Raw genomic sequence first — 54927 nt, 5'->3', positions numbered from 1 at the left:
ATGCGAACGCCGTCCTCCGCCCCTTGGGTCATCGTGTTATTCCGTGTGCCAGGCGTCGTCGGCGGGGATCAGGCCGACAGCGCCAGCCAGGACCCGGTAGCGTTCCAGATAGCGGGCCTGGGCGACCGGGGCGGGTTGGGGTTCGATCGTCAGGCTGTAACCCTCGGGCGGGCTGCCGAAGAAGCCCAGCGATTCCTTTTCGGTGAAACCCGCCAACTGCGTCGCCTCAAAGAAGGCGCAGGCCTTGTCGGCCTTCTTGATCAGGGTCTTGATCGTTTGCGGCGTCTTGGGCGGCAGGCCGTAGCGCAGGTGGATCGCGGCTTCCAGCTTGGCCTCGAAGTCCTTGTAACCGGCTCCGAGCGCCGCCTTGAACGGCGAGATCATGTCGCCGATGACGTATTCCGAGGCGTCGTGCAACAGAGCGGCCAGACGCCATTTCGGATCCAGGCCGGGCTTGATGTGGGCGGCGATCTCTTCAACCACGCACGAGTGCTGGGCGACCGAGAAGGCGTGCTCGCCGATGGTCTGACCGTTCCAACGGGCGACGCGCGCCAGGCCGTGGGCGATGTCCTCGATCTCGATGTCGAACGGCGACGGGTCCAGCAGGTCCAGGCGACGACCGGACAGCATGCGCTGCCAAGCGCGGAGGGCGTTCTTCTTGGTGGGGCGCTCGGCCAAATCGCGTGTCCTGATCGCTTGTCGGCTGGTCAGGTGACGCAAAGATACGTCGGGATCAAGCGGGAGGGGCGAGACGGCGCAGGAAATCGCCGCGTCAGCGTCCGACGTTCAGTGTGACCAGTTCCTTGGCGTCGTCGAAAATGCCGTCGTTTCGGCGATCCTTGGACCTCACCACGGCGATGACGATCGGGCCGCCGCTGGGGCCGCGCGCCTCGAATCCTACTTGGCGCCAGCCCGCATCGCCGGGCTGATCGTCAGCCAGGATATAGGTCATGCGCGTCGCTGCGCCCGGCGCACGGGTGCGCACGCGCGTGGAGTTGTCGTTGGCGTCCACGCTGACCGTCGAGGTTTCGGTGCGGACGTTTTGTCCGTCCTTGGACTGGATGTTGATGCCGCCGATGCGGACGCTGGCGTTATCGCCCTGGGTCTCGATCTTCAGGCCGGGCAGGCGGACCGAGGCGTCCTCGCCGCGCGTCTTGATGTCGACCCCAGGCGCTTGGACGGAAGTCGTATGGCCTGCCTCGATTGATGGAGGCGGTGGCGGCGCATCGCCTGCGCCCGGGGCCAGCCGCGCGACTGTATGAGGCAGATCGGCGCTGGCGCGCGCCTCGAAGTCCCGCAACACATCATCGACTGAGCGCCCGTCCAGCTTGACAAGATGTAGGACGACGTCGGCGCCCTTGGGGCCGCCATAGACGCAGTTCGCGCCGCCTGCCGCCGCTAGGCCCTTTCGCGTCAGGACGCCAAGATTGTCGGGGCATTGCAGGGCGTCGATCACCTTTAATACGCCTGCGCCCTGATCGTCGCTGGAGGAGGTGGTGGTGATGCGGACCGAGTTGTCGCCATCGCAGGCGGCCAGGCTGGCGCTGAGGACTAGATAAAGCAGGACATGACGCATGGTCGAACCTCTCTTGGCCCCCATTCTGCGCGCTGCGGCCGCGTGATCCAGTGAAATCGCGGTAATCACCGCGTCAGCCGCCGGGGCGCGAGCCTTCGCGGCGGTTCAGAAACGCCAGACGTTCGAACAGATGCACGTCCTGCTCGTTCTTCAGCAGCGCGCCGTGCAGCGGCGGGATCAGCTTGTTCGGCGTCTTCTCACGCAGGGTCTCGGCGTCGATATCCTCGACCAGCAACAGCTTCAGCCAATCCAGAAGCTCCGAGGTTGACGGCTTCTTCTTCAGGCCCGGCGTGTCGCGGATTTCGTAGAAAGTCTTCAAGGCCTCGGACACCAGGCGCGGTTTGATGCCGGGGAAGTGGACATCGACGATAGCCGAAAGGGTCTCGGCGTCGGGGAAGCGAATGAAGTGGAAGAAGCAGCGGCGCAGAAAGGCGTCAGGCAGTTCTTTTTCATTGTTGGAGGTGATGATCACGATGGGACGAACTTCGGCGCGGATCGTCTCGTCCGTTTCCTGAACGTAGAACTCCATCCGATCCAGTTCCTGCAGCAGGTCGTTGGGAAACTCGATGTCGGCCTTGTCGATTTCGTCGATCAGCAGGACGGGGCGGGCGGGGGCGGTGAAGGCTTCCCACAGCTTGCCTTTTTTCAGATAGTTACGAACGTCATGGACGCGTTCCTCGCCCAACTGGCTGTCGCGCAGCCGGCTTACCGCGTCATACTCATACAGGCCGTTGTGGGCCTTGGTCGTGGATTTGACGTGCCAGGTGATCAGCGGCGCGTCGAAGGCTTTGGCGATCTCATAGGCCAGCACCGTCTTGCCTGTGCCGGGCTCTCCCTTGATCAGCAGGGGACGCTCAAGTGCGACCGCGGCGTTTACCGCGATCTTGAGGTCGCTCGTGGCGATATAGCGGTCCGTGCCTTCGAAACGGCTCATAGAAAAACCCACTCCGTGTTTCCACGGAGTGGGTTAGCGGATCGCCTGCGTCGTGAACAGCGATCAGGTGATGCGCTTGGCAGAGACCGGATCGCTGGCGGGGAAGGTCTCTTCCAGGCCTTCATCAACCAGCGCCTCCTGGCGGCTGTCCGACTTGTCGATCTTGTCCAGCTGGTCCGGTACGCCATCCTGCGAGGTCGTGCGCTTGGCGTGCGGGACGTCGGTCGAGGCGTCGTGACGGGCTTTGTCGTCGGTCATGTCATTCTCTCCTTATCGCGCCGGAGCGTCTTGATCGCCGTCCGGGCCGTATCCCAGGTCCGTGATGTCGTCATCCGAGAGACGTTTGGCCTCCCAGTGGGCGGCGCTGGCCTGTGCGCCGCGTTCGTTTTCCATCAGGCCGGAATAGACGAGCTCGATTTCATCCGGCGCTGACGCCGGCCCGCCTTCGGCGTCGATCTGATCGCGGTTTTCGCCATCGACGCCCAACAGGGCGTCGGCTTCGCGTTCGATGCCGTCGAGAGCTAGTTGGTCGTCGAGATCGACCTCGGCGTCCTCGTCGAACTCCTCTTCGTCGGCGTCGCCGTCAGCCTGGGTCACGTCCAGCACCTGATCGGCCTCATCCAGCAGGAATTCGCCGTCGCCCTCGTCGTCCAGATGGGTTTCGTCGAACGTCTCAGACTGTTCCTGATCGTCCTGATAGTCGTTGTCCGGCATCGTCGTCTCCTCTTCGACAAGCCAACGCAACGGCGACGATACGCGTTCCAGCGGATCGATCTCACAAGGGATGGTTAACTGATGCCGGAGTAGGGTCTGATTCACTCGGAGCTGTCGTGCGCGACTGGCTCGATCACGACTGGAGTACGGTCCTCAATGGCCTTGAAGCTGTCGCTGAAACCCGGCGAGAAGTTCGTTCTGAATGGCGCCGTGGTCCAGAACGGCGATCGTCGCGGCGTGCTGATCCTCCAAAACCGCGCCAGCGTCCTGCGCGAGAAGGACATCATGCAGGCCGAGGACGTCACCACGCCTGCACGCCGCATCTATTTCCCGATCATGATGATGTATCTGGACGAGAGTTCGGCGTCGAAGTTCTTCGACGAACTCGCTCTGCGGATCACCGAATTCATGGGCGCGACGCAGAACCCGGACATCCTGGCCGAATGCGTCTCGGCCTCGCGTCATGTGCTGGCGCGCGAATACTATAAGGCCCTGATGTCGGCGCGTAAGATTGTCGAGTATGAAGAGAGAGTGCTGAATGTCGCTTCAGGCCTACACAGCGGCGACAGCGAGGGCTGAGAGCCCGCGCGACCTGGAGTACCGTCTGTTCGGTCAGGTCACGCGCGCTCTGGTTCACGCCTCGACCGTCGACGAATCCGACATCGCCACCCGTATCGACGCGCTGGACTGGAACCGGCGTCTGTGGTCGACGCTGGCCGGCGAGTGCAGTGATCCGGGCAACGCCCTGGGCGCTCCGATGCGGGCGCAGATCATCTCGCTGAGCCTGTTCGTCAATCGCCATTCCTCGGCGATCATGCGGGGCGAGGAAAGCTTCCAGGACCTGATCGACATCAACCGCATGATCATGCAGGGCCTGTCCGGCGGGGCGTCGCCGACGCAGTAGATCGGCACGCGTTCACGAAAGCGCGAAGCCCATTGGCGCAAGGCGTTGAGCCGTCTTATGTTTCATCTCCCTGTTCAACAGTCGAAAGGAGGTGATCCAGTGTCTCATTGTCATCAATCGCGAGCGGCGACCGCGACCCTGGCCCTCGGAGAGGGTCTGGTCTGAGCCTTTCAGACTGAGTTGCGGCCGGACCGTTCGCGGTCAGGCAATGAAGGGTCGTCGGGGAAACTCGGCGGCCCTTTTTGTCGCCGTCAGTGCAGCAGTTTGGCGAACCAGCCGGTCACGTGCTGGGCCACCTCGACCACCGTCGCCCAGATCAGGAACAGATAGAGAGCGCTGGCTGCGGTGGCCACGACGCCGAGCAGGATGGCGACCCCGTCGCGCTGCATCATGCCCAGGGCGAACAGAACCAGGGCGATGCCGGGCAGGGCGTCTCCAAACGGGATGGGCAAGGCCATGATCAGGGCCAACACGACGCAGACCAGGCCTGTGAAGGTGTCGGCGACATCGCCGGTCAGCAGCGGCAGGCGAGGGCGGGTCAAGCGTTCGATGGCGCGGACCATCTTCAGGACGCTCAGGCCATTCGGGCGTCTGCGAACGGCGCGCCTCACGCCGTCGGAAAAGATGTAGCGGCGCCCGGCGATCCGCACCTTTGCCGACAGGACCCAGCGGCGTAGCCAGGCCGGGGCTGCGAACGGCGTGGCGATCAAGGACGTGTAGGCGGCGCGGGACACCGAGGCCTTCAGCATCCAGCGCGGCAGCCACACGCTCTGCCTCTGGAAAGCCAGTTCCAGAGACATCAGGATGATCGGCACGGCGAAGACTGCCTTGCCGCCGGGCGGCCAGGGCAGGAGCGCCAGCAGCGACAGGATCAGGATCATGGCCCCGAAGCCGCGCTCGCCGAACGACGCGACTAATTCGGCCATGGTCAGCTTGGGTTCTGGGGCGTGGCCGAGGTCTTCAAGAACGTCGGAGAACCGCCGCAGGTCGTCGTTCGGAGGCGGTTGGGCGGGCATCAGGCGGGGCGCTCGGCTGGAGATTGCGCCCATCTAGGCGGTCGGCGCGCGGATCGCCACTTACAGAACGGACAGGCGATCAGATAAATCGACTGTGTCTCAGTCCTGCACGTGCTCGGGTTTGCCCTTGCGCTTGGTTTCGGCAAGGTCTTCCAGCTGCTTTTCCGTCATGGACTCGACCATGGACTTGGACGCGCCCTTCAGCTTTGACTTCGGCGTGTCCCCGCGCTTGGCCGACAGGGCGGCGCCGGCGGCCTTTTGCTGAGCGGCGGATTTGGCGGGCATGGTCTGTCTCCCTTGTGCGGAGACAAGCCGTCAGCCGCCCAGCAGTTCCCGTCCGATCAGGAAGCGGCGGATCTCGTTGGTGCCGGCGCCGATGTCATAGAGTTTGGCGTCGCGGACCAGTCGTTCGACCGGCCATTCCTTGGTGTAGCCGGCGCCGCCCAAGGCCTGAACGGCCTCCATCGTCACCTTTACCGCATTTTCGGACGCCAGCAGGATCGCGCCCGCCGCGTCGTAGCGCGTTGTCAGGCCGGCGTCGCAGGCTTTGGCGACCGAATAGACATAGGCGCGGGCGCTGTTCAGGGCGACGTACATGTCGGCGATCTTGCCCTGCATCAGCTGGAACGAGCCGATCGGCTTGCCGAACTGCTTGCGGTCGCGGACGTAGGGCAGAACGACATCCAGCGCGGCCTGCATGATGCCGAGCGGACCGGCAGCCAGAACGGCGCGCTCATAGTCCAGGCCGCTCATCAGCACGCCGGCGCCGCCGCCCAGCGGACCCATGATGTTGTCTTCCGGCACTTCGCAATCTTCGAAAACCAGTTCGGCGGTGTCCGAGCCGCGCATGCCCATCTTGTCCAGCTTTTTGCTGACGCTGAAACCCTTCATGCCCTTTTCGATCAGGAAGGCAGTGCAACCCTTTGATCCTGCGCCCGGATCGGTCTTGGCGTAGACGACGAGGGTGTCGGCATGGGGCGCGTTGGTGATCCAGAACTTGGTGCCGTTCAGGACGTAGCGATCGCCCTTCTTTTCAGCGCGGGTGCGCATCGACATGACGTCCGAGCCTGATCCGGCCTCGGACATGGCCAGCGAGCCGACATGTTCGCCGCTGATCAGCTTGGGCAGATATTTCTGCTTCTGCTCGGGCGTGCCCCAGCGCCGAATCTGATTGACGCAAAGGTTGGAGTGGGCGCCGTAGCTCAGGCCGATCGAGGCCGAGGCGCGCGACACTTCCTCCATCGCCACGACATGTTCGAGATAGCCCAGGCCAAGGCCGCCGAACTCTTCTTCGACGGTGATGCCATGCAGGCCCAGTTCGCCCATTTCGGGCCAGAGTTCGCGTTTGAACTCGTTCTTTTCGTCGATCTCGGCGGCCAGCGGGGCCAGGCGATCGGCGGCCCAGCGGGCGGTGGTGTCGCGGATGGCGTCGGCGTTATCGCCAAGGCCGAATTCCATGGACTGGGGCGCGAAGGGAATGCTCATGCGCTAGGGCGTAGCATCGCGCACGGCCTTTCGCCAAGCGCTGTCAGATGCGGTGAGCCCGTCCCCAGCGCCGATAGCAGTTGTAGCCCGACACACCCAGGCAGGCGGCGGCGACCAGGATCAAGACCCAGGCGACCGTAGCGGTGTCGCTGCTGTTCGATATCGACGCGCGGCGAAAGGCGGCCATGGCGACGCCAAGGCACAGGGCGCCTAGGCCGCCCATGATGACGAAGGTCAAGGTTTCCCCCAGGCCCGAGCGCCGCTTGGCGCGAGCGCGGGCCACGACCTCACGCGTGCTCAGCACGTCTTCGCTGGCTGCCGCATCACCCTCGATGGCCGGTGTGGCGGCGCTGTCGCCGGACGCGGCTTCGGCCAGTCCCGGCGCGGTCAGCACCACGCTGGTTTTCTGCGCACCCGCGAAGCCCGACGGCGTCTCCGGCTGTTGGGTCTCGACCGGGGCGTGGATGTCGTTGGCGGCGATGATCGGCGCAGCGACGGAGACGGTCTCCGATTGTCCACTCAGCGCCACGTCGTCCTGGGCCGGGAATGGGGCGACGGCTTCATCCAGGGCGCCGTCGACGGCGGGCAGGGTCGGCTCATCCGTCTCGAAAGGAGACGGCAGAGGCGCGGCCAAAAGATCCGCCAGGGTGACCGGCGCGCCGGGCGCGGCGTTGAACAGCGCGTGTTCAGCCGAGCGACGGCGGGTCGGGGTCTCGGCTGCGGCTTCATCGGCCCAGGCGCTCAAAGACGCGGACGCCTGCCGGGCAGACCCCGCATTCAACTGTTCGACCACGTCGGAGGCGGCGAACCTGTCCGCGCCGATGGAAAAGGCGAAACTGGCCAGGGCGTCGAACTGATGCTGGTTGAGGGGAACGCGGACATGATCGGTCACGGCCTGCACGACCGGGATCAGGTCGTATTGCATAAGCAGTTCGGCCTCGGCCTCGGACACCCTCGCGCCTTCGCGGGCCGACCGGGTGTGGCCATAGCCGATGACCCAGCGACCGTCGCTGCGCTGCATGGCCCGAGGCCGGAAGCCTTCGAAACTCTTGATCAGCATGACGCCCTCGCGGGACACCTTGCTGGGTTTGGGGAGGACGTCAGACACAGTTGACCCAATTGGAAACAGGCGCGCGGCGCTCGCACCGCTCCCAGCAAGGGCCGCGCCGGATCGTCCGCGTCGTGTCTAGAGCAGCACCAGTGTGGCCAGACCAAGGAAGATCAAGAAGCCGAAGAAGTCGGTGGTTGCCGTAACGAACACGGCCGACGACACGGCTGGGTCGAACTTCAGCTTGGACAGGGTCAAGGGCGTCAGGACCCCGATCGAAGCGGCGACCAGCAGGTTCAGGATCATGGCCGCGCCTATCACCAGGCCGATCTTCCAGTCTTCGTCCCGGAACCAGAAGCCGGCCGCGATGCCGATCAGGGGGGCCAGGATCAGGCCGTTGGCCAGGCCGACCATCATTTCCCGCCAGAAGGTGCGCGGGGCGTTCGAACTGTTCAGCTCGCGTGTCGCCAGGGCGCGCACGGTCACGGTCAGGGCCTGGGTGCCCGCGTTGCCGCCGATGGCCGAGACGATCGGCATCAGGACGGCGAGGGCGACGATCTGCTGGATGGTGGCCTCGAACAGGCCGATGACACTGGCGCCCAGCGCCGCCGTCGCCAGATTTATCGCCAGCCAGGGCACGCGACCGCGCACGATCTCGGGCACGGACGAACCGCGGTCCTCATCGGCGACACCGGCCAGACGCAGAATGTCCTCGCGGTTTTCTTCCTGAATGATGTTGACGATGTCATCGACGGTGATCTGACCGACCAGCCGCCCGGCCGCGTCCACGACGGGCGCCGAGATCAGGTGGTATTTCTCGAAGATGTAGGCGACTTCTTCCTGATCCTGATCGACGGCGATCTCGTTGATCGGCTCCATCAGATCGGTCAGGGCGACGGTTCGGGCGGCGCGTAGAAGACCGCTGATCGGCACGCCGCCGACCGGACGGTTCAGCGGATCGACGACATAGATGTCGAAGAAAAGCTCGGGCAGGTCGTCGCCCTGTTTGCGGATGTGGTCGATGGTGTCGCCCACGCTCCAGAACTGGGGCGCGGCCATCACCTCGCGCTGCATCAGGCGGCCGGCGGACTCTTCCGCATAGCCCAGGCTGCTTTCGATGGCGGCGCGATCGACTTCGGGCATGGCGGCCAGAACGCGTTCGCGCTGGTCGTCTTCCAGGTCTTCGACGACGGCGGCGGCGTCGTCGGAATCCAGTTCCTGCAGCGCCTCGGCCAGGGTGCCGTGCGGGACCCGCTCCAGCACCTCTTCGCGGATATTGTCGTCGAGCTCGGGCAGGGTCTCGGCCAGAAGCTCGGGCGGCAACCACAGCACGACGACGGCGCGGTGTTCCGCCGTCAGAAAGCCCATCAGGTCAGCGACGTCGGCCGGGTGCAGGTCTTCCAGCAGCGAGCGCAGCCGCATCCCGTCGCCGTCGTCGGCGGCGTCCACGACTTTCTCGACGAATTGAGGGGTGAGGACATAGTCCTCGTCCAGGGCGGCGTGGTCTTCGTTATCGAGCGTCTCGTCTGGAGCAAAGGCGGTGTCCGTGGTGCTCACGTGGTCGCCTCCCTTGGTAGAATGTCCAGCCGTACTTAGCCGATGAATCGCCCTGTTTAGCCAGATGGTGCGGTCGAGAAGACTCGAACTTCCACGGGTTGCCCCACAGCGACCTCAACGCTGCGCGTCTACCAATTCCGCCACGACCGCTCGCATCGGAGCGGCGGCGAATAGACGAAGCCGTTGGAAAAGGAAAGGGCGAAATGAACGACGCAAAGACGTCGCGGATCAAAGCCTCAGGCCGACCCGGCCATGAAGTCGTACACGTCCGCCTGGCGGGTGACGGTGATGGCGATACGGTCGTCTCGGATCTCGATTTCGCCGCGCGCGACCGGATAGTTGTTGGCTAGGATCCAGACCTCGTCGCCCTCTGCGGCGTCCAGGGGAATCACCGCGCCGCGACCCATGCGCAGCAGTTGCGACATCGGCAGCACCGAGCGACCCAGCACCACTGAGATTTCGACATCGACGGCGTTGATCTGGGTCACGTAAAGCTCTCTTCACTGGAGGGCCGTCTCTTGCAGAAACGCCCTGGCGACCACATTGAAGCGTCATGCTTGCTGAGCCGTTAAGCCCGTCCCTTCAGAAACTGCGTCTCGACGATGGCCGACCGGTCGAATGGGCCGTGTCGAAAGGCTACGTCGACTATACGGCCGCGGAGGCTTTCATGGAGGCGCGCGTCGCCGCCATTGCGGCCGGCAAAGCGCATGAGATGGTCTGGTTGCTGGAACATCCGCCGCTCTACACCGCCGGCGTCTCGGCCAAGGACGACGACCTTCTGGATGCCGGCCGGTTTCCGGTGCATCGCACAGGGCGGGGCGGGCAGTTCACCTATCACGGGCCGGGACAGCGCGTCGCCTATGTGATGTTGGACCTGAACCGACGCGGCAAGGACGTGCGGTGTTTCGTGCGCGGGCTTGAGCTGTGGCTGATCGGCGCCCTGGATACGTTCGGCGTAAAGGCCGACATCCGGCCGGGTCGCGTGGGCGTGTGGGTCGAGCGCAAGGGGGCGGGCTGGTCGCGCGAGGACAAGATCGCCGCCATCGGCGTCAAGGTGCGCAAATGGGTCAGCTTCCACGGCATCAGCCTGAACGTGGAGCCGGATCTGGATCATTTCGGCGGCATCGTCCCCTGCGGCATTCAGGAACACGGCGTCACCAGCCTGGTCGATCTCGGCGTTCTGGCGACGATGGACGAGGCCGACGAGGCCTTGAGGCGCAGCTTCGATCGAATATTCGGCGCAGCGGTCGAAGCGCCGGCGCCGCTTTGATGCGCGCCGCATCGCCGCAGCCCATGTGACAATCGGGCGAAATCCCGCGCGGCGGGGTTGGCAAGCGCCGGACGCATGGGGTTTAACCTTTCCCACGAGCTTGAAATCAAAGGCCGCAGGAAACCCCATGAACCGAATGATCGCCGCCGCATCGGCCGCTGTTCTGTCGCTGACCGCCGCCGCCGGCGCCGCTGTCGCACAGGATTTTCGCGCTCTGGCGCAGCAAGACCTCCAGGCCGCGCATGACGCCCTGGCCGCCAACCACCCCGCCGCCGTGATTCCCGGCGCGCCCAGCGAAGCGTTTCGCAGCTGGATCGATGCTGGCCTGACCGATGCGCAAGGCAAGGTGGGACGCGTGAACAGCGGCGACAGCCACGCCTATCTGATGCGCTACTACGCCAACGGCTTCCGCGATTCGAACATCGCGATTCGCCCGACCTATGAAGGCCTTGGCCCCTTCTTCGCGACCAGCTGGCCGGGCGTGACCACGGCGTGGCGCAACGGCGAATATGTCGTCTCCTATGTGAAGCCCGGCGTTCGCAACGTGCCGCCGCTCGGCGCGACACTAGTCAAATGCGGCGACAAGACCGCCGCTCAGTTGGCCGAAGAGCGGCTGGACCGCTGGGAAGGCGACCTGACGACGGAAGCCGGACGTGTCCGCACCGCCCCCTATCTGCTGTGGAACCGCAATAACCCGTTCACAGGCGGCGTTCCGTCGCTGTGCACCTTTAAGGTCGGGCGTCGCGATCGTGACTTCCAGATGCAGCCCCAGCCGGCCGACGCCGCCAGCCTGGAAGCCGCCTATCGCGCCACCGTCTATACGCCGGGCGCCAATCCGTTGTCGGTCGAGACGGTCGACGGCCGTCCGTGGATCAACGTTCACACCCTGGCTGACGACGCCGGATGGGACGCCTTCTACGCCGCCGTCGAAGCCCAACTGCCCGCCATTCGCGGCGCGCAGGGGCTGGTCATCGATCTGCGCGGGGCAAACGGCGGTTCGCTGAATGCGACAGGCAAGGGCTATGGCCTGGCCAACCGCATCTGGACGCCGGAGTTCACCGTCAGCCGTCAGCCTGAAGCCGGCTCGATCACCTATCGCGCCACGCCCGCCAACCGTCAGTGGTTCGCCGACACCCTGGCGCGCATGCAGGCCGATCCGCGCTTCGTCGCCGAGTCCGGTCCGGTGATCGAACAGACCCAAGCCATCGTCGCCGCCTTCGATTCGGCCCTGGCCGCCAATCAGCCGACCTTCACCATGCCGGGCCGTCCCTCGGTGGCGGACACGGGCGCAGCAAACCCGGTGGCGGGTCCGGTCGTGGTCCTGGTCGACAGCGGCTGCACCAGCGGGTGCCTAGATACGCTGGACCTGCTGACACGCCTGCCGAACGTGCGCCTGGCCGGATCGGTCACCGCTGAGGACTCGATCTTTATCGAGCCGACCGTTCTGCGCCTGCCGTCGAACTATGCCGAGCTGACCTATGGTCATAAGGCCTGGACCACGCGCCAACGAGGCAACGATGCGCCCTTCACCCCGGCACAGGGCCTTGCCTATACCGGATCGGCGACGGACGAGGCGGCCGTGCGCGCTTGGGTCGGCACGCTGTTCCAATAAGGAAAAAGCCGGTCGAATGAACGAGGGGCGGGCAGGGGGTGGAACCCTTGGCCCGCCCTTCTTATTTGCAGTCCATGACCGATCTCGCCCAAACCTCCGAAACCCTCCGTTCGCCGTCCGGCTATGACCTGACGCCGCCGAACGCCGAAGAACGCGCCCGGCTCGAAGCCGATTTGAATCCTGAGGAAAAGCGCGTCCTGCTGTCTCACGGCACGGAGGCGCCGTTCTGCGGCACTCTGCTTGGCGAGAAGCGGGCCGGCGTATTCTGCTGCCGCGAATGCGGCTTGCCGTTGTTCAAGAGCGGAACGAAGTTCGAAAGCGGCACCGGCTGGCCCAGCTTCACTCAGCCGGTTGATGACGCGCATGTCCACGCGATCCGCGACACCAGCTACGGCATGATCCGCATCGAGACCCAATGCGCCCGGTGCGGCAGCCACCAGGGTCACGTCTTCCCCGACGGCCCGCCGCCGACCGGAAACCGCTATTGCATCAACTCGGTCGCGCTTAGTTTCGTAGCCGAGGGCGAGGCCTTGCCGGACCCCCTGAACCGTGGCGACGGCATCGCCTGACCTTGGCCTCAATCGCTGTGCTAGGATGATGTCGAACGGAGGTGGCCTATGCTGATCGCAAGTCTCTTGGCGGGTGTGGCGCTGGCGGCGTCGGACGGTGATCCGGACGGCGTGGTCACAACGGCGCCGACAAATGCGCCAACCCTGGCCCAGGCCCTGGCTGCGACGCCTGAGGCGTCGGTGACCGCGCCGACGGCCCAGGACGCCGCCCCGCACGGCATGACCACCGAACAGCAGATCCAGAACTGGATCAGCGCGCGCACGCCGGGCGCAACCTTCGACGAGAGCGCAGAGCCGGGGGCGCCGGCCGAACGCAAGATGCATGGCATGGTCGAGGCCGGGATCGGCACCGGCGGTTATCGCAGCTATGGCGCGGCCGTTTCCTTGCCCGTCGGCGAGAACGGCCGCCTGGACCTGGCCTACCGCGAAGGCCGCAATGAACCTTGGGGATACGGCTACGGCGGCTATGGTCTGCGCGGACCGGGCTTCTATTCACCTTATGGCGGCGGCTGGCGCGGTCGAGGCTATGGGGCCGACACCACGACCAAGTCGATGTCGATGGGGTTCAGCTGGAGCAAGGATGGCGATGCGGATGACCGCGATCCCTATCGCCGCGGCCTGTACGGCTACGACTGAAGGCTTTTCCGTCCGATCTGGAAAACCAAAAAGGCCCGACGAAAGCCGGGCCTTTTCAAGTCTCAGATGGTGCCGCCGGGGGGAATCGAACCCACGACCTCAGCCTTACCAAGGATGCGCTCTACCACTGAGCTACGGCGGCCCCGACTGAGGAAGCGGCCGTATAGCCAAACCCTTCCGGGGAGGGAAGCGGCTTTTTGACGATCTGAAAGAAAGTTTGGACATGGCCCGTGATCACGGCATCATCGCGCCATGACTCGCACGCCGCATGACGCCGATACGCCCTCCGCCGCCGCACAGGCGACGCCGATCGTCGAATCGGGCCCTGAGTTCGGAAAGGCCCAATCTGAGAGAGAAAGGGCAAAGGCGGAAAAGGCCATGCGGCTGGCCTCGGCGCTCCGGGCCAATCTGCGGCGGCGCAAGGCGCCGGCGCGCACGCCGGCTGCACCACGCGACAGCAACTGAAAGTCATCGCCTCGCGATCACGCAGCCCTTTGGCAAGCGCCCGCCGGCTTGCTAGAGAACCTTCCCCCCGAGGCGTTGGCCTCGGGCGCGCTTAAGGACGTCATGGACAGCATCGCCATTCAGGGCGGCGCCCAGCTTTTCGGGGACATTCCCGTCAGCGGCGCCAAGAACTCCGCCATCAAGCTGATGGCCGCCTCGATCCTGACGGATCAGCCCTTGCTGCTGACCAATATGCCGCGTCTGGCCGACACCCGGTTCCTGGGTCAGTTGCTGCGCCAGTTTGGCATCGAAGTGACCGAGCGTGACGGCGCGGACGGGCAGGAGAGCCTGTTTCACGCCAAGGACCTGACCTCGACCTTCGCCCCCTATGATCTGGTGCGCCAAATGCGGGCTTCGTTCAATGTGCTGGGGCCGTTGCTGGCGCGCACAGGCGAAGCCAAGGTCTCGCTGCCGGGCGGCTGCACCATCGGTGCGCGTCCGGTCGATCTGCATCTGCAGGCGCTGACGGCGCTGGGCGCCGAGATCGAGTTGGACGAAGGCTATGTCACCGCCCGCGCGCCCAAGGGCTTGAAGGGCGCCGAGATCGAGTTCCCCTTCGTCTCGGTCGGCGCCACCGAACATGCGCTTCTGGCCGCTGTGCTGGCTGAAGGCACGACCGTCCTGCGCCGTGCGGCGCGCGAACCCGAGATCGGCGATCTGGCCCACTGTCTGACGGCCATGGGCGCCAAAATTGAGGGAATCGACACCGATGTGCTGACCATCACCGGCGTCTCGTCGCTGAATGGAACGACCTGGTCTGTGATCCCCGACCGGATCGAGATGGGCTCCTACGCCGTCGCCGCCGCCATGGCGGGCGGCGAGGTGCGTCTGACCAAGGCGCGGGCTGACTTGATCGGTTCGCTGACCGACAAGATGGTCGAGGCGGGCGTCGAGGTGTCGCCGACCGCCGACGGCGTTCTGATCAAACGCGACCCGAAGCAGCGCCTGAAGGCCGTGGACGTCGAGACGGCCATCTATCCGGGCTTCGCTACCGATCTCCAGGCCCAGTTCATGGCGCTAATGACGACGGCGGAGGGCGTCAGCACGGTTCGCGAGACGATCTTCGAAAACCGCTTCATGCATGTGCCGGAGTTGGCGCGACTGGGCGCCGACATTTCGGTCCATGCCGGAGAGGCGCACGTCAACGGTGTCGAAGTTCTGCACGGTGCGCAGGTGATGGCGACCGATCTTCGCGCCTCCATGTGCCTGGTTATCGCGGGCCTCGTCGCCGAGGGCGAAACTACTGTCGGACGCGTCTATCATCTGGATCGCGGTTTCGAGCGTTTGGAAGAAAAGCTCGGCGCGTGCGGAGCCGACATCCGCCGCATAAAGGGAACAGGTGATGAGCACTGAGATCGACGGCGTCATCACCGAAGCCAAGGCGCCGGTCGAACCGTTGCGCCTGCTGGCCGAGGACGCCGACGATCTCCAGATCATTTCCGCCGCGCTTCAGGACGCCATCCTGCGGCCCGTCGATATCGTCTGGGAAAAACAGGCGCGGACCCTGACCATCGCCTTTAGCCGGTTTTGCTGGGAGTGCGGCGGGACGCGCGTGATGTGCGCCATGCAGTTCGGCGACGTTCTGGCGGTCAAGAGCCGCCGCCTGTCGCGCAGTCCCGACGCTTCGCTAGAACTGCTCGCGCTCGACTTTATTCCGACCGAGGATCTCAGCGGCCGCGTCATCCTGATGTTCGCCGGCGGCGGGGATCTGCGGATCGACGTCGAATGTTTGGACGCCGTGGTGACGGATATTTCCGACCGCTGGCCTGCACGGATCGCGCCGACCCACCTGGACACGCCCGAACTGGACGAAGGGACCGCGGCATGAGCGCCGATCACAAGCTGGCCTCGGTCGAACTGGACGCCGCGACCCTTCCGGCGGCGACGGCCGAGATCGAGCACGAGCGTCGCGTCGCCATCTTTGATCTGGTCGAGAAAAACAGTTTCGAGCCCGTCGGCGCCGAGGGCGGGCCCTACAGGCTGAAACTGTCGCTTCAGGACAATCGTCTGGTGTTCGACATCGACGGCGAGAACTTCACGCGCACCTACGCCATCAGCCTGACGCCGCTGAAAGGCGTGATCAAAGACTATCTGATGATCTGCGACAGCTACTACGAGGCTCTGCGCGGATCCTCGGCCAGCCAGATCGAATCGGTCGATATGGGCCGACGCGGCCTTCACAACGAAGGGGCCGAGCAGCTGAAGACGCGGTTGGACGGCAAGATCGTGGTCGATCACGAAACGTCGCGGCGCCTGTTTACATTGCTCTGCGCCCTCTACCGTCGCGGCTGACCTCGACTATCTCTGCGTTTTCGGGCATTAGGCCCGTCCATTCCGCCCCTCGCGCCCGCCCGGCGTGGGGTCGAACGCATACTCAACGGGCGTGAGAGGCCGCATGGCTAAGGAAGAACTGCTCGAGTTTCCCGGCACCGTCAGCGAACTGCTGCCGAACGCCACCTTCCGCGTGACGCTCGAGAACGACCACGAGATCATCGCCCACACCGCCGGCAAGATGCGTAAGAACCGCATCCGCGTTCTGGCCGGCGACAAGGTGCTGGTCGAAATGACCCCCTACGACCTGACCAAGGGTCGCATCACCTATCGCTTCAAGTAAGTGGCTGCGGGTCGCCCCGAACTGGTGCTGGCTTCGGCCAGCCCGCGCCGCATCGAACTGCTGGCGCAGGTCGGGATCACACCCGACCATATCGATCCCGCCGACATCGACGAAACGCCTCTGAAGGGCGAGACCCCGCCGCGTCTGGCCGAACGGCTCGCCATCTCTAAGGCCCAGGTTGTCGCAGAACGCCGTCGCGACGCGGTCGTCATCGCCGCCGATACGGTTGTCGCTGTCGGGCGTCGCTTTCTGGAAAAGGCGGCGGACGAGGGCGAGGCGACACGTTTTCTGAAACTGCTGTCCGGCCGCAATCACCGCGTCTTCACCGGCGTCGCCGTCTGGCGCGACGGAAAACTATCGTCGCGCGTCAACGAAACCCGCGTGACCTTCAAACCCTTGTCGGACCACGAGATCGCATCCTACGTCGCCACGGGCGACTGGCGCGGCAAGGCCGGGGGCTATGGCATCCAGGGCCCGGCGGCCGCCTTCATTCAGCGAATCGTCGGCAGCCATCCGTCCGTGATGGGCCTGCCCGTCTATGAGGCCGTCCAGCTTTTGCACGGCGTCGGCTGGCGTTCATGAGCGGCGCAGTCGAGGTCTTCCTCGACGAGACGCCTGGCGAGACGCGTGGCGCCATCATGCGCGACGGCCGCTACACCCATCTTCTGATCCACCGCGAGGATGATGTGGCGCAGACCCGGCTCGGCGCCCGCTCGGTGGGGCGTGTCATCGAGGTGAACCCCGGCTTGCGCGGCGCCTTCGTCGATATCGCCGCACCGACCGCCGCTTTTCTACCGTTCCCCAGAAACGATCGGCTCACGCAAGGCCAACGGCTGGAAGTCATCGTCACCGCCGAACCTCATGCGGGAAAAGGGGCGGTGGTTCGCCGTCTGGGGCCCGGGGAGGGGACGCCTCGCCTGATTCAGCCCGCACCCAGCATCGCCGAACAGCTGCGCGATCTCGCGCCCGGCGAGGAAACAGTCACCGGCATCGCCGCTATCGACGCCGTGGTCGAGGCGGAGGAGGAGGCTCTGGCTCAATCGATCGTTTTCGCCTCGTATGGAATCGATCTCGCCATCGAACGCACGCGCGCCTTGGTGGCTGTGGACATCGACTTCACCTCCACCCCCGGTCGTGATCCGAAACAGGCAAGGGCGGCTGCGAATCGCGAGGGGTTGAAACAGGCGGCGCGGCTGATCGGCCTGCGGAACTGGGGCGGCCTGATCGTCATCGACATGATCGGGGACGGTACGGACGCGGAGGCCCAGGCCAAGGTTGCGCGGGCCGCGTTCGGTCACGAACCCCAGGCCGTCTTCGGACCCGTCAGTCGGTTCGGCCTGTTGCAGATGTCGCTTCCCTGGCGCCGTACGCCGATCGAGGAGGTTCTGCTCGGCGCCAGCGGACGCCCGTCTGTTCAAACACGAGCCTTGTCTGTCGTGCGCACTTTGCGGCGGCAGCTTCTGGCCGATACCCTGTCGCCGCGCGTCATCGCGCGCTGCGCGCCGGAAGAAGCCGTAATCACTGATCCGCTGGCGGCTCGTCTGGGACCGCGAGCGGTGATCCAGGCCGATGCCGCAATCCCGCCAGGGCGCGGACGAATAGAAGAGGGTTGAGCCGTGGCTTCCTGTCCCATCTGCCGCAAGGCCGACGCCGATCCCAAGTACAAGCCCTTCTGCTCACGTCGCTGTTCGGACGTGGATCTTCAGCGCTGGTTCACCGGCGCCTACGCCATTCCGGCCGCCTTGGACGAGGGTGCGGAAGATGATGACGAAAAGGACGGATTGGGCGCTGGACAGGCGGAAAAGCCTCCCCTATAGACCCGCCTCTCGCGACGCCGCGTCGGCGCCTGGATAGCTCAGCTGGTAGAGCAGCGGATTGAAAATCCGCGTGTCGGTGGTTCGAACCCGCCTCCAGGCACCATATTTTCCTACACCGTGAAATCGATTGTTTTGAGCGCATGATCCTGTGCTGCGGCCTCTGCGCCGCCCTTCGGTTTCCGCTGGCTTGCAGCGATCAGCCCGACATTTGCAGTATCGGGAAATGATCGCGCTCAGGACGGCCGTTTTGAACAAACTTGCTTCATCTGACGCCAGATCATCATCAAAATGTCGCGCTGCCGCACTTTAATGCGCTGGTTGATGGAACTTTTCTCCATGTCTCTCGACGGGTTAAAAGCCCCTCTTGTCCCTTGACGCTCCGGTAAGGGTTCGTCAAAGGGTTGAGGCGCCTTCGCAAGAAGACGTTAATGCGGATCGCCGGGGACGTGTCCCCGAAGGTTCGACCAGCGGAGACGAGGCGGGCGACCGGTTCGATCTCCACCGAAGATTTCAGCGGGCTCTGATCCTCGAAAGGACGGGCGCGTTGAAGGAAACATTTCAGGTTGGGGGGCGGTCGCTGACTATGGCCGCACCTTTGGTTCCACGAGTCAGACCAAGCAGGAACTGGCGAATTATGCTGAACAGCAAAAAGACGAATATCCTTCTCGCCATGGCCGGCGCCGCCGCGCTGATGGCGAGCTCGCCGGTCCTGGCCCAGGCCCCGGCCGAGCCCACCCCGGCCGCCTCGACTGCGGCTCCCGCAGCCGCCGCTCCGGCTGCTGGCGAAGCTGATCCGGCAACGGTGAACGACGCCGTCGGCGGCGGTCACGGCGACATCACCCCGATCTCCATGTTCATGGAAGCCACGGTCGTCGTTAAGGTCGTTATGGCCGGCTTGCTGCTGGCCTCGATCCTGTCGTGGACCCTGCTGCTCATCAAGCTGTTCGAGTTCGGCGCTCTGAACCGCAAGACCGACACCTTCCTCGAGAACTTCCGCGGCGCCCGCACCATCGCCGACATGCGCGCTGTCTCGACTCAGGAAGAGTTCGACGGCAACCCGCTGGCCGACATGGCCGCCGCCGCCACCGAAGAAATCGAACTGTCGCGTCAATCGGGTCTGTCGGTCACCGGCGATCACCTCGATTCGGCCATGGGCCGCGCTCAGTCGGCTGTCGCCGCCGTTCAATCCGGTCTGGCCCTGCGCCTTTCGGGCGGTCAACAGTTCCTGGCTTCGGTCGGCTCGATCGGTCCGTTCGTCGGTCTGTTCGGCACCGTGTACGGCATCATGAACTCCTTCATCGGTATCGCCCAGTCGAACACGACCAACCTGGCCGTCGTGGCGCCGGGTATCGCTGAAGCTCTTCTGGCCACCGGTATCGGTCTGTTCGCCGCTATTCCGGCCGTTGTCTTCTACAACTACTTCAACACCCGCATCGCTGCCTACGGCACGCGCGCCGACGGCTTCGCCGCTGAGCTGCTGAACGGCATCTCGCGTCAGCTCGACAAGGGGGCGTAAGACGGATGGCCGCCAAGATTAAATCGGGCGGCGCTGGCAACCTGCCTCAGGCCAACAGTGATATCAACGTTACGCCTTTCGTTGATATCATGCTGGTCCTGCTCATCATCTTCATGGTGGCGGCTCCGCTTGCCTCTGTGTCGGTGCCTGTCGAGTTGCCAATCGCCGTCGCCAAGGCGGCCCCGAACCCGCCCAAGCCGGTCTATATTTCGATCCAGAATGACGGCGACGTCTATGTGGGCGACTTCAAGACCGACGTCGGATCCCTGGGCGCCGATCTGAAAGAACAGATCGGTTCCCGGAACCCGGCCGATGAGCGGATCTTCATTCGGGGCGATCAGAACACCCGTTACGGCGACTTCATGCAGGTCATGAATGCGCTGCAGGATAACGGCTTCTATAGCGTTGCGCTGGTCGGCGAAGACCAGGCGACGAGTTAGGATGCGGAGATAGTATGACAGACGTCGAATATCATCGCAGTCGCTACGACGTACCCAAGAAGAAGGGCTTCATGGGGGTGTCCTACCCCGTGCTGATCGTCTGCCTGATGGTGGTCAGCATCTTGTTTGCGTTGCTGATCTTCTTTGTTCAGCAGTCCAAGTTCAAGCTGAAGGAGTTTAACTACGTCGACGAGTCCGTCGAGGTCGAGTTGGTCGAGCCGGTTCCTCCGCCTCCGCCGCCTCCGCCTCCGCCGCCTCCGCCGACGGACACGCCTCCGCCGCCGAAGCTTCAGGTGCGCGTGCCGGCTCCGGTCCCGAACATCGTCCCCCCTCCGCCGGTCAATATCACGCCGACGAAGAAGGAAGATCGGGTTGAATACACGGGTCCGCCCGTCAACATTCCTGGACCTCCGCCTCCGCCTGCGCCTCCGGCTCCGCCGCGCCCGTCGACGATCACGAACGTTCAGTGGTCGCGCCAACCGCGCCCGACGGCTGATGACTTCCCGGCGCGTGCGCTGGAACGTGAAATCAGCGGTTCGGCTACGGTCGAGTGCACCGCGCGCTCCAACGGTGCTCCGGCGAACTGCCGCGTGATCTCGGAAGAGCCCGCAGGCATGGGCTTCGGCCGCGCCGCCATTCGGGTGGTTCAGCGTGGACAGTTGTCCCCGCGGACTGTCGACGGCGCCGCTCAAGACGCGACCTTCCGCGTCCGGGTGCCCTTCACCCTCGGGTGATGGTTATTGCAACAGACAAGACGCCCCGGAGAGCAATCTCCGGGGCGTTTTTCTTTGTCGCGTTGCCGGCGAAATCTCCTGACGAAATGTGAGGAAGGCGCTTGATCGCCTGCCGCAGGCCCGGTAGAGAACGCGCCTCGCGATGCGCGGGCCGCCTTAGCTCAGTTGGTTAGAGCGCCGGTTTGTGGAACCGGAGGTCCTCAGTTCAAGCCTGAGAGGCGGTACCATCGCAAAGCGCGGCCGGGCTTGCAGCCCGCCGTCGCCGCGACCATTTCCTGATCATCGATCGCCATATCCGTTTTTAGGCCGATCCCCACACCGACAGGAGAAGGCCCCTATGAAGACGCGCAAGTTGGGTGCGAACGGCCCCGAGGTCTCGGCCATTGGCTTGGGCTGCATGGGGATGAGCGCCTTCTATGGCGGCTCCGAAGAGGCTGAGTCCATCTCCGTAGTCCATCGGGCGCTCGATCTGGGCATCACCCTGTTCGACACCGCCGAGATGTACGGCCCTCACACCAACGAGGTGCTGGTCGGCAAGGCGCTGAACGACCGGCGCGACCAAGCCTTCATCGCCACCAAATTCGGCATCAACTATAACGCCGACCGCACCAAGCTGATGACCGACGGCAGCCCGGCCAATGTCCGTCGCGCCATCGAGGGCAGCCTGCAACGCCTCGGCGTCGATCACGTAGATCTTTATTATCTGCACCGCGTCGATCCGGACACGCCGATTGAGGATACGGTCGGGGCGATGGCGGAACTGGTCAAGGAGGGCAAGGTCCGCTTCCTGGGCCTGTCCGAGGCCGCACCCGACACCCTGCGAAAGGCGCATGCGACCCATCCAATTACGGCGCTGCAGACGGAATATTCGCTTTGGAGCCGCGAGCCGGAGGACGAACTGTTCGCAGTCGTGCGCGAACTGGGCATCGGCTTCGTGCCCTATAGCCCGCTGGGGCGAGGCTTCCTGTCGGGCGACATCACCTCGATCGATGACCTGGACGCAGACGACTTCCGCCGCACCAATCCGCGCTTCATGGGCGAGAACTTCCAGAAGAACCTGGATCTGGTTGAGGCCGCGAAGGCAATTGCATCGGACAAGGGCATAACTGCCGCTCAACTGGCGCTGGCCTGGGTGCTGGCGCAGGGCGAGGATCTGATCCCGATCCCCGGCACCCGTCGTATCGCGACCTTGGAGCAGAATGCGGCGGCCGTGGACGTCGTGCTGACGCCTGAGGATCTCGCCCGGATCGAGGCCGTCTTCCCCAAAGGCGCGGCGACGGGGCATCGCTACGCAGAGGCGGCGCGGGCGGCGCTGAATCGCTGAGCCACAAGCCAAATGAAAAAGGCCCGGTCGAAGCGCTCCGACCGGGCCTTTCGTAAATGGGGCGTCCTGACCCTACTGGATGCGGGTCCAGGTCTGGGTCTTGCACAGCGGAGCCACAATGCAGCCGCGCAGACGCAGGCTGTTGTCGTTTGTCATGGTGATGGTGCCGCGATAGGTTCCGCCGTCGGCCGGATTGTAGACCGAGCCGTTGCGCCATTCCGTCGGACCGCCGGTGAAGCCGGTCAGCATGGGCAGATTGCGCAGGGTGCGGTTCCGCTGAGCAGCGTTGCGATTGTTGGCGTCGCGCGCATTGGCGTCGGCGCGAATGTGGTCAGACGTCACCAGCGTGCCGCACAGCGCCTGGCCGCAGCGCGCGATCCGCACCTGACCGCCATTAGTCGGCGTCTGCCACAGGCCGGTCGGGTCGCCCGCCAGGGCTGGAGAGGCGAGGGCGCCCGCCAGGGTCGCCGCGGCCAGCATGATCTTGATCTTCATAGTCGTTCCCTTTCGTCGGGTCGGTCGCACCGCCCGTTGAAGCGGACGTTGATCGCGGTTTCGGTTGAAAACAAGGCCAAAACCCCAGCGATCACCAACGAAAACCGACCCTTAGGTCAACTTCGACCGCCGATCAGGGCCAGCCATTCGTCCTCGGTCAGCACCTGGACGCCATGCTTCTCGGCGTCCTTGAGCTTGGAGCCGGCTCCGGGGCCTGCGACGAGGTAGTCGGTCTTTTTCGACACTGAACCCGAGACCTTGGCGCCCAGGCTTTCGGCGCGGGCCTTGGCCTCGTCGCGGGTGAAGCGCTCCAGGGCGCCGGTGAAGACGACGGTCTTGCCCGCGACCGCAGTGTCGGACTTGGGCCGTTCGGCATCGAGGATTTCGGTCAGTTCGGCTTCCAAAGCCTCTACGACCTGCAGATTATGCGGCTCGTGGAAGAAGTGGGCCAAGGCCTCGGCCGCGACGGGACCGACGCCGGTGACACCGGCGATCTGGTTCAGGATTTCGGACGGGCCGTCCTCGCGCGCGACACGGGCCAGTTCGACCAGCCCGGACCAGTCGTTCGCCATCGTCGCCAGAGACCGGCGGGCCGGAGCGGCCATGCCGGGGAAGGCCTGGCTGATCTTCATGTCCATCGTCGCCTCGGGCCAGGGATCTACGGCGGGGGGCGCGGCCTCGGCCATCAGGGTCAGGACGCGGGGCGATATGGCGTGGGCGGCGGCCAGGTCGGTCCAGGCGTCGGACGGCACGCCCGAGGCGGCTTGGAGGCAGGCGGCCTTCAGCGCGGACCAGCTCTCGAAAGCGCGGGCCAGGACGATGGAGGTCTGTTCGCCGATGTCGCGAATTCCCAGACCGAACAGGAACCGGTCCAGCGCGATGACGCGACGGGCGTCGATGCCGGCGACCAGATTTCGGATGCTGGTCTCGCCATAACCATCGTCGCGTTCCAGTTCTTTCAGCCGCGCCTCGTCGCGCGCCAGTCGGAAGATGTCGGCCGGCTCCTTGATCCAGCCCCGCGCATGGAAGGCGACCAACTGCTTTTCGCCTAATCCCTCAATGTCAAAGGCGCGGCGGCCGACGAAATGCTTGAGTCGTTCGACGATCTGGGCGTCGCAGACCAGGCCGCCGGTGCAGCGGCGCTTGACCTCATCGCCTTCGCGCACGGCTTCCGAGCCGCAGACGGGGCAGTGTTCAGGGAAGGCATAGGGGACGGCGTCGGCGGGACGTAACTCCGGGACCACGCCCAGGATCTGGGGGATGACATCGCCGGCGCGTTGCAGGCGGACGGTGTCGCCGATGCGGACATCCAGACGCTCGATCTCGTCTTCATTGTGCAGGGTGGCGTTGCGCACCACCACGCCTCCGACGGTGACGGGGTGCAGGCGGGCGACGGGGGTCAGGGAGCCGGTGCGGCCGACCTGGATGTCGATGCCTTCCAGCACCGTGGTCGCCTGCTGCGCCGGGAATTTGTGGGCGATGGCCCAGCGAGGGCTGCGGGCGACGAAGCCCAGGCGGCGTTGCCAGTCGATGCGATCCACCTTGTAGACCACGCCGTCGATGTCATAGCCCAAGGTCGCCCGGTCGCGTTCCAGTTCGCGATAGACGGCGATCAGGCCTTCCGCACCCTCGACCCGGCGCGAGCGGGCGTTGACGGGGAAGCCCCAGGCCTTGAGCTTTTGCAGGGCTTCCCACTGGGTCTCGGCGAAGTCGCTGGAGTGTTCGCCCCAGGCGTAGGCGAAGAAGTTCAGCGGACGTTTGGCGGTGATCCGGGCGTCCTTTTGGCGCAGGGAGCCGGCGGCGAAGTTGCGGGGGTTGGCGTAGGTCCGGCGGCCTTCCGCCTCTGCGGCCGCGTTGAAGGCGGCGAAGGCGTCATTAGGGGCATAGACCTCGCCCCGGATCTCAATCCGGGCGGGCCAGTCGACGCCGGCCAGGGTCTGTTGCACATCGGCGATGGTGTTCAGATTGGCGGTGACGTCCTCGCCCGCGCGGCCGTCGCCGCGCGTGGCGCCGATCGTCAGTTTGCCGTCGACATACAGGAGATTGGCGGACAGGCCGTCGATCTTGGGCTCGGCGACGAAGGCGATCGGTTCGTCGGCGGGCAGTTTCAGGAAACGGATGATCCGGGCCACGAAATCGCGCACCTCGCCCTCGTCGAAGGCGTTGTCCAGCGACAGCATGGGCACGCCGTGGCGCACCTCGGCGAACTGGGTTGAGGTGGCGGCGCCGACCTTGTTCGACGGCGAGTCGGGGCGGACCAGATCAGGGAAGGCGGCTTCGATCGCCAGGTTGCGCGCACGCAGGGCGTCGTAGTCGGCGTCGGAAATCTCGGGCGTCGCCTCGTTGTAGAGCGCGTCGTGACGGGCCATTTCGGCGGCCAACCAGGCCAGGGCCTCCGCGGCCGTCTCGGCGGTGAGGTCTTCGACGGGGACTTCGAGAGGAATCGCGTTGGCCATGGCCGTCGTCATATCATCTGACGCGCCGCCCGTGCATCGCGCAAAGCCGATGATGACAGAACCGTAGGCTGACGCGCCGTCCGCACTTCGCTAGGTTCGCGCATCCTTATCGGAGCCTGTATGACTCGTTCGACCCTCTGCCTTTTCGGCGCTGGCGCCGCCCTGATCGTCAGTGGTTGCACCGCCGTTCCCGCGACAGCTCCGAGTGCGCCGAGCGCCGTCGCGCCGGTTTCCAGCCAACTGCTGGACGATGTTCGCATCCTGTCGGCCGACGACATGCAGGGCCGCGACACGGGCTCTGAAGGCGGCGAGCGGGCGCGCGCCTATATCGTGGCGCGACTGGAGGCCATGGGGGTTCAGGCGCCGCCGTTCGGGCGTTTGCAGCGGTTCGAGACGCCGGGCCGCACGCGCGAGGGGGTGAAGACCTTCAGCGGCGTGAATATCGTCGGCCTGATCCCCGGAACGCGCGTCGCCGACCGCTATATCGTCGTGACGGCCCATTACGACCATGTCGGGGTCAATGACGGTCAGATCTTCCACGGCGCCGACGACAACGCCTCGGGCGTGGCGACGATGCTGGAGCTGGCGGCGCGACTGAAGGCCCAACCGCCGGAACACAGCGTGCTGATCGTCGCGCTGGACGGCGAGGAGCGGGGGCTGTTGGGCGCTCGAGAATTCGTCAAGGCGCCGCCGGTGCCGCTGTCGTCCCTGAGCCTGAACCTGAACTTCGACATGACGGCGCGGGCGGAGACCGACGGCCATCTGTGGGTCACCGGGACCTATCAGCACCCCAATCTGCGCCCCGTGCTGGAGGCCGTGGCGCCGAACGGCGCCGTGTCCTTCGCCTTCGGCAAAGACACCCCGCAGGATACGGGCGAGAACAACTGGGTCGACGCCTCCGATCATGGCGCCTTCCACGAGGCAGGCGTGCCCTTCCTGTACATGGGCGTCGATTATCACCCCGACTATCATCGACCGAGCGACACCTTCGACAAGATCGAGCCATCGGTCTTCACCAGCGCGACCGAGATCGCCATCGCCGGGTTCCGCGCTTTGGACCAGGCGCTTGATCGATGAGATCCTCATGGATGGTTGTCGCGGTCATAGGCTTACTGAGCCTGGCGGCATGCGAGCGGCGCGACGCTGCGACACCGACGTCGACGCCGGAAGCGACGTTCCAGCATCGTCTAAGCGGCGATATCTCGGGCGACTATCGCCCGACAGGTGAGGCATCCATTCAGCCCGTGGCATCGCTGTTCATCGGACAGGATGAGGCCTTTGCTGCCTGGGAAGGCGGCTCCCGCGCTTCGCCGCCTCTGATCCTGTCGCTGACCGGGCCGCAGGGCGAGGTCAGGGTTCTGCCGGACGCCTATGTCGTCACCGACGATCGGATCCAAATGAGCGGGTCTGCGCCTGGCATGGGCCCGGTCGAGTTGTCGGCGCGAATTGACCAGGGCGCTTTGGCGACGGCGCGGCGCAATCTCGGCGATCAGACGCCTATCGTTACCGGGACGGTTTCGGTGAGCGGCCGTCGCACGTCGTTCATGCTCAGTTGGTGGGGTGGCGACTGATCTAAACAAGCTGCGTTGGCGGCGCGCCAAGATTGCCAATGACGCAATCCCAAGTTATGGTGACGCTTGGGGGCGCTGGATGTCGATATCGGAATTGGCCGGGTGCGATGTAACGTCGACATGCGGTGTCGGGGCGCATCGGCGCCGTGTTCGTCTCGACCCGACCCGCGCCATGGATATCGCCTTCGCCCTGATAGGGCTGCTTCTGACCTGGCCGCTCTTCGTTTTCATCGCCCTGGGCGTAAGGATGCAGGACGGAGGGGCCGCGATCTTTCGCCAGCAACGGATCGGGCGCGACGGCCGACTATTCGACTGTCTCAAGTTTCGCTCGATGAGGATGGGCGCGGAGCAAGCCTTGCCGTCAGCCTTTGATCCGGAATGGCAGGCGATGCGAAAGCTGACGCACGATCCGCGCGTCACGTCGCTGGGCCGCCTGTTGCGAAGGTGCAGCCTGGATGAACTGCCTCAGTTGATCAATGTGTTGAGAGGCGAGATGTCGCTGGTCGGCCCCCGACCGATCGTGATCGACGAGGCTGGGCGATATGGCCGGCGGCTGGCCGACTACTGCGCGGTGCGCCCGGGCCTGACGGGGCTGTGGCAGGTGTCGGGGCGCAACGCCGTGCCCTATCCGCGGCGTGTGGCGATGGACGTCTGGTTCGTCAGAAACCGCACCGTGAGCGTCTATCTGGCGATCCTGGCGCGCACGGTCCCGGCGGTGCTGAGCCGCCGGGGCGTGTCCTAGGGAAGGCGCTCCTCAACGCCCTCGTCCGTCCCGATGATGGCGAAGTCTGCGAGGTCCAGGAACAGGCCGTGTTCCACCACGCCGGTGGTCAGTTTCAGATCGTCGGCCAGACGGACCGGATCATGGATCGCTTTGCAGCCCGCATCGTAGATCAGATTGCCGCCGTCGGTGCGAACCAGGCCGCGATCCGCCTGACGCACGCGCGCCGGCTGGTTGATGTCGTGGTCGATCAGCACATCGGCGATGCGGTTGGCTGTCGTCTTGTGACCGAAGGCGACGACCTCGATCGGCAGGGGGAAGGTCCCCAGCACAGGCACCACCTTGGCCGCGTCGGCGATGACGATGCAGCGGGCCGAGGCCTCCCACACCAGTTTCTCGCGCAGCAGGGCCGCACCGCCTCCCTTGATCAGCGCCAGGCCCGGCCCGATTTCGTCGGCGCCGTCCACGGTCAGGTCGATGCGCGGCGTGTCCTCCAGCGTCGACAAAGTCAGCCCAAGTTCGCGCGCGAGATCTGCAGTCTTCTCCGATGTCGGCACGCAGCGCAGGTTGGGCAGGTTGCGCGCCGCCAGCGCCTTGACGAACCAGGCGGCCGTCGAGCCGGTGCCCAGGCCGACGATCATGCCCGCCTCGACGTGGGCGGCGGCGGCCTCGCCGGCGTTCTTCTTCTGGAGGTCGCTCATTTAAATTTCGCAGCCTTCTTGGCCTTGGCTTCGACACGGAAGGCCGCGGCCGCTTCGGGTTTGACAGTCTGGCGCGCGCGGCCGAAGGCCATGGCGTCGGCGGGCACGTCCTGGGTAATGACAGAGCCGGAGGCGATCAGGGCGCCGTCGCCGATGACCACCGGGGCCACCAGGCTGGAGTTCGATCCGACGAAAGCGCCGGCGCCGATCTGGGTCTGCGCCTTGTTGAAGCCGTCGTAGTTGCAGAAGATCGTGCCTGCGCCGACGTTGGCGCCCGCGCCGACCGACCCGTCGCCGAGATAGGCCAGGTGATTGGCCTTTGCGCCTTCGGCCATCCTGACGTTCTTGACCTCGACGAAATTGCCGACCTTGACCCCGGTCGCCAGGTCCGCGCCGGGACGCAGGCGCGCGTAAGGACCGACTTCGGCGCCGGCAGCGACCCGCGCGCCCTCGATATGGCTGAAGCTGCGAATGCGCGCGCCGCCCTCGATCACCGCGCCGGGACCGAAGACGACGAACGGCTCGATAACGGTCCCGCCGCCGATCTGGGTGTCCCAGGCGAAATGAACGGTGTCAGGCGCCGCCATCGTCACGCCGGCCGCCAGGAAGTTGTCGCGTTGCACGCTCTGGAACAAGGCTTCGGCCTGAGCCAGCTCGGCCTGGGAGTTGACGCCCATTACCGCGTCCTCAGCGGCGAAGACGGCGCGGGTCGGATGGCCGCCCTGGCGTGCCAGAGCGACGACATCCGTCAGATAGTATTCGCCCTTGGCGTTTTCGTTCTTCACGTCGGCCAGCAACGAGAAGAGCAGGCCGGCCGGCGCGGCCATGACGCCCGAGTTGCAGGCGGTGATGGCGAGAATCTCGGCCGACGCCTCCTTGGCCTCCGTGATGGCGGTCAGGGTGTCGCCTTCGACGATCAGACGGCCGTAGGCGCCCGGATCGCGAGCCTTGAACCCGATGACGGTCACGCCGTCGGCATTGAACACGGGCTCGATGTCGGCGGCCTTTAGCAACGGCACGTCGCCATAGGTGACGACCACCTCGCCGTCGAAGTCGGCCAGCGCCTGTTCGGCGGCGCGCACGGCGTGGCCGGTGCCGAGCGGCGGGTCCTGGACCGCAATGGCGGCCTCGCCCAGCCGTTTGACGACATGGGCCCGGACCTCCGGCGAGTGATTGCCGACCACGACGACGATGCGTTCGCACCCCAGGCCTTCCGCCGCATCGATGGCGTGGTCCAGCATGGCGCGGTGGGCCACCGGGTGCAGCACCTTGGGCAGCGGCGATTTCATCCGCGTGCCCTGGCCGGCGGCGAGAATGATGGCGGCGCGGGCGCGCGTCTGGCTGGTCATGAATCGTCTCGCAGTCTAGTCGTCCTGCGATCTAGCCCATCATGCGGGCCAGCGGGAGATGTGGATGAGCGATCGCGACCTGGAAGGCTGGACCATCGCCTTCGACCTTGACGGCACGCTGGTCGATTCCGCCCCGGACCTGATCGGCACGCTGAACCGGATGCTGGTCGAGGAGGGGCTGCCGCCCGTGCCGATGGAGTCCGCCTCGACCCTGATCGGATCGGGCGCGCGGGCGCTGCTGGTGCACGGCTTCGAAGCCGCAGGCGCGCCGGTCGAGCGGGCCAGGTCGGACGAACTGTTCGAGCGGTTCCTGGTCGATTACGCCGTTCATATCGCCGACGGCTCGCAGCCCTTCGAGGGTGTGGTCGAGACGCTGGAGCGGCTCAGCGAGCGGGGCGCTATCCTGGTCGTGGCCACCAACAAGCGTTCGGACCTGTCGGAGCTGTTGTTGGGCAAGCTGGACCTGACCCGACATTTCGCCGCCATCGTCGGCCCGGATCGGGTCAGCGCGCGCAAGCCCTCGGGCGCCCATCTGAAGGAGGCCGTCGTGATCGCAGGCGGTGATCCCGAACGGGCCATCATGGTGGGAGACGCCGCGCCGGACGCGGACGCCGCTAAAGACGCCGGCATGCCCTGCATTCTGACGACCTTCGGCTTTACGCCGACGCCCGTCGAAGACCTGGGCGGGGACGTGCTGATCGACGCTTTCGAGGACGTCGAAGAGGCGATCGACGGTATCCTCTCCGACTTCTACGTAAGGCGGGCGCTGAAATTCTGAAGCCAGCCGACAGGAAATCTGTCGGCGGAATGATCGCTGCTGCGGTTGCGGATCGCCATGGCTATGGACAGATTGGCGCACCCCTGTTGAAAGTGCCGTCATGCTCGCTCGCTTTTTCAAGATCCCGCTGTGGCAGCGGACCGCCGCCGGCTTCATCCTCGGCATCATCGCCGGGCTGATCCTGCGCGAGCGGGCCGAGACTTGGCTTCAGCCGATCGGCGACGTCTATCTGAACCTGATCCGCATGGTTGTGGCGCCGCTGGTGCTCTTCACCATTGCCAGCTCGATCGCCAAGCTGGGCGAGGGGGCGGGGGCCGTGCGGCTGGGGGTGCGGACCATCGTCTGGTTCGCCATCACGTCGTTGCTGGCGGTGCTGGTCGGTTTCGCCTTCGGCCACATCATCAATCCGGGCGTCGGCCTGTCCAACTTGCCGCTGGGCGAGGTCAAGGAACGGGTGATCCCGACTCCGCTGGAAGTCTTGATCGGCGTCGTGCCGACCAATCCGTTCGCCGCCCTGGCCGAGGGCAAGGTGCTGCAGATCATCTTCTTCTCGGCCCTGGTCGGGATGGCGCTGGTGGCGCTGGGCGACCGGGCGCAGGGGGTGCGGCGTCTGGTGGACGAAGGCGCGGCCGTCATCTTCCGCATCACCCGCTGGGTGATCCAGCTGACGCCCATCGGCGTGTTCGGCCTGATCGGCTCGGTCGTCGGCGGTTATGGCTGGGAGGCGCTGCTGCCGCTGCTGAAGTTCATTCTCGCCATTTATGCGGCCTGCCTGTTCCACATCCTGATCGTCTATTCGGGCCTGCTGAAGTTGCACGGTCTGAAGGTCACCAGCTTCTTCCGCGGCGCCTTTGCGGCCCAGCAGACCGCATTTGCGACCTCATCCTCGCTGGGGACGTTGCCGATCACCCTTCGCCAGACGGTCGAACGGCTGGGCGTGCCCCAGGCCTACGCCGCCTTCGCCGTGCCTTTGGGCGCCAATGTGAAGATGGACGGGTGCGGGGCCATCTATCCGGCCATCGCCTCGATCTTCATCGCCCAGTATTTCAAGATCGATCTGACGCTGACCCAGTACGTCCTGATCGGCCTGACGGCGGTGCTTGGGTCGCTGGGAACGGCCGGCGTGCCGGGCACCAGCATCGTCATGCTGACCCTGACCCTGTCGACCGCCGGCCTGCCGCTGGAAGGGATCGGCTATATCGTCGCCATCGACCGGATTATCGACATGATGCGCACCGCGACCAACGTCACCGGCCAGATGCTGGTCCCGGTGCTGGTGGCCAAGGAGGAGGGCATCCTCAACCAGGACATCTACAACGGTCACGTCGCCTGGCTTCCGGGCGACCCGGAAGCCGATACGCCCGAAGGCGTTCGCGCCGCCGGAATCTGAAACAGGCGCTTGCGCGGGGCCGGCGACCGGGCTATGTCGCCGCCTCCGCAAGGCAAGGACGCGTAGCTCAGCGGGAGAGCACCTCGTTCACACCGAGGGGGTCACAGGTTCAATCCCTGTCGCGTCCACCATCTCCACTTCGATCTGATCCTGGCCCTGCGTCCCCCAGTTCTTGGGCCACGCGCCCGTGACAGACCGGTAGGCGAGTGCCAATGCGCCGATCAGTCCGGCGGACACGCCCGCGGTCGGCGCCGCGATATAGGTCTTCATATCCAGATTCCGCAGGCTCGCGTCATAGCCGCCGAGCTGTCTCACCAGCGCCTGTCTGACCAGATCGTACATGTGCGGCTGCATCACGCCGCCGCCGATGATGATTCGCTCCGGCCGCAGCGTATAGGTCAGGTTGGTGCACAGACCGGCGATATACTCCGCCGCCATCGGCCAGGCCGGATGATCACGAGAAAAAGTCTCGGCCGCCGCACCCCAGCGCGCTTGCAGCGCCGGCCCGCTCGCCAAGCCTTCCAGACAGTCACCGTGGAAGGGACAAACGCCCGAGAACGTCTCGTCGCCCTTGGCGCGGGGCAGCCGGATATGACCGGCTTCGGGATGGTTCGCCCCGCCATGCGGCGCGCCGTCAATCATCACCCCGACCCCCACGCCCGTGCCAACCGTGACGTAGCAGAAGCTCTCCAGCCCTTGCCCGCTGCCGAACAGATGTTCGCCGACGGCCGCGCCGTTCACATCGGTGTCCAGCGTCATTGGAACATCGAGGAAACGGCTCAGACGGGCCAACAGGTTGACGCCGCTCCACCCGGGCTTGGGCGTGCTGGTGATGGCGCCGAAGTCCGGCGCGTCGGATTTCAGGGACAAAGGGCCGAAACTGACGGTCGCCAGCGCAGAAAGCCGGCCGTGCCTCGACTGGGCGTTGACGAAGAAGGCTGCAACCGCATCGAGCGTCTCGTCGGGCGACGTCGTGGGTATACGAATCTGGTCGACAATCACGCCGTCGGCGGCGGCGACGCCGCAGATGAACTTGGTGCCGCCGGCTTCGACACCGCCAAGGAGGGTGGGTTGGGTCGACATGGGCGCCTGCCTGCTGGGTGCGACGAAGGTTTGCGGGACTGAACATCGAATAAGGCCAAGCGTTCAGAGCCCATGACCCTTTTAGCTCGCCTGTTCATCGCCTTCGACGCCGCAGCCAAGATTTTGACGCGCAAGGAGAGACTGCTGTGAGCTGCTTTTGCATGGTGCTGGATTTGGCGATTGCGTCCGGCACCATGCATCGTCACCTTCACCGCAAGATCAAGATTTGAGACGAGGACGCCGATGGCTCGCAAACCCAACTATAGCTTTGAGCGTCAGGAACGTGAGCGCGCCGCAGCGCTGAAGGCGGCCGAGAAGGCGGCGGCGAAGGCCGAACGCAAGGCTGAAGCTGCGGCGGAAAAGTCGCCTTCTTCGGAAGACTGACATTTCGCGGCAAAATCCTCCTGGCTTTTCGTTGTTTGAATAGGCGCGAAGTCCTATTCTTGCGCGATGACACGCTGGACCCCCGAAAGCTGGAGAACCAAGACCGCCCTGCATATGCCGGCGGACTATCCGGATCCTGCCGCCCTCGCGCGGGTGGAAGACGAGCTGCGCGCCTTGCCGCCGCTGGTCTTCGCCGGCGAAGCGCGGCGCCTGACGTCGAAGCTGGCGCAGGTTGAGCGGGGTGACGCCTTCCTGCTCCAGGGCGGCGACTGCGCCGAGAGCTTCAAGGAGTTCTCGACAGACAATATCCGCGACACCTTCCGCCTGATCCTGCAGATGGCGGTCGTCCTGACGTTCGCTGGGCGCAAGCCGGTGGTGAAGGTAGGGCGGATCGCCGGCCAGTTCGCCAAGCCCCGCTCGTCGCCATTGGAAGAGATCGACGGCGTCGAACTGCCCAGCTATCGCGGCGACATCATCAACGGCATGGGCTTCACGCCGGAGGAGCGCGCGCCTGATCCGCAACGTCTGATCCGCGCCTATAACCAGTCGGCCTCGACCCTGAACCTGCTGCGCGCCTTCGCCGGCGGCGGCTATGCCGACCTGTACAACATCCATCGCTGGACCCTGGGCTTCGCCGGCGACAATGCCGCCGGCGCGCAATACCGCGAGTTGGCCGACAAGATCACCGAGGCCCTGGCCTTCATGGAGGCGGTCGGCGTCACGCCCGAGACTCATCCGGACCTCAGCCGGGTCGAGGTCTTCACCAGTCATGAGGCCCTGCTGCTGAACGTCGAAAGCGCCCTGACGCGTCTGGATGGCGGTTCCGGCGAATGGTTCGACACCTCGGCCCACATGCTGTGGATCGGCGAGCGCACGCGTCAGTTGGACGGCGCCCACGTTGAATTCATGAAGGGGATCAAGAACCCCATCGGTGTGAAGTGCGGGCCGACCATGACGGCCGACGACCTGCTGCCGCTGATCGACGCCCTGAACCCGGACAATGTCTCGGGTCGCCTGACGCTGATCGGACGCTTCGGTCACGATAAGGTCGGCGAGCGCCTGCCCAAGCTGATGCGCGAAGTGAAGGCCTCGGGCCGCAAGGTGATCTGGTCCATCGACCCGATGCACGGCAACACGCTGAAGGCCGGCAACGGCTACAAGACCCGGCCGTTCGACCGCATCTTGGGCGAAGTCCGGACCTTCATCGATGTGGCCGAGGCGGAAGGGGTTCACCCCGGCGGCGTCCATCTGGAAATGACCGGCCAGAACGTCACCGAATGCATCGGCGGCGCCCAGGCTGTGACGGAGGACGACCTGTCCAACCGCTATCACACCCACTGCGACCCGCGACTGAACGCCGACCAGGCGCTTGAGCTAGCCTTCCTGGTGGCCGAGCGGCTCAAGGCGGGACGGGTCGCGCAGTCGGCGGCGGCCTGACGGACGTCTTTCCCGAGGGTGTGCGGGGCCTCAGATTAGGGCCTTTCCGGTCATGGTCGCGCCATCGCGGCGGCGTCACGTCTGGAAGTTGATGATGGAAAGGAGCGAACCTTCGGGGCGCTCTTCAAGGTGACGGTCGATGGAAACTCTGACGCAGGACGAAAAGCCCGGCCGGGTCGCCTATCAGGGCGCGCCCGGATCGTTCAGCCATGAAGCCTGTCTTGCCCTGCGCCCTTGGGACGAGGCTGTGGCCTTCGAGACCTTCGAGAGCGCCATCGACGCCTTGAAGTCCGGCGACTGCGGCTGCGCCCTGATCCCGGTCGAGAACTCGACCATCGGCGTGGTCGAGCCTGCGGCGACTTTGGTGGGGGGGCTGGGCTTCGACCCGACCGCCGAGGTGTGGCGGCCCATCCGCCATGCATTGATGGCCGTGCCCGGCGCGCGGCTGGCCGACATCCGCTCGGTCGAAAGCCATCCCATCGCCCTGGCTCAATGCGAGCGGACGCTGAAGGCGCTGCATGTGAAGGTGGTCGAGCATTTCGACACGGCCGGTGCGGCGCGCGATGTCGCTGACGCAGGCGATCCGACGCGGGCGGCCATCGCTCCCGTCGGCGCCGCCGAAGTCTATGGTCTGTCGATCCTGCGCAACGACTTGCAGGATTCCGGCGATAATCAGACGCGTTTTGTCCTGTTGAGCTTGCCTGAGGCTTGACGGCGCACGGTCTTTGCGTCCTTAAGACACCCACGGATCGCAACACGATCCGCATAAACCGGAACCGGACCATGTCCCGCCTGCGCGCTCTTTCTGTTTCTTTCGACCGTTCGCGCGCGGTTTCCGGCCTCTATTTCGGCTACGGCTTTTACGGCTTTCGATACGCCGGCTGAGGCGTCGGGCGCACTCCGTCCCTGACTGCTTCACCGGCGACCGCTCTGGACCAGAGCGGCTGTTCGCCCCTGCACATATCGAATCTCAGAATGCCGAAAGCCCTTTTCCATGCCCCATTCCAACCTTCTGCAAGTCTGGCCTGACATGGCCGACCTGACCCCCGAACAGCAGGCGCTGGCCGCCCTGCGCGCCGAGATCGACGGCATCGACGACCAGATTCTGGCGCTGTTCGAGCAACGCCTGGCCATCGCCGCCACGGTCGGCCGGGCCAAAGACGCGCCCACCGGCCCGCACACCAAGCTGCGTCCCGATCGCGAGCAGACCGTCCTTTCGCGCATGCTCAAGCAGGCCAAGCCCGAGAACGCCGAGGCGGTGGAGCATCTGTGGCGCGAGATTGTCGGGTGGGGCCTGGCGCGCCAAGGCCGGCTTCAGGTTCAGGTCTGGGCCCCGATCGAACCGACCCGAGCCTATGACGGCGCGCGCCTGCGTTTCGGCGCCGCTGCAGACATCAAGATGGTGCGCGATCCGCAGAAGGCCCTGGCCTTCGCCGCCGAGGGCCACGGGATCGCCGTGCTGGCGATCAATACCGATGATGCCTGGTGGATGGGCCTGCGGCGCGAGTGGTCGATGTTGAGCGTGTTCGACGGCTACGGCGGCGAGACGCCGACGTCTCTGGCGGTTGGGAAGATCGATCCGCCGGCTCTGCCCAAGGGCCGACGCGTGGTGGTCACGGCGGGTGGGGACGCCGGCGACGGCGGCGGCGCCCGTCGCTGGGGCTTGAACACGCATCACGGCTGGACCATCGCCCTGACCGACGCCGATCTGGCGCCGGGCGACGCCGAGGGCTGCGTCGGCGCAATCGGCTGATCTCACAGGGCCGCATCCGGCGAAGGATGCGGCCCTGATCGTTTCAGACCGCCATATTGTCGATCAGGCGCGTTTTGCCCAGCCAGGCGGCGGCCAGGATGCGGGCGGGGGCGTCGACGATGTCGTTGCGGAACGGCGTAAGGTCCTCGGCGTGGCGGATGGCGACGTAATCGACCCGCTCAAACCCGGCTTTTAGAAGGGCGGCATAGGCTTCACGCTCAACGCCGGGCAGGGGGCGGCCGCTTGAGGCATGGACGCCGGCTTCCGCCAGAATGCCGTTCAGCCGGCGCGCGGTCTCAAGCTCAGTCTCGGACAGGTAGGCGTTGCGTGACGACAGGGCCAGGCCCCAGCCGTCCCGCTCCGTCGGCGCGCCGACGATCTCGACCGGCAGATCCAGGTCGCGCACGAACCGACGAACGACCATCAGCTGCTGATAGTCTTTCTCGCCGAAGACCGCGACATCGGGCTGGACCTGGTTGAACAGCTTGGTGACGACCAGGGCGACCCCGCCGAACATCTGCGGCCGGAAATCGCCCTCAAGACCCAGCGCCGGGCCCGCGACGGCGACGGTTGTCGCGAAGCCTTCCGGATACATCTCGTCGGCTGAGGGCGCGAACATCAGATGGCAGCCGGCGCCGGACAGCAAGCGGGCGTCTTCCTCCTGCTGGCGGGGATATTTGCCCAGATCCTCATGCGCCGCGAACTGGGTCGGATTGACGAAGTTGGAGGCGACGACGCGGTCGGCGCGGCGTGCGGCCTCGCGCACCAGGGTCAGATGGCCTTCATGCAGGGCGCCCATGGTCGGAACCATGCCGACGCTCAGGCCTTGACGTTTCCAGTCCCGGACGATCGCCCGCAGGTCGGCGACGGTGCGGACGACGGCCAAAGGGGTAAACGGGGGGGCGGCGTCTATCATGATGAAGCGATTAACCTTTCCGCTTAAGCCTGTTGATGCACCAGACCGCAAAGTCTGGGCTCTAGGGTTGTGCTTATGACGCCCGCAGAAGCGACCCGTCCAGTTCTGATCGCCCTGGCTTTCGCCAGCAGCCTCGCCGTCGCCGGTTGTGGCGCGGTGGACAGCGATCCCCATCGGTTCAGCGCGATGGCCGAGAACGTCGCGGCGATCGACATTCCGCTCTCGGCCGGTGATCGCGAAACCCGGCATGCCGTGGCTGAAAAGGCCGGACTGCGGCCTGTGCGCTTCACGCCGGTCAAGGTGGCGGTCATGGATCCCCACGCCATGTGGGACGCCCGAGACGTTCAGGTAGGCCTTCGCCCCGTCGGTGAGGATACCGGGCTGCGCGACGCGGTCGTTCGGGCTGCCTCGCCGGCGATCGTGAGAGCCGTTGCGGATGAGGCGATCTCGCGGGTTCAGGCGCCGGTGTTGCGTCCCGCCAGCCTTCCGGCGACGCGGGAAACCGGGCGAACAATCCAACTGGGCGCCTATTCCAGTGCGGCCGGCGCGCGTCAGGCCTGGGATCGGATGAAGGCTACCTCAGACCTGTCGGGATTGTCGCCGATCTATCAGGAGGTCGAGGTCAACGGCCGTCGCCTGACGCGGCTGAAGGTCGGACCGGTCTCGACCGAAACCGCTGCTGCGGTATGCCGCTCCGCCGCTGTCGCCGACGCCTGGTGCGCACGCAACAGCTGACCGACCCCGGTTCGCCGTCCACAGGTCTGCGTTAAGGTTCCGTTGACGTTTGGCCCGTTGAGGCCGAGTCTCGCCGGACCTAGGACCGCGCAGTCTGAGTCGCGCGGTCGGCACAGAGGATTCCCTCGAATGACGCAGCCGCATGTGATCGTCCTCGGCAACGAAAAGGGCGGGGCGGGCAAGTCCACCCTGGCCATCCACATCGTCACCGGCCTGCTGCACGCCGGGCGCTCGGTGGCGATCATCGATCTGGACCTGCGCCAGCGCTCGATGCAGCGCTTCTTCCACAATCGTCTGGCCTGGCTGGCCGCGAACGGGCACGATCTGCCCCAGCCGTTCATCCCCGACATGGGCGACGGCAAGGCCCTGGCCAAGGCGGACGTGGCCGAACAGATCGCCACCTTCGCGCGCGCTTTCGATGAGGCGGCGGCGCGGGGCGTCGATTGCATCCTGATCGACACGCCCGGCGGCGACACGGCGGTTTCGAACGCCGCCCACGCCCGCGCCGATCAGATCGTGACGCCGATGAACGACAGCTTCGTCGATTTCGACCTGTTGGGCGATGTCGATCCGGTCACCCTGGAGCTGCTGAAGCCCTCAATCTATTCCGAGAGCGTCTGGGAAGCGCGCAAGCAGCGCGCCATCGCCCAGGGTCGCCACGCCACGATCGACTGGCTGGTGGTCACCAATCGCCTCGCCGTCGCGGAGGCGCGCAACCGCAAACGTCTGGAAGAACGGATGACCAAGCTGGCCAAACGCGTCGGCTTCCGCGTCGGTCCGGGCCTGCGCGACCGGGTCATCTATCGCGAGCTGTTCCCGTTCGGCCTGACGGTGGCGGACCTGTCGAACGACATCCGGCCGGTCGCGGTGTCCTTGGCCCATGTCGCCGCGCGTCAGGAGATGCGCAATCTGATGATGGCCATGGGCCTGGAGCAGGTTCTCAGCCCTTTGGATGTGGCGGCCTGATCGCCTGATGGGGTTGATCTGGCTGGCCCTGGCGGCGATCGCCGTCTGGGCGCTGGTGCGGATGGGCCGGCAGACCGAGCGACGCGGACGCGCTCACTGGCGCGTGACGGCGACCCTGCTGGGCGCGGTGCTGCTGGCGGGCGGCGCGCTGGCGGCGTTTCGTGGATCGTGGCTGACGGCGGCGGCGCTGGCCGGGGCAGGGCTTTATCTGGCCTGGTCCTCCCGCCTCCGACCAATCGTGAGATCCGAACCCATCAGCGAGGCTGACGCGCGCGCCGTGCTGGGCGTCGGGCCAGCTGCGACCGAGGCTGAAATCCGCGCGGCATGGAAACGCGCCATGGCCCGCGCCCACCCAGACCAGGGCGGCACGGAGGGACTGGCGATGCGCGTCAACGCCGCGCGCGATCGACTGCTGGGAAAATCCGGGCGCCGCTGATCGTCAGCCCGGCTTGACGTCCAGCAGTTCGACCGAGAAGCGCAGGGTCGAGTTGGGCGGCAGTTCGTCGCCGCCGACCCAGCGCGAGCCGTAGCCCAGCGAGGCGGGGATGACGAACTCGTAGATTTCCCCGACGCGCATCAGGGCCACGCCCTCGGTCCAGCCCTTGATGACGCGGTTCAGCGGAAACTCGGCCGGTTCGTTGCGGGCGTAGGAACTGTCGAACTCGCGCCCGTCAATGAAGGTGCCGCGATAGTGGACCTTGACCGTGTCGGTCGCCTTCGGCTGAGCGCCCTCGGGGTGGGCCTTGCCGACGCGGCGATATTGCAGGCCGCTTTCGGTGGTGGTCCAGCCGCGCCGCGCGCCGTTCCAGGCGAGGTAGGCGGTGTTGCCGGCGTCCCAGGCCTGCTGCGGCGTCAGGGCCCCCTGGCCATTGACCTGATCGGCGGCGCGCGCGGCGGCCGAAGCCGTCTCGGCATAGGTCACCGGCTCGCGATGGGTGACGCAGGCGGAAAGGGCGAGAGCGGCGAGCAGAGGCAGGGCGATCCGTGTCATAAGGCGACGCTAGATCAGGCCATCGTCGCTCGCAACGAGATTGGTCGGCTCTGTCGAAAAGGTTCCCTGGGGCCTTTATTTCGTCGCGAATGCGCGTATATGTGCGCGCTCCGCAACACTCCATATGAGTCTGCGCGCAAGCGCCGAGGCCCGGTCCGTCGCCCTCCGACCGAGCGAAGGCGCGGCTCCTTCCCAGGGAGCCGGTACATTTCAGGCGTCCTGGCCCGGCAGCGGGCCGAGGGTGGATGCCGAAACCCTGGCTGCGGACGCGGAGACGCGCGCCGTGGCTGCTGCATTTCACGCACGCCTTCCCCGGGGCGTGCGTCATGGGAAACACTGAATGACTGACGTCGCCCACGATCTCGCCATCAACGGTCAGATCGCTTCCGCCACCTCGTTCACCGGCAAGAAGCGCATCCGCAAATCCTTCGGGCGTATCCCTGAAGCGATCGCGATGCCGAACCTGATCGAGGTTCAGCGCGCTTCCTACGAACAGTTCCTGCAGCGCGAGGTCCGTCCGGGCGTCCGCAAGGAGCAGGGCATCGAGGCGGTCTTCAAGTCGGTGTTCCCGATCAAGGACTTCAACGAGCGCGCCATCCTGGAATACGTCTCGTACGAGTTCGAAGAGCCGAAGTACGACGTCGAGGAGTGCATTCAGCGCGACATGACCTATGCCGCGCCGCTGAAGGTCAAGCTGCGCCTGATCGTGTTCGAAACCGACGAGGAAACGGGAGCCCGTTCGGTCAAGGACATCAAGGAGCAGGACGTCTACATGGGCGACATCCCGCTCATGACGGACAAGGGCACCTTCATCGTCAACGGCACCGAGCGCGTGATCGTCTCGCAGATGCACCGTTCGCCGGGCGTCTTCTTCGACCACGACAAGGGCAAGACGCACTCGTCGGGCAAGCTGCTGTTCGCCGCCCGCGTGATCCCGTACCGCGGCTCGTGGCTCGACTTCGAGTTCGACGCCAAGGACGTGGTCTATGTCCGCATCGACCGCCGCCGCAAGCTGCCCGCCACGACCTTCCTGATGGGGCTGGGCATGGACGGCGAGGAAATCCTGAAGACCTTCTACGAGACCGTGCCTTACGAGAAGCGCGGCGAAGGCTGGGTCACGCCCTACAAGGCCGAGCGCTGGCGCGGCGTTAAGCCGGAGTTCGACCTGATCGACGCCGACACCGGCGAAGTGGTCGCCCAGGCCGGTCAGAAGATCAGCGCCCGCGCCGCCAAGAAGCTGGGCGAGACGACGACCTCGCTGTCGCTGGCCGCCGACGCCCTGGTCACCAAGTATCTGGCCAATGACGCCGTCAACTTCGAGACCGGCGAAATCTTCGCCGAAGCCGGCGACGAACTGGACGCCCCGACCATCGAAGTGCTGGAGCAAAGCGGCTTCACCACCATCGAAGTGCTGGACATCGACCACGTCACGGTCGGCGCCTACATGCGCAACACCCTGCGCGTGGACAAGAACGACAACCGCGAGGACGCCCTGTTCGACGTCTATCGCGTGATGCGTCCGGGCGAGCCGCCCACCCCGGAAGCCGCCGAGGCCATGTTCAACTCGCTGTTCTTCGACAGCGAACGCTACGACCTGTCGGCTGTCGGCCGGGTCAAGATGAACATGCGTCTGGAAAGCCCCGAGGTCTCCGACGAGATCCGCGTGCTGCGCAAGGAAGACGTGCTGAAGGTGCTGCAGATCCTGGTCGGCCTGAAGGACGGCCGCGGCGAGATCGACGACATCGACAACCTGGGCAACCGCCGGGTCCGTTCGGTCGGCGAGCTGCTGGAAAACCAGTACCGCGTCGGTCTGCTGCGGATGGAGCGCGCCATCAAGGAGCGCATGTCCTCGGTCGATATCGACACGGTCATGCCGCACGACCTGATCAACGCCAAGCCGGCCGCCGCCGCGGTTCGCGAGTTCTTCGGTTCGTCGCAGCTGTCGCAGTTCATGGACCAGACGAACCCGCTGTCGGAAATCACCCACAAGCGTCGTCTGTCGGCGCTTGGCCCGGGCGGTCTGACGCGTGAGCGCGCGGGCTTCGAAGTCCGCGACGTGCACCCGACCCACTACGGCCGGATCTGCCCGATCGAAACGCCGGAAGGCCCGAACATCGGCCTGATCAACTCGCTGGCCACCCACGCGCGCGTCAACAAGTACGGCTTCATCGAGAGCCCCTACCGCCGCGTGAAGGACGGCCAGGCCCAGGGCGAGGTGGTCTACATCTCGGCCATGGAAGAGTCGAAGTACACGATCGCTCAGGCCAACATCGAACTGAAGAACGGTCAGATCGTCGAGGACCTGGTCCCCGGCCGGATCAACGGTGAATCCCAGCTCCTGAACAAGGACGCCGTGGACATGATGGACGTGTCGCCGAAACAGGTCGTTTCGGTCGCTGCGGCCCTGATCCCGTTCCTGGAAAACGACGACGCCAACCGCGCGCTGATGGGCGCCAACATGCAACGTCAGGCCGTGCCTCTGGTGCAGTCGGACGCGCCGCTGGTCGGCACCGGCATGGAAGCGGTCGTGGCCGTGGACTCTGGCGCCGTCGTGGTCGCCCGTCGTGACGGCGTCGTCGAACAGATCGACGGCACCCGGATCGTCGTGCGCGCCACCGGCGACGTGGACGCCGCCCGCTCGGGCGTCGATATCTACCGCCTGTCGAAGTTCCAGCGTTCGAACCAGTCGACCTGCATCAACCAGCGCCCGATCGTGCGCGTGGGCGATCAGGTGAAGGGCGGCGACGTCATCGCCGACGGTCCGTCGACGGACCTGGGCGAACTGGCTCTGGGCCGCAACGCCCTGGTCGCCTTCATGCCCTGGAACGGCTACAACTTCGAAGACTCCATCCTGATCTCCGAGCGCATCGTGCGCGACGACGTCTTCACCTCGATCCACCTGGAAGAGTTCGAAGTCGCCGCCCGCGATACGAAGCTTGGCCCTGAGGAAATCACGCGCGACATCCCCAACGTCGGCGAGGAAGCCCTCCGCAACCTCGACGAAGCGGGCATCGTGGCCATCGGCGCCGAGGTCCAGCCGGGCGACATCCTGGTCGGCAAGGTCACGCCGAAGGGCGAAAGCCCGATGACGCCGGAAGAGAAGCTGCTGCGCGCCATCTTCGGCGAGAAGGCTTCGGACGTGCGCGACACCTCCCTGCGCCTGCCGCCCGGCGTCGCCGGCACCATCGTCGACGTTCGCGTCTTCAACCGTCACGGCGTCGACAAGGACGAGCGCGCCATGGCGATCGAACGCGCTGAGATCGAACGTCTGGGCAAGGACCGCGACGACGAGCTCAAGATCCTCGAGCGCAACGTCTACGGCCGCCTGAAGCCGCTGATCGTGGGCAAAAACGCCGTGTCGGGGCCCAAGGGCATCGGCCGTGGCGAACTGACCGACGAGAAGCTGGCCGAGGTCAGCCGTGGTCTGTGGTGGCAGATCGCCCTGGACGACGAAAAGGCCATGGGCGAGCTGGAAGCGATGAAGCGCCAGTTCGAGGACGCTCGCAAGCAACTGGACCGTCGTTTCGAAGACAAGGTCGAGAAGCTGCAGCGCGGCGATGAACTGCCCCCCGGCGTGATGAAGATGGTCAAGGTCTTCGTGGCCGTGAAGCGCAAGCTTCAGCCCGGCGACAAGATGGCCGGCCGTCACGGCAACAAGGGCGTCATCTCCAAGATCCTGCCGATCGAGGACATGCCGCACCTGGAAGACGGCACGCACGTCGACGTCGTTCTGAACCCGCTGGGCGTGCCTTCGCGCATGAACATCGGCCAGATATTCGAAACCCACCTGGGTTGGGCCGCCGCCGGTCTGGGCAAGCAAATCTCCGGTCTGCTGGAAGCCTGGCAAGCGGGTGGTCAGAAGCAGGCGCTGATCGATCGTCTGACGCATATCTACGGCGAGGAAACCCCTCTGCCGCAGGATGAGGAAGAACTGATCGAACTGGCGAAGAACCTGTCCAAGGGCGTGCCCTTCGCGACCCCGGTCTTCGACGGTGCGCACATCGGCGACATCGAGCGTCTGCTGGAAGAGGCGGGGCTGAACAAGTCGGCCCAGTCGATCCTGTACGACGGTCAAACAGGCGAGCAGTTCAAGCGTCCGGTCACGGTCGGCTACATCTACATGCTGAAGCTGCACCACCTGGTCGACGACAAGATCCACGCCCGCTCCATCGGCCCGTACTCGCTGGTCACCCAGCAGCCGTTGGGCGGCAAGGCGCAGTTCGGCGGTCAGCGCTTCGGGGAAATGGAGGTCTGGGCTCTGGAAGCTTACGGCGCCGCCTACACCCTGCAGGAGATGCTGACGGTCAAGTCCGACGACGTGGCCGGCCGGACCAAGGTCTACGAGGCCATCGTCCGTGGCGACGACAGCTTCGAGGCCGGCATTCCCGAGAGCTTCAACGTGCTCATCAAGGAAATGCGTTCGCTGGGTCTGAACGTGGAGCTGGGGAACAGCTGATCCGGATCACGAGCCCTCTCTCGCCACGGCGGGGGAGGGCGATCCCTCCGCTTTTCTCCGTTCTGAATAATTTTCGCGGGTCAGCCCCGCAGAAGGAATCAAGATGAACCAGGAAGTCCTGAACATCTTCAACCCGGTCCCGGTCACCCCGACCTTCGACCAGATCAAGATCGCCCTGGCCTCGCCCGAGAAGATCCGTTCGTGGTCGTTCGGCGAGATCAAGAAGCCGGAAACCATCAACTACCGCACGTTCAAGCCCGAGCGTGACGGCCTGTTCTGCGCGCGTATCTTTGGCCCGACCAAGGACTACGAATGCCTGTGCGGCAAGTACAAGCGCATGAAGTACAAGGGCATCATCTGCGAGAAGTGCGGCGTCGAAGTCACCCTGGCTCGCGTTCGCCGCGAGCGCATGGGTCACATCGACCTGGCTGCGCCGGTCGCCCACATCTGGTTCCTGAAGTCGCTGCCCAGCCGCATCTCGCTGATGCTGGACATGGCGCTGAAGGACGTCGAGCGCGTCCTATACTTCGAGAACTACATCGTCACCGAGCCGGGCCTGACCCCGCTGAAGCAGAACCAACTGCTGACGGAAGACGAGTTCTATCGCTACCAGGAAGAGTTCGGCGATGACGGCTTCACCGCCGAGATCGGCGCCGAGGCCGTCCGCAACCTGCTGATGGGCATCGACCTGAACGCGGAAGCTGAAAAGCACCGCGCCGAGCTGGCCGACAATCCGTCGGAAATGAAGGCCAAGAAGGCGTCCAAGCGCCTGAAGCTGATCGAGGCCTTCCTGGAATCGGGCAACAAGCCCGAGTGGATGATCCTGACGATCGTGCCCGTCATCCCGCCGGAACTGCGTCCGCTGGTGCCGCTGGACGGCGGTCGTTTCGCGACCTCCGACCTGAACGACCTGTATCGCCGCGTCATCAACCGCAACAACCGCCTGAAGCGCCTGATGGAACTGCGCGCGCCGGACATCATCATCCGTAACGAAAAACGGATGCTGCAGGAGTCCGTCGACGCCCTGTTCGACAACGGCCGTCGCGGCCGCGTGATCACGGGCGCAAACAAGCGTCCGCTGAAGTCGCTGGCCGACATGCTGAAGGGCAAGCAGGGTCGCTTCCGTCAAAACCTGCTGGGCAAGCGCGTCGACTATTCGGGCCGTTCGGTCATCACCGTGGGTCCGGAACTGAAGCTGCACGAGTGCGGCCTGCCCAAGAAGATGGCGCTGGAGCTGTTCAAGCCGTTCATCTACGCGCGCCTGGACGCCAAGGGCCTGTCGGGCACCGTCAAGCAATCCAAGCGCATGGTCGAGCGCGAGCAGCCCGCCGTCTGGGACATCCTGGACGAGGTCATCCGCGAGCACCCGGTTCTGCTGAACCGCGCGCCGACGCTTCACCGTCTGGGCATCCAGGCGTTCGAGCCCAAGCTGATCGAGGGCAAGGCCATCCGCCTGCACCCGCTGGTCTGCACCGCCTTCAACGCCGACTTCGACGGCGACCAGATGGCCGTTCACGTCCCGCTGAGCCTCGAGGCCCAGTTGGAAGCGCGCGTCCTGATGATGTCGACCAACAACATCCTGTCGCCCGCCAACGGTAAGCCGATCATCGTGCCGTCGCAGGACATCGTCCTGGGCCTGTACTATCTGTCGCTGGTCAAGGACGGCGAGCCGGGCGAAGGCAAGCTGTTCGCCAACATCGGCGAGATCGATGCGGCGCTGGACGCCAAGGTCGTCACCCTGCACACGCGCATCAAGGCGCGCTGGACGGAACAGGACGCCGAAGGCAATGAGGTGACCAAGGTCATCGACACCACGCCGGGCCGGATGAAGCTGGCGGCTCTGCTGCCGCGTAATCCGAACGTCGGCTATCGCCTGCTCGAGAAGAACCTGACCAAGAAGGAAATCGGCAATCTGATCGACGTGGTCTATCGCCACTGCGGTCAGAAGGCGACGGTCATCTTCGCTGACCAGATGATGGGCCTGGGCTTCCGCGAAGCCGCCAAGGCCGGCATTTCGTTCGGCAAGGACGACATCGTGATCCCAGCCAAGAAGGTCGAATTGGTCGCCGAGACCCGCACCCAGGTCGAGGAGTACGAGCAACAGTACGCCGACGGCCTGATCACGCGCGGCGAGAAGTACAACAAGGTGGTGGACGCCTGGTCCAAGGCCACGGACCGGATCGCCGACGCCATGATGGGCGAGATCGCGCAACCGCGCGTGCTGATCGAGGGTGAAAACCCCGACATCAACTCGGTCTTCATGATGGCCAACTCCGGCGCCCGGGGTTCGCAGGCCCAGATGAAGCAACTGGGCGGCATGCGCGGCCTGATGGCCAAGCCGTCCGGCGAGATCATCGAGACGCCGATCACCTCGAACTTCAAGGAAGGCCTGACCGTCCTTGAATACTTCAACTCGACCCACGGCGCCCGTAAGGGTCTGGCCGACACCGCGCTGAAGACCGCCAACTCGGGTTACCTGACCCGCCGTCTGGTGGACGTGGCGCAGGACTCCATCGTCACCGAGCAGGATTGCGGCTCGACGCGCGGCATCACCCTGCGTGCGGTGATGGAAGGCGGCGACGTGCTGGTCTCGCTGGGTCAGCGCATCCTGGGTCGCTATGCGGCGGAGGACATCAAGGAACCGGGCACCGATACCGTCCTGTTCCCTGCCGACACCTATCTGGTGGAAGAAGTCGCCGAGGCCGTCGAGGCCGCGGGCGTCCAGTCGGTCAAGGTCCGTTCGGCCCTGACCTGCGAAGCGGACGCTGGCATCTGCGCCCACTGCTACGGCCGTGACCTGGCGCGCGGCACCAACGTCAACATCGGCGAAGCGGTCGGCGTCATCGCCGCCCAGTCGATCGGCGAGCCGGGCACCCAGCTGACGATGCGGACCTTCCACATCGGCGGTACGGCCCAGGTGGCGGAAACCTCCTTCATGGAGGCGACCAACGCCGGTACGGCCAAGGTCACCGGCCCGACCGTCGTCGCGGCCCACGGCGACCTGGTGGCCATGAGCCGCAACGTCATCGTGACCGTGGTCGTGGACGGCAAGGACCGCGAGACGCACAAGGCTCCTTACGGCGCCCGCATCCGCGTCAAGGACGGCGACGAGGTCAAGAAGAACCAACGCCTGGCGGAGTGGGACCCCTACACCACCCCGATCCTGACGGAAGTCGGCGGCGTCGTGCGCTTCGAGGACCTGGTCGAAGGCCTGTCGGTCAAAGAAGAAACCGACGAAGCGACGGGCATCGCCCAGCGCGTCGTCAGCGACTGGCGCGCCAGCCCGCGCGGCTCGGACCTGCGTCCGGCCATGGGCGTCACCCTGGGCGACGCCTACGCCAAGCTGGCCTCGGGCTCCGACGCCCGTTACCTGCTGCCCGTGGGCGCGGTTCTGTCCGTGTCGAATGGCGATGAGGTCAAGCCGGGCGAGATCATCGCTCGCGTTCCGACCGAAGGCGCCAAGACCCGCGACATCACCGGCGGTCTGCCGCGCGTCGCCGAACTGTTCGAAGCTCGCCGTCCGAAGGACTGCGCGGTCATCGCCGAGATGGATGGTCGCGTCGAATTTGGCCGCGACTACAAGAACAAGCGTCGCATCAAGATCACGCCCGAGCCCAACGCCGACGGCGTGCAGGGCGAACCGGTCGAGTTCCTGATTCCGAAGGGCAAGCACATCTCCGTCCACGACGGCGATCTGATCCAGAAGGGCGACTACATCATCGACGGCAACCCGGATCCGCACGATCTGCTGCGCATCCAGGGCGTCGAGGCGCTGGCCGAGTATCTGGTGAACGAAGTGCAGGAGGTCTATCGACTGCAGGGCGTGCCGATCAACGACAAGCACATCGAAGTCATCGTGCGTCAGATGCTGCAGAAGGTGGAAGTGCTGGATTCGGGTGAAACCACCTTGATCCGCGGCGACACCGTCGAAGTCGCCGAAGCCGTTCTGGAAAACGCCAAGGTCGAGAAGCGTGGCGGCCGTCTGGCCACCACCCAGCCCGTCCTGCTGGGCATCACCAAGGCGTCGCTGCAAACCCGCAGCTTCATCTCGGCGGCGTCCTTCCAGGAGACCACCCGCGTCCTCACCGACGCCTCGGTCCACGGCAAGAAGGACATGCTGGAAGGCCTGAAGGAAAACGTCATCGTCGGCCGCCTGATCCCGGCCGGCACCGGCGCCTACCTGCGGAGCCTGCAGAAGATCGCCAACGAGCGTGATGCAGAACTGACCTCGGCTCTGGAAGAGGCGATCGAGCCGCTGCCGGCCGATCTGCAACTGGAGCTGGAGAGCAGCGAGAGCTGATCTTTCGTTTCAAAAGCGAAGACATGAAGGGGGCGGCGCCGGCGACGGCGCCGCCCTTTTTCTATGAGCCGTTGACCGCGCCTTGATTGTGGTCGAGCTTTCCTTCTGATTGTGATGGGGGAGGATGCGTCATGACCAAGAAACGGGCTTCGCCCGTCGTGATGGCCCTCAACATCGTCCTCTGGTGCGGTGTGGGTTACGTCGGTCTAGCCATAGCCGCGATACATCTTGGCGGGGTTATGCACGACATCCACTGCCTGGATCATCGCTGACCTCATTGTCAGTCTTTACCGCCGATTCGTACTCCGCCGATGCTGGCTGAGAAGCCCTGGCGGCGGCGTTCGCCTCGATTGATTGTCGTCTCTGCGCCTTGACGCATGTCAACGCCGGGAACGTCGGGCAATAGGGCGCCGGCGCAGCCCGTGCCGAAGTTCGAGCCGACGCAGTCCGCCGGACCCACCACGCCGACGCCGCCGGACAGAGGACGACGTCGCGCCTCCCATTCGGCCAGACGCCGTGCGCCCTCGCGCGCAAAGGCGGCGTCACGCTCGGGGTTGCCCGTGCCGGTGATCGGAGCGGCGTTCATGCCGCGTCGCATGGCGTCCTCGCGGCAATGGGCGCGCTCGGCGGCGTTGAGCTGTTGCGGCGTGGTGCAGCCGATCAGGCCCTGACGCAGGACGCGAGACATGGCGCCGGCGCGATCGTTCGGATTGACGGTCCAGGCGTCCGGCGGCGTGGGCGCGCCCTGGGGCGCGGGCGCAGCAATGCGTGGACGGATTGGGGTAGGGCGACTGTCCGGTGCGGACGCGACCCTGTCTGTGGGAGCGGCGTCGATGGTGCCAGCGTCACGCGATGCGGACATGGCGACGGGCTCGGGCGTCTGCATCGCAGGGCGGGGCCGCTCATTCGGCAGGAGAGGGCGTGGGCTGATGTCGATGTAGAGGGGACGTGGATCGAGCGCGCTCGGCGGAGCGTCAATCCCGAGCGCGGTGAGCGACAGGGTGGCGATCAGCCCCGCGTTGATGGCGACGGAGGCTGTGGCCAAGCCGACCTTGCGCCAGTTCGGGCGGTTACGTCGCGACCAGAAGCAAGGGGAGGGCGCGGAGGCGACGGTCATTCGCGACGCTTTCTGAGATTGGGCAGCAAGCCGTCCCGCGAGGAAAAGAGTTCAATACGGATGTCCACGTCGGCGCAACCTGCCACGGGGTTAGGATCTTCGCATGATCCCCGAACACGCGGCGGATCGGCGCGCTGAGCTTCCCAGGCCGCCAGACGACGCGCCCCCTGTCGCGCGAAGGCGGCGTCGCGCTCGGCGTTCCCCGTTCCCCGGATGACAGGGGTGGCTTCGCCGCCGCTCCAGGGCTCCTCGCAGCGGCGTCGGTCGTCGGGCGTGAGGCGGTGCGGGGCTTTGCACGAAAGGGAAGGCAATCTCGGCCCCGCAAGAGCGCCGCCGACCCGCCAGCGGGCGTCGATCATGTCGTCTGCTTTCGCTTGGCTTATGGGCGAGGGCGGGGGCGCCGACGTCGCCGGATCGCCTCTGATCGGCGCATCCCCTTGCGACGCCTGCGCGCCTTGGGGCGCGGCCATGGCGTCCTCAGAGGACGTGACAGACGGGCTCCTCGGCGCGCGGACCAGGGACGGCCAGGCGTCCTCAAGATAGACGATCATCGGCGTAGGCCGCAGCGAACGAGCGCGCAGCCCTGGATCGGTCAGGGATAGAAGCGCCACGGCGCCCGCATTCAGCCCGACTGCTGCGGCCGCAAAGCCCGCCTTGCGCCAGTCAAGACGGCGGGGGGACTTCGTCGGCGTCGTCGTCTCAGTTAAGAGGTCAACAACAGCCATCGTCAGTTCCTACCGAATAGGGACCGCAGTCCGGGGTAGGCGCCGTCGCCCTCGCGGTAGTCGCGCCAGCGTTTCTTGACGGCGGCTTCCTTGGCGAAGGCCGCCGTCCTTTCCTCGTCGCTGGAGCGCACCATCGGCGGCGATGATTCATCGGCCGTGATCGCCCGCGCACGGCAAGCGTGCCGGTCCTGCGTGGACCGTGCGCTTTCGGGCCGGCAATCCGGTCCGCCATTGCGCGCCGCGTTTCCCGTCGGCCAGGCGGCGTCGAGCGAGACGCTCGGTCGGACGGTCCAGCGCGGGTCATAGCCGGGTGCGGCCAGACGATCCAATGTCGGCGTCACGGTCGGCTCCGATCCCGCAGTCTCGGAATCGCGCGAATGGACCGGTGCCCGGCGCTGGTCCTGCGCTTGCGGCGCGGACGCCGGCGCCTTGCGGGCCTTGGCCCTTATGATCACGGGTTCGATCTGGATGTAGAGAGGCGAGTGTCCCGAAACCCGACGCGGCGCCGGGCGGCGGTCCTCCGACGCGAGCAGCGTCAGCAGGCCTGCGTTCACCGCAAGCGAGAGCGCAATCGCCCCTGTTCTGGCCAGCCCCGCCATGACCCATCCCCGGTTGGTCGTGTCGTCAAGCTGAGCGCGAAGCGTGGCGGGTTTCAGGCGAAAGGTCGCTCTATTGAAGACCGCTAGGCTTCATCGAAGCGGCTGCATTCTGGAGTGTTAACGTCTCCGCCTTGACCTTCGCGCCCATCGGGCGTAGAAGCCGCCCACTTTCGAGGCGTGGCCGGTTCGCCGGTCGCTGAGATCGTGACAATCCAACGGACGGGCTGTGCCCGCCGGAACGCCCAAAGCGCGCGTTCCGGTTTTTCTGTTTGGGTGGTCGCGCGATCAGTCTCGATGACACCCGGGCGAGGGGATGGTCCCCCGTTCACAAGAAGGCGAGAGGCGCTTCGGTCGAAAGACACACGCCTCCATCAGAAGTCGAGACGAGTTTCGAATGCCTACGATCAACCAGCTGATCCGCAAGCCGCGCAAGCCCAAGCCCACCCGCAACAAGGTGCCGGCTCTGGAGGGTTCGCCCCAGCGTCGCGGCGTCTGCACCCGCGTTTACACCACGACCCCGAAGAAGCCGAACTCGGCTCTGCGTAAGGTCGCCAAGGTCCGTCTGGCCAAGAACGGCTACGAAGCCGTGTGCTACATCCCCGGCGAAGGCCACAACCTGCAAGAACACTCGGTTGTTCTGATCCGCGGCGGCCGCGTGAAGGACTTGCCCGGCGTTCGCTACCACATCCTGCGCGGCGTTCTGGATACTCAAGGCGTCAAGGACCGTAAGCAGCGTCGTTCGCACTACGGCGCCAAGCGTCCGAAGTAAGCCATTCTTCTCCGGGCCGTCGCGCCCGGAGGCCTTTTCGAGATCTTCCCGGCGTTGGTCGGGCACTGCAAGGAATACCCCATGTCGCGTCGTCACCGCGCCCAGAAACGTGAAGTTCTGCCGGATCCCAAGTTCGGGGACCTGGTCGTCACCAAGTTCATGAACTACGTCATGTACGAAGGTAAGAAGGCCGTCGCCGAAAACATCGTGTACGGCGCCTTCGACATCCTGGCCGAGAAGAAGAAGGACCAGGAGCCGGTCGCGACCTTCCACGCCGCCCTGGACAACGTCTCCCCGTCGGTCGAAGTGCGCTCGCGTCGCGTCGGCGGCGCCACCTATCAGGTGCCCGTCGAAGTCCGTCCGGACCGTCGCCGCGCCCTGGCCATCCGCTGGCTGGTGAACGCTGCGCGCAAGCGTGGCGAGAACACCATGACCGAGAAGCTGGCCGCCGAACTGCTGGACGCCTCGAACAACCGCGGCACCGCGGTCAAGAAGCGTGAAGACACCCACAAGATGGCCGAAGCCAACCGCGCCTTCAGCCACTATCGCTGGTAACGCCTTCAAAGCGTCATCTGCGCTGACTATCTAAGGGTTTCCGGCGCGGGCGGTTTAAGTTAAATCGCCCGCGCTCGCTTATCCGAACACCGACATCCTTCCGAGGGCGCACCTGAGCGTCCTGAAATTTTCAAGGCACGCTTTCATGGCCCGCACTCACAAGCTCGAGGACTACCGCAACTTCGGCATCATGGCCCACATCGACGCGGGCAAGACGACGACGACCGAGCGGATCCTGTATTACACCGGTAAATCCCACAAGATCGGCGAAGTCCACGACGGCGCTGCGACCATGGACTGGATGGACCAGGAGCAGGAGCGCGGCATCACCATCACGTCCGCCGCGACGACCGCCTTCTGGCAGGGCAAGCGCCTGAACATCATCGACACCCCCGGCCACGTGGACTTCACCATTGAGGTTGAGCGTTCCTTGCGCGTCCTCGACGGCGCTGTGACCGTGCTGGACGGCAACGCCGGCGTGGAGCCGCAGACGGAAACCGTCTGGCGCCAGGCCGACAAGTACAAGGTGCCGCGCATCGTCTACGTCAACAAGATGGACAAGATCGGCGCCGACTTCGACGCCTCGGTCGAGTCGATCCGCGACCGTCTTGGCGCCAAGGCCGTGCCGATCCAGTTCCCGATCGGCGCTGAGTCCTCGCTGTCGGGTCTGGTCGATCTGGTCCGCATGACCGGCGTGGTCTGGGACAACGACGGCCTGGGCGCTTCCTACAAGGACGTGCCGATCCCCGACGACCTGATGGACAAGGCGATCGCTGCGCGTCAGTACCTGATCGACAACGCCGTCGAGCTGGACGACGAGGCGATGGAAGCCTACCTCGAGGGCAACGAGCCCGACGAAGCCACCATCAAGAAGTGCATCCGCAAGGCCGTTCTGACCGGCGCCTTCTATCCGATCCTGTGCGGCTCGGCCTTCAAGAACAAGGGCGTGCAGACGCTGCTGGACGCCGTCGTCGACTACCTGCCGTCGCCGCTGGACATCCCGCCGACGCCGGGCATCGACTTCAAGACCGAAGAGCCAGTCGTGCGGAAGGCTTCGGACGAAGAGCCCCTGTCGGTCCTGGCCTTCAAGATCATGGACGACCCCTTCGTCGGCTCGCTGACCTTCTGCCGCCTCTACTCGGGCAAGATGGAAACCGGTCAGTCGCTGCTGAACTCCAGCCGCGACAAGAAAGAGCGCGTCGGCCGGATGCTGCAGATGCACTCGAACAACCGTGAAGACGTCAAGGAAGCCTACGCCGGCGACATCGTCGCCCTGGCTGGCCTGAAGGAAACCCGCACGGGCGACACCCTGTGCGACCCGATCAAGTCGCCCGTCATCCTGGAGAAGATGGAGTTCCCGGCGCCGGTCATCGAGATCTCGGTCGAGCCCAAGACCAAGGGCGACCAAGAGAAGCTGGGCGTCGCCCTGGCCAAGCTGGCCTCGGAAGATCCGTCCTTCACCGTCTCGACCGACCACGAGTCGGGCCAGACGATCCTGAAGGGCATGGGCGAGCTGCACCTGGACATCAAGATCGACATCCTGAAGCGCACCTACAAGGTCGAGGCCAACATCGGCGCGCCGCAGGTCGCCTATCGTGAATCGCTGGGCCGCAAGGTCGACATCGACTACACGCACAAGAAGCAGACCGGCGGTACGGGCCAGTTCGCCCGCGTCATGATCACCTTCGAACCCGGCGAGCCGGGCTCGGGCTTCGTGTTCGAGAACTCGATCGTCGGCGGCGCGGTGCCGAAGGAATACATCCCCGGCGTCGAAAAGGGGCTGAACTCGGCCAAGGACAACGGTCTGCTGGCCGGCTTCCCGCTGATCGACTTCAAGGCGACGCTGACGGACGGCAAGTTCCACGACGTCGACTCCAGCGTTCTGGCGTTCGAAATCGCTTCGCGCGCCGCCTTCCGCGAACTGAAGGAGAAGGGTTCGCCCAAGCTGCTCGAGCCGATCATGGCGGTGGAAGTCGTGACCCCCGAGGAATACCTCGGCTCGGTCATCGGCGACCTGAACGGCCGTCGCGGCATGATCCAGGGTCAGGACATGCGCGGCAACGCCACCGTCGTGAACGCCTTCGTGCCGCTGGCCAACATGTTCGGCTATGTGAACACGCTGCGCGGCATGTCGCAGGGCCGCGCTCAGTTCACCATGCAATACGACCACTACGAGCCGGTGCCGCAACACGTCGCCGACGAAGTGATCAAGAAGTACGCCTAAGCTTTCCCTTTTCGGTAAGCCCGCCTATATGCGCCCGGACCGTAAGGACCGGGCGTCCTTAACCCCCAAACTGCAGGAACCCCGGTTCGGGGACCTTAGGAGCTAGAAAATGGCCAAGGAAAAGTTCGAACGGACGAAGCCGCACTGCAACATCGGCACGATTGGTCACGTTGACCACGGCAAGAC

General features: G+C 65.4%; 57 protein-coding genes and 5 tRNA genes (1 of these 62 only partly in view). 38 read left to right on the top strand and 24 right to left on the bottom strand.

Features of this window, described 5'->3' with window-relative positions; translation table 11 throughout:
* From AC3WRC_RS12590 to AC3WRC_RS12565, 6 genes are all read right to left on the bottom strand, one after another.
* Nucleotides 1-32, bottom strand: the 5' end (the start) of a protein-coding gene (locus AC3WRC_RS12590; RefSeq protein ID WP_492304076.1) for an NUDIX hydrolase. 901 nt of this gene lie to the left of the window's left edge; the window shows 32 of its 933 coding nt (coding positions 1-32); the start codon lies at nt 30-32; its stop codon lies off the left edge, out of view.
* A 4-nt stretch (nt 33-36) separates the two neighbouring features.
* The gene (locus tag AC3WRC_RS12585) at nt 37-630 is read right to left on the bottom strand and encodes a YfbR-like 5'-deoxynucleotidase (protein WP_026108420.1); all 594 of its coding nucleotides are present in this window, start codon (nt 628-630) and stop codon (nt 37-39) included.
* Nucleotides 631-772: 142 nt separating this feature from the next.
* Nucleotides 773-1576, bottom strand: a complete 804-nt coding sequence (locus AC3WRC_RS12580; RefSeq protein ID WP_492304075.1) for a methyltransferase type 11 — start codon at nt 1574-1576, stop codon at nt 773-775.
* A 73-nt stretch (nt 1577-1649) separates the two neighbouring features.
* Entirely contained in the window at nt 1650-2510 is an 861-nt protein-coding gene (locus AC3WRC_RS12575; RefSeq protein ID WP_165116303.1) for an AAA family ATPase, read from the bottom strand.
* A 63-nt stretch (nt 2511-2573) separates the two neighbouring features.
* Nucleotides 2574-2768, bottom strand: coding sequence for a hypothetical protein (locus tag AC3WRC_RS12570; RefSeq protein ID WP_492304074.1), 195 nt, complete (start codon nt 2766-2768; stop codon nt 2574-2576).
* A 12-nt stretch (nt 2769-2780) separates the two neighbouring features.
* On the bottom strand, nt 2781-3224 hold the full coding sequence (locus AC3WRC_RS12565) for a hypothetical protein (RefSeq protein ID WP_112861757.1): 444 nt from the start codon (nt 3222-3224) through the stop codon (nt 2781-2783).
* 156 nt (nt 3225-3380) lie between these two features.
* Between AC3WRC_RS12565 and flbT the strand changes: the two genes are divergently transcribed.
* Nucleotides 3381-3803: a flagellar biosynthesis repressor FlbT gene (gene flbT / locus AC3WRC_RS12560; RefSeq protein WP_045811316.1), complete on the top strand. Its 423-nt coding sequence runs from the start codon at nt 3381-3383 to the stop codon at nt 3801-3803.
* Nucleotides 3763-4128: a flagellar biosynthesis regulator FlaF gene (gene flaF / locus AC3WRC_RS12555; protein WP_017505215.1), complete on the top strand. Its 366-nt coding sequence runs from the start codon at nt 3763-3765 to the stop codon at nt 4126-4128. The genes flbT and flaF overlap by 41 nt, the downstream gene beginning before the upstream one ends.
* Before the next feature lie 251 nt (nt 4129-4379).
* On the opposite strand, the gene AC3WRC_RS12550 is transcribed toward flaF, so the two are convergent.
* The 7 genes from AC3WRC_RS12550 to AC3WRC_RS12520 form a co-directional block, all read right to left on the bottom strand.
* Nucleotides 4380-5144, bottom strand: a complete 765-nt coding sequence (locus AC3WRC_RS12550; RefSeq protein WP_228763708.1) for an exopolysaccharide biosynthesis protein — start codon at nt 5142-5144, stop codon at nt 4380-4382.
* A 99-nt stretch (nt 5145-5243) separates the two neighbouring features.
* The gene (locus tag AC3WRC_RS12545; protein WP_039247297.1) at nt 5244-5429 is read right to left on the bottom strand and encodes a DUF3008 family protein; all 186 of its coding nucleotides are present in this window, start codon (nt 5427-5429) and stop codon (nt 5244-5246) included.
* 30 nt (nt 5430-5459) lie between these two features.
* The gene (locus AC3WRC_RS12540) at nt 5460-6629 is read right to left on the bottom strand and encodes an isovaleryl-CoA dehydrogenase (RefSeq protein WP_492304073.1); all 1170 of its coding nucleotides are present in this window, start codon (nt 6627-6629) and stop codon (nt 5460-5462) included.
* Between the two features lie 43 nt (nt 6630-6672).
* Nucleotides 6673-7737, bottom strand: coding sequence for a lysozyme (locus AC3WRC_RS12535; RefSeq protein ID WP_492304072.1), 1065 nt, complete (start codon nt 7735-7737; stop codon nt 6673-6675).
* Nucleotides 7738-7815: 78 nt separating this feature from the next.
* Nucleotides 7816-9234: a magnesium transporter gene (gene mgtE / locus AC3WRC_RS12530; RefSeq protein WP_066551775.1), complete on the bottom strand. Its 1419-nt coding sequence runs from the start codon at nt 9232-9234 to the stop codon at nt 7816-7818.
* A 65-nt stretch (nt 9235-9299) separates the two neighbouring features.
* Nucleotides 9300-9384 (bottom strand) — tRNA-Leu (locus AC3WRC_RS12525).
* 86 nt (nt 9385-9470) lie between these two features.
* Nucleotides 9471-9722, bottom strand: coding sequence for a FliM/FliN family flagellar motor switch protein (locus AC3WRC_RS12520; protein WP_017505209.1), 252 nt, complete (start codon nt 9720-9722; stop codon nt 9471-9473).
* Between the two features lie 65 nt (nt 9723-9787).
* Here AC3WRC_RS12520 and lipB point away from each other — a divergent pair, with 65 nt between their 5' ends.
* The 4 genes from lipB (at nt 9788) to AC3WRC_RS12500 (ending at nt 13321) form a co-directional block, all read left to right on the top strand.
* Nucleotides 9788-10504: a lipoyl(octanoyl) transferase LipB gene (gene lipB, locus AC3WRC_RS12515; protein WP_492304071.1), complete on the top strand. Its 717-nt coding sequence runs from the start codon at nt 9788-9790 to the stop codon at nt 10502-10504.
* A 127-nt stretch (nt 10505-10631) separates the two neighbouring features.
* Nucleotides 10632-12116 carry a S41 family peptidase gene (locus tag AC3WRC_RS12510; RefSeq protein WP_492304070.1) on the top strand — a complete coding sequence of 495 codons (1485 nt, stop codon included), beginning with the start codon at nt 10632-10634 and terminating at the stop codon, nt 12114-12116.
* Nucleotides 12117-12190: 74 nt separating this feature from the next.
* Entirely contained in the window at nt 12191-12685 is a 495-nt protein-coding gene (gene msrB / locus AC3WRC_RS12505; protein WP_492304069.1) for a peptide-methionine (R)-S-oxide reductase MsrB, read from the top strand.
* A gap of 48 nt (nt 12686-12733) precedes the next feature.
* Complete coding sequence (locus AC3WRC_RS12500; protein WP_492304068.1) at nt 12734-13321, top strand: hypothetical protein; 588 nt, start codon at nt 12734-12736, stop codon at nt 13319-13321.
* A 67-nt stretch (nt 13322-13388) separates the two neighbouring features.
* Here the strand turns inward: AC3WRC_RS12500 and AC3WRC_RS12495 are convergent.
* Nucleotides 13389-13463: transfer RNA gene (locus AC3WRC_RS12495), tRNA-Thr, on the bottom strand.
* Nucleotides 13464-13888: 425 nt separating this feature from the next.
* Between AC3WRC_RS12495 and murA the strand changes: the two genes are divergently transcribed.
* The 13 genes from murA to AC3WRC_RS12430 all read left to right on the top strand — a co-directional run bounded on the left by murA (nt 13889) and on the right by AC3WRC_RS12430 (nt 22270).
* Nucleotides 13889-15178, top strand: coding sequence for a UDP-N-acetylglucosamine 1-carboxyvinyltransferase (gene murA / locus AC3WRC_RS12490; RefSeq protein ID WP_492304067.1), 1290 nt, complete (start codon nt 13889-13891; stop codon nt 15176-15178).
* The gene (locus AC3WRC_RS12485) at nt 15168-15653 is read left to right on the top strand and encodes a DUF2948 family protein (protein ID WP_055754877.1); all 486 of its coding nucleotides are present in this window, start codon (nt 15168-15170) and stop codon (nt 15651-15653) included. The genes murA and AC3WRC_RS12485 overlap by 11 nt, the downstream gene beginning before the upstream one ends.
* Complete coding sequence (locus AC3WRC_RS12480) at nt 15650-16117, top strand: UPF0262 family protein (protein ID WP_017505201.1); 468 nt, start codon at nt 15650-15652, stop codon at nt 16115-16117. The genes AC3WRC_RS12485 and AC3WRC_RS12480 overlap by 4 nt, the downstream gene beginning before the upstream one ends.
* Nucleotides 16118-16220: 103 nt before the next feature.
* The gene (gene infA, locus AC3WRC_RS12475) at nt 16221-16439 is read left to right on the top strand and encodes a translation initiation factor IF-1 (RefSeq protein ID WP_008261544.1); all 219 of its coding nucleotides are present in this window, start codon (nt 16221-16223) and stop codon (nt 16437-16439) included.
* Complete coding sequence (locus AC3WRC_RS12470) at nt 16440-17021, top strand: Maf family protein (protein ID WP_492304066.1); 582 nt, start codon at nt 16440-16442, stop codon at nt 17019-17021.
* Nucleotides 17018-18052, top strand: coding sequence for a ribonuclease E/G (locus AC3WRC_RS12465; RefSeq protein WP_492304065.1), 1035 nt, complete (start codon nt 17018-17020; stop codon nt 18050-18052). The genes AC3WRC_RS12470 and AC3WRC_RS12465 overlap by 4 nt, the downstream gene beginning before the upstream one ends.
* Before the next feature lie 3 nt (nt 18053-18055).
* Nucleotides 18056-18256: a DNA gyrase inhibitor YacG gene (locus AC3WRC_RS12460; protein WP_055754880.1), complete on the top strand. Its 201-nt coding sequence runs from the start codon at nt 18056-18058 to the stop codon at nt 18254-18256.
* Nucleotides 18257-18283: 27 nt separating this feature from the next.
* A tRNA-Phe gene (locus AC3WRC_RS12455) sits at nt 18284-18359 on the top strand.
* 531 nt (nt 18360-18890) lie between these two features.
* Nucleotides 18891-19772, top strand: a complete 882-nt coding sequence (locus tag AC3WRC_RS12450; protein WP_055754881.1) for a MotA/TolQ/ExbB proton channel family protein — start codon at nt 18891-18893, stop codon at nt 19770-19772.
* Nucleotides 19773-19777: 5 nt separating this feature from the next.
* Nucleotides 19778-20212 (top strand): biopolymer transporter ExbD, encoded by a 435-nt coding sequence (locus AC3WRC_RS12445; protein WP_055754882.1) that lies wholly within the window; start codon nt 19778-19780, stop codon nt 20210-20212.
* A 14-nt stretch (nt 20213-20226) separates the two neighbouring features.
* Nucleotides 20227-20946 carry an energy transducer TonB gene (locus AC3WRC_RS12440; protein ID WP_055754883.1) on the top strand — a complete coding sequence of 240 codons (720 nt, stop codon included), beginning with the start codon at nt 20227-20229 and terminating at the stop codon, nt 20944-20946.
* Nucleotides 20947-21096: 150 nt separating this feature from the next.
* A tRNA-His gene (locus tag AC3WRC_RS12435) sits at nt 21097-21173 on the top strand.
* 110 nt (nt 21174-21283) lie between these two features.
* On the top strand, nt 21284-22270 hold the full coding sequence (locus AC3WRC_RS12430; RefSeq protein ID WP_492304064.1) for an aldo/keto reductase: 987 nt from the start codon (nt 21284-21286) through the stop codon (nt 22268-22270).
* Between the two features lie 72 nt (nt 22271-22342).
* On the opposite strand, the gene AC3WRC_RS12425 is transcribed toward AC3WRC_RS12430, so the two are convergent.
* Nucleotides 22343-22765 carry a DUF2147 domain-containing protein gene (locus tag AC3WRC_RS12425; RefSeq protein WP_265150844.1) on the bottom strand — a complete coding sequence of 141 codons (423 nt, stop codon included), beginning with the start codon at nt 22763-22765 and terminating at the stop codon, nt 22343-22345.
* A 116-nt stretch (nt 22766-22881) separates the two neighbouring features.
* Complete coding sequence (gene ligA, locus AC3WRC_RS12420; RefSeq protein ID WP_492304063.1) at nt 22882-25221, bottom strand: NAD-dependent DNA ligase LigA; 2340 nt, start codon at nt 25219-25221, stop codon at nt 22882-22884.
* Between the two features lie 120 nt (nt 25222-25341).
* On the opposite strand from ligA, the gene AC3WRC_RS12415 reads away from it, so the two are divergent.
* From AC3WRC_RS12415 to AC3WRC_RS12405, 3 genes are all read left to right on the top strand, one after another.
* Nucleotides 25342-26298: a M28 family peptidase gene (locus AC3WRC_RS12415; RefSeq protein ID WP_492304062.1), complete on the top strand. Its 957-nt coding sequence runs from the start codon at nt 25342-25344 to the stop codon at nt 26296-26298.
* An 11-nt stretch (nt 26299-26309) separates the two neighbouring features.
* The gene (locus tag AC3WRC_RS12410; protein WP_492304061.1) at nt 26310-26792 is read left to right on the top strand and encodes a hypothetical protein; all 483 of its coding nucleotides are present in this window, start codon (nt 26310-26312) and stop codon (nt 26790-26792) included.
* Between the two features lie 172 nt (nt 26793-26964).
* Nucleotides 26965-27534, top strand: coding sequence for a sugar transferase (locus AC3WRC_RS12405; RefSeq protein WP_492304060.1), 570 nt, complete (start codon nt 26965-26967; stop codon nt 27532-27534).
* Here the strand turns inward: AC3WRC_RS12405 and rpiA are convergent.
* Together rpiA and glmU are read right to left on the bottom strand one after the other, a co-directional pair.
* A complete protein-coding gene (gene rpiA / locus AC3WRC_RS12400) occupies nt 27531-28214 on the bottom strand; it encodes a ribose-5-phosphate isomerase RpiA (RefSeq protein ID WP_055754889.1) in 684 nt (227 codons plus the stop codon). The genes AC3WRC_RS12405 and rpiA overlap by 4 nt on opposite strands.
* Nucleotides 28211-29563: a bifunctional UDP-N-acetylglucosamine diphosphorylase/glucosamine-1-phosphate N-acetyltransferase GlmU gene (gene glmU, locus AC3WRC_RS12395; protein WP_055754890.1), complete on the bottom strand. Its 1353-nt coding sequence runs from the start codon at nt 29561-29563 to the stop codon at nt 28211-28213. Before glmU ends, rpiA begins: the two co-directional genes overlap by 4 nt.
* Nucleotides 29564-29627: 64 nt before the next feature.
* Here glmU and AC3WRC_RS12390 point away from each other — a divergent pair, with 64 nt between their 5' ends.
* The 3 genes from AC3WRC_RS12390 (at nt 29628) to AC3WRC_RS12380 (ending at nt 31862) form a co-directional block, all read left to right on the top strand.
* A complete protein-coding gene (locus tag AC3WRC_RS12390; RefSeq protein ID WP_492304059.1) occupies nt 29628-30341 on the top strand; it encodes an HAD-IA family hydrolase in 714 nt (237 codons plus the stop codon).
* Nucleotides 30342-30441: 100 nt separating this feature from the next.
* On the top strand, nt 30442-31731 hold the full coding sequence (locus AC3WRC_RS12385; RefSeq protein WP_492304058.1) for a dicarboxylate/amino acid:cation symporter: 1290 nt from the start codon (nt 30442-30444) through the stop codon (nt 31729-31731).
* Between the two features lie 56 nt (nt 31732-31787).
* Nucleotides 31788-31862 (top strand) — tRNA-Val (locus AC3WRC_RS12380).
* On the opposite strand, the gene AC3WRC_RS12375 is transcribed toward AC3WRC_RS12380, so the two are convergent.
* Complete coding sequence (locus tag AC3WRC_RS12375) at nt 31819-32814, bottom strand: ROK family protein (protein WP_492304192.1); 996 nt, start codon at nt 32812-32814, stop codon at nt 31819-31821. The genes AC3WRC_RS12380 and AC3WRC_RS12375 overlap by 44 nt on opposite strands.
* A 243-nt stretch (nt 32815-33057) precedes the next feature.
* Here AC3WRC_RS12375 and AC3WRC_RS12370 point away from each other — a divergent pair, with 243 nt between their 5' ends.
* From AC3WRC_RS12370 to AC3WRC_RS12355, 4 genes are all read left to right on the top strand, one after another.
* Nucleotides 33058-33198, top strand: coding sequence for a hypothetical protein (locus AC3WRC_RS12370; protein WP_165116349.1), 141 nt, complete (start codon nt 33058-33060; stop codon nt 33196-33198).
* 66 nt (nt 33199-33264) lie between these two features.
* Nucleotides 33265-34635 (top strand): class II 3-deoxy-7-phosphoheptulonate synthase, encoded by a 1371-nt coding sequence (locus AC3WRC_RS12365; RefSeq protein WP_153925671.1) that lies wholly within the window; start codon nt 33265-33267, stop codon nt 34633-34635.
* Between the two features lie 139 nt (nt 34636-34774).
* Nucleotides 34775-35347, top strand: a complete 573-nt coding sequence (locus AC3WRC_RS12360) for a prephenate dehydratase domain-containing protein (protein WP_492304057.1) — start codon at nt 34775-34777, stop codon at nt 35345-35347.
* A gap of 282 nt (nt 35348-35629) precedes the next feature.
* On the top strand, nt 35630-36388 hold the full coding sequence (locus AC3WRC_RS12355) for a chorismate mutase (RefSeq protein ID WP_492304056.1): 759 nt from the start codon (nt 35630-35632) through the stop codon (nt 36386-36388).
* Nucleotides 36389-36431: 43 nt separating this feature from the next.
* Here AC3WRC_RS12355 and panC read toward each other — a convergent pair whose 3' ends face one another.
* Nucleotides 36432-37304 carry a pantoate--beta-alanine ligase gene (panC, locus tag AC3WRC_RS12350; protein ID WP_492304055.1) on the bottom strand — a complete coding sequence of 291 codons (873 nt, stop codon included), beginning with the start codon at nt 37302-37304 and terminating at the stop codon, nt 36432-36434.
* A gap of 75 nt (nt 37305-37379) precedes the next feature.
* On the opposite strand from panC, the gene AC3WRC_RS12345 reads away from it, so the two are divergent.
* The 3 genes from AC3WRC_RS12345 (at nt 37380) to AC3WRC_RS12335 (ending at nt 39441) form a co-directional block, all read left to right on the top strand.
* The gene (locus AC3WRC_RS12345; protein WP_492304054.1) at nt 37380-38039 is read left to right on the top strand and encodes an SPOR domain-containing protein; all 660 of its coding nucleotides are present in this window, start codon (nt 37380-37382) and stop codon (nt 38037-38039) included.
* 129 nt (nt 38040-38168) lie between these two features.
* Complete coding sequence (locus tag AC3WRC_RS12340) at nt 38169-39005, top strand: division plane positioning ATPase MipZ (protein WP_492304053.1); 837 nt, start codon at nt 38169-38171, stop codon at nt 39003-39005.
* A 7-nt stretch (nt 39006-39012) separates the two neighbouring features.
* Entirely contained in the window at nt 39013-39441 is a 429-nt protein-coding gene (locus AC3WRC_RS12335; protein ID WP_492304052.1) for a J domain-containing protein, read from the top strand.
* A 3-nt stretch (nt 39442-39444) separates the two neighbouring features.
* Here AC3WRC_RS12335 and AC3WRC_RS12330 read toward each other — a convergent pair whose 3' ends face one another.
* Nucleotides 39445-39996, bottom strand: coding sequence for an FKBP-type peptidyl-prolyl cis-trans isomerase (locus tag AC3WRC_RS12330; protein WP_066551889.1), 552 nt, complete (start codon nt 39994-39996; stop codon nt 39445-39447).
* 340 nt (nt 39997-40336) lie between these two features.
* On the opposite strand from AC3WRC_RS12330, the gene rpoB reads away from it, so the two are divergent.
* Both rpoB and rpoC read left to right on the top strand, forming a co-directional pair.
* Nucleotides 40337-44452, top strand: a complete 4116-nt coding sequence (gene rpoB, locus AC3WRC_RS12325) for a DNA-directed RNA polymerase subunit beta (protein ID WP_492304051.1) — start codon at nt 40337-40339, stop codon at nt 44450-44452.
* Between the two features lie 103 nt (nt 44453-44555).
* Nucleotides 44556-48752: a DNA-directed RNA polymerase subunit beta' gene (gene rpoC, locus AC3WRC_RS12320; RefSeq protein ID WP_492304050.1), complete on the top strand. Its 4197-nt coding sequence runs from the start codon at nt 44556-44558 to the stop codon at nt 48750-48752.
* 280 nt (nt 48753-49032) lie between these two features.
* Here rpoC and AC3WRC_RS12315 read toward each other — a convergent pair whose 3' ends face one another.
* The 3 genes from AC3WRC_RS12315 to AC3WRC_RS12305 form a co-directional block, all read right to left on the bottom strand.
* Complete coding sequence (locus AC3WRC_RS12315) at nt 49033-49869, bottom strand: hypothetical protein (protein ID WP_492304049.1); 837 nt, start codon at nt 49867-49869, stop codon at nt 49033-49035.
* The gene (locus tag AC3WRC_RS12310; protein ID WP_492304048.1) at nt 49866-50228 is read right to left on the bottom strand and encodes a hypothetical protein; all 363 of its coding nucleotides are present in this window, start codon (nt 50226-50228) and stop codon (nt 49866-49868) included. Before AC3WRC_RS12310 ends, AC3WRC_RS12315 begins: the two co-directional genes overlap by 4 nt.
* A 368-nt stretch (nt 50229-50596) precedes the next feature.
* The gene (locus tag AC3WRC_RS12305) at nt 50597-51193 is read right to left on the bottom strand and encodes a hypothetical protein (RefSeq protein ID WP_492304047.1); all 597 of its coding nucleotides are present in this window, start codon (nt 51191-51193) and stop codon (nt 50597-50599) included.
* Between the two features lie 394 nt (nt 51194-51587).
* On the opposite strand from AC3WRC_RS12305, the gene rpsL reads away from it, so the two are divergent.
* From rpsL to AC3WRC_RS12285, 4 genes are all read left to right on the top strand, one after another.
* Nucleotides 51588-51962 carry a 30S ribosomal protein S12 gene (gene rpsL, locus AC3WRC_RS12300; protein ID WP_008260482.1) on the top strand — a complete coding sequence of 125 codons (375 nt, stop codon included), beginning with the start codon at nt 51588-51590 and terminating at the stop codon, nt 51960-51962.
* A gap of 81 nt (nt 51963-52043) precedes the next feature.
* Nucleotides 52044-52517, top strand: a complete 474-nt coding sequence (gene rpsG, locus AC3WRC_RS12295) for a 30S ribosomal protein S7 (RefSeq protein WP_184278599.1) — start codon at nt 52044-52046, stop codon at nt 52515-52517.
* A gap of 145 nt (nt 52518-52662) precedes the next feature.
* Complete coding sequence (fusA, locus tag AC3WRC_RS12290) at nt 52663-54741, top strand: elongation factor G (protein WP_066622735.1); 2079 nt, start codon at nt 52663-52665, stop codon at nt 54739-54741.
* A 109-nt stretch (nt 54742-54850) separates the two neighbouring features.
* Nucleotides 54851-54927 (top strand): hypothetical protein (locus tag AC3WRC_RS12285; protein WP_007443273.1); only part of this gene is annotated, 77 nt, incomplete at its 3' end.

Source organism: Brevundimonas sp. EU05-FHT14B07 (genome assembly GCF_058790795.1).
This window is presented reverse-complemented; position numbering and strand designations above follow the sequence as displayed.

Excerpts from the sequence above, each read along its gene's own strand:
- AC3WRC_RS12585 (WP_026108420.1), bottom strand. The coding sequence starts at position 630 with ATGCTGTCCGGTCGTCGCCTGGACCTGCTGGACCCGTCGCCGTTCGAC.
- AC3WRC_RS12580 (WP_492304075.1), bottom strand. The coding sequence starts at position 1,576 with ATGCGTCATGTCCTGCTTTATCTAGTCCTCAGCGCCAGCCTGGCCGCC.
- AC3WRC_RS12575 (WP_165116303.1), bottom strand. The coding sequence starts at position 2,510 with ATGAGCCGTTTCGAAGGCACGGACCGCTATATCGCCACGAGCGACCTC.
- AC3WRC_RS12570 (WP_492304074.1), bottom strand. The coding sequence starts at position 2,768 with ATGACCGACGACAAAGCCCGTCACGACGCCTCGACCGACGTCCCGCAC.
- AC3WRC_RS12565 (WP_112861757.1), bottom strand. The coding sequence starts at position 3,224 with ATGCCGGACAACGACTATCAGGACGATCAGGAACAGTCTGAGACGTTC.
- flbT (WP_045811316.1), top strand. The coding sequence starts at position 3,381 with ATGGCCTTGAAGCTGTCGCTGAAACCCGGCGAGAAGTTCGTTCTGAAT.
- flaF (WP_017505215.1), top strand. The coding sequence starts at position 3,763 with ATGTCGCTTCAGGCCTACACAGCGGCGACAGCGAGGGCTGAGAGCCCG.
- AC3WRC_RS12550 (WP_228763708.1), bottom strand. The coding sequence starts at position 5,144 with ATGCCCGCCCAACCGCCTCCGAACGACGACCTGCGGCGGTTCTCCGAC.
- AC3WRC_RS12545 (WP_039247297.1), bottom strand. The coding sequence starts at position 5,429 with ATGCCCGCCAAATCCGCCGCTCAGCAAAAGGCCGCCGGCGCCGCCCTG.
- AC3WRC_RS12540 (WP_492304073.1), bottom strand. The coding sequence starts at position 6,629 with ATGAGCATTCCCTTCGCGCCCCAGTCCATGGAATTCGGCCTTGGCGAT.
- lipB (WP_492304071.1), top strand. The coding sequence starts at position 9,788 with ATGCTTGCTGAGCCGTTAAGCCCGTCCCTTCAGAAACTGCGTCTCGAC.
- AC3WRC_RS12510 (WP_492304070.1), top strand. The coding sequence starts at position 10,632 with ATGAACCGAATGATCGCCGCCGCATCGGCCGCTGTTCTGTCGCTGACC.
- msrB (WP_492304069.1), top strand. The coding sequence starts at position 12,191 with ATGACCGATCTCGCCCAAACCTCCGAAACCCTCCGTTCGCCGTCCGGC.
- AC3WRC_RS12500 (WP_492304068.1), top strand. The coding sequence starts at position 12,734 with ATGCTGATCGCAAGTCTCTTGGCGGGTGTGGCGCTGGCGGCGTCGGAC.
- murA (WP_492304067.1), top strand. The coding sequence starts at position 13,889 with ATGGACAGCATCGCCATTCAGGGCGGCGCCCAGCTTTTCGGGGACATT.
- AC3WRC_RS12485 (WP_055754877.1), top strand. The coding sequence starts at position 15,168 with ATGAGCACTGAGATCGACGGCGTCATCACCGAAGCCAAGGCGCCGGTC.
- AC3WRC_RS12480 (WP_017505201.1), top strand. The coding sequence starts at position 15,650 with ATGAGCGCCGATCACAAGCTGGCCTCGGTCGAACTGGACGCCGCGACC.
- infA (WP_008261544.1), top strand. The coding sequence starts at position 16,221 with ATGGCTAAGGAAGAACTGCTCGAGTTTCCCGGCACCGTCAGCGAACTG.
- AC3WRC_RS12465 (WP_492304065.1), top strand. The coding sequence starts at position 17,018 with ATGAGCGGCGCAGTCGAGGTCTTCCTCGACGAGACGCCTGGCGAGACG.
- AC3WRC_RS12450 (WP_055754881.1), top strand. The coding sequence starts at position 18,891 with ATGCTGAACAGCAAAAAGACGAATATCCTTCTCGCCATGGCCGGCGCC.
- AC3WRC_RS12445 (WP_055754882.1), top strand. The coding sequence starts at position 19,778 with ATGGCCGCCAAGATTAAATCGGGCGGCGCTGGCAACCTGCCTCAGGCC.
- AC3WRC_RS12440 (WP_055754883.1), top strand. The coding sequence starts at position 20,227 with ATGACAGACGTCGAATATCATCGCAGTCGCTACGACGTACCCAAGAAG.
- AC3WRC_RS12430 (WP_492304064.1), top strand. The coding sequence starts at position 21,284 with ATGAAGACGCGCAAGTTGGGTGCGAACGGCCCCGAGGTCTCGGCCATT.
- AC3WRC_RS12425 (WP_265150844.1), bottom strand. The coding sequence starts at position 22,765 with ATGAAGATCAAGATCATGCTGGCCGCGGCGACCCTGGCGGGCGCCCTC.
- ligA (WP_492304063.1), bottom strand. The coding sequence starts at position 25,221 with ATGGCCAACGCGATTCCTCTCGAAGTCCCCGTCGAAGACCTCACCGCC.
- AC3WRC_RS12415 (WP_492304062.1), top strand. The coding sequence starts at position 25,342 with ATGACTCGTTCGACCCTCTGCCTTTTCGGCGCTGGCGCCGCCCTGATC.
- AC3WRC_RS12410 (WP_492304061.1), top strand. The coding sequence starts at position 26,310 with ATGGTTGTCGCGGTCATAGGCTTACTGAGCCTGGCGGCATGCGAGCGG.
- AC3WRC_RS12405 (WP_492304060.1), top strand. The coding sequence starts at position 26,965 with ATGGATATCGCCTTCGCCCTGATAGGGCTGCTTCTGACCTGGCCGCTC.
- rpiA (WP_055754889.1), bottom strand. The coding sequence starts at position 28,214 with ATGAGCGACCTCCAGAAGAAGAACGCCGGCGAGGCCGCCGCCGCCCAC.
- glmU (WP_055754890.1), bottom strand. The coding sequence starts at position 29,563 with ATGACCAGCCAGACGCGCGCCCGCGCCGCCATCATTCTCGCCGCCGGC.
- AC3WRC_RS12390 (WP_492304059.1), top strand. The coding sequence starts at position 29,628 with ATGAGCGATCGCGACCTGGAAGGCTGGACCATCGCCTTCGACCTTGAC.
- AC3WRC_RS12385 (WP_492304058.1), top strand. The coding sequence starts at position 30,442 with ATGCTCGCTCGCTTTTTCAAGATCCCGCTGTGGCAGCGGACCGCCGCC.
- AC3WRC_RS12375 (WP_492304192.1), bottom strand. The coding sequence starts at position 32,814 with ATGTCGACCCAACCCACCCTCCTTGGCGGTGTCGAAGCCGGCGGCACC.
- AC3WRC_RS12370 (WP_165116349.1), top strand. The coding sequence starts at position 33,058 with ATGGCTCGCAAACCCAACTATAGCTTTGAGCGTCAGGAACGTGAGCGC.
- AC3WRC_RS12365 (WP_153925671.1), top strand. The coding sequence starts at position 33,265 with ATGACACGCTGGACCCCCGAAAGCTGGAGAACCAAGACCGCCCTGCAT.
- AC3WRC_RS12360 (WP_492304057.1), top strand. The coding sequence starts at position 34,775 with ATGGAAACTCTGACGCAGGACGAAAAGCCCGGCCGGGTCGCCTATCAG.
- AC3WRC_RS12355 (WP_492304056.1), top strand. The coding sequence starts at position 35,630 with ATGCCCCATTCCAACCTTCTGCAAGTCTGGCCTGACATGGCCGACCTG.
- panC (WP_492304055.1), bottom strand. The coding sequence starts at position 37,304 with ATGATAGACGCCGCCCCCCCGTTTACCCCTTTGGCCGTCGTCCGCACC.
- AC3WRC_RS12345 (WP_492304054.1), top strand. The coding sequence starts at position 37,380 with ATGACGCCCGCAGAAGCGACCCGTCCAGTTCTGATCGCCCTGGCTTTC.
- AC3WRC_RS12340 (WP_492304053.1), top strand. The coding sequence starts at position 38,169 with ATGACGCAGCCGCATGTGATCGTCCTCGGCAACGAAAAGGGCGGGGCG.
- AC3WRC_RS12335 (WP_492304052.1), top strand. The coding sequence starts at position 39,013 with ATGGGGTTGATCTGGCTGGCCCTGGCGGCGATCGCCGTCTGGGCGCTG.
- AC3WRC_RS12330 (WP_066551889.1), bottom strand. The coding sequence starts at position 39,996 with ATGACACGGATCGCCCTGCCTCTGCTCGCCGCTCTCGCCCTTTCCGCC.
- rpoB (WP_492304051.1), top strand. The coding sequence starts at position 40,337 with ATGACTGACGTCGCCCACGATCTCGCCATCAACGGTCAGATCGCTTCC.
- rpoC (WP_492304050.1), top strand. The coding sequence starts at position 44,556 with ATGAACCAGGAAGTCCTGAACATCTTCAACCCGGTCCCGGTCACCCCG.
- AC3WRC_RS12315 (WP_492304049.1), bottom strand. The coding sequence starts at position 49,869 with ATGACCGTCGCCTCCGCGCCCTCCCCTTGCTTCTGGTCGCGACGTAAC.
- AC3WRC_RS12310 (WP_492304048.1), bottom strand. The coding sequence starts at position 50,228 with ATGATCGACGCCCGCTGGCGGGTCGGCGGCGCTCTTGCGGGGCCGAGA.
- AC3WRC_RS12305 (WP_492304047.1), bottom strand. The coding sequence starts at position 51,193 with ATGGCGGGGCTGGCCAGAACAGGGGCGATTGCGCTCTCGCTTGCGGTG.
- rpsL (WP_008260482.1), top strand. The coding sequence starts at position 51,588 with ATGCCTACGATCAACCAGCTGATCCGCAAGCCGCGCAAGCCCAAGCCC.
- rpsG (WP_184278599.1), top strand. The coding sequence starts at position 52,044 with ATGTCGCGTCGTCACCGCGCCCAGAAACGTGAAGTTCTGCCGGATCCC.
- fusA (WP_066622735.1), top strand. The coding sequence starts at position 52,663 with ATGGCCCGCACTCACAAGCTCGAGGACTACCGCAACTTCGGCATCATG.